Raw genomic sequence first — 51,669 nt, 5'->3', positions numbered from 1 at the left:
CCCAATGTGGCGTTGGGTGCGCTGGACGCACCCAATGTGGCGTTGGGTGCGCGGGACGCACCCAACGCCACATTGGGGCGCTCGAGCCCGGACCGGCCGGAACCCCCACCGGGACCGCGGGCACGCACAAGAAACGGGCCGTTCCCGGAGACCCCGCCGGGAACGGCCCGTCACCCCCTTCGACCGGGCAGCCGCGGGAGTCGCCCGGTCGTGCGGGTCGGGTCCCGGCCCCCACCGGGACCGACCCCTTTCATCAGCCGGCCGCGCGCGTCACCACGGCGTTGCCGGAGCCCGTGCGGGCCCGCACCTTCAGCTTCACGCCACCCGAGGGAGCGCTGTCGGCGATGTCCAGCTCGCTGGACACCTTGCCTCCACTGGACGTCAGGTCGACCTCCGCCGCCGTTCCTCCCCGGATGCCGATGCGGACCTCGCCGGAGCCGGTGATCAGGTCGAGCGTGCCCGAGGCCGCGTCGGCCACCGACAGGTCGCCGCTGCCCGTGCGGGCCATCACCTCGCCCGACACCGCGCCCAGCCAGACGTCGCCGGTGCCGGTGGCCAGGGTCGCGGAGCCGGCGATCGACGACGCCTCGACGTGGCCGCTGCCGCTGCGCAGCTGCAGCCCGCCGAGCGTCGGGCCGAGCTTGATGCCGCCGCTGCCCGTGCGGACCGTCGCCGAGCCGTCGGCCCGGTCGAGCTTGACCTCGCCGGAGCCGGTCAGCAGGTCGACGCGGCCGGCCGAGCCGGTCACCGTGACGTCCGCCGCGCCGGCCCGCACCTCGACGTGCGAACCCGCCGGGGCGCGCACGATCACCGACAGCGCGACGTTGCGCAGCTGCCACGCCTTCGGAGCCTGGACGACCAGGCGGTTGCCGAGCTTCTCGATCCGGCTCTGCCGCACCGCCTCGGCCGGGTTGGTCCCCGACGGGTCGACGCCGAGCTGGTCGCCGAAGCGCTCGCCGACCCAGGACAGCAGGCTGTTGACCCCCGCGACCCACGGCTGCTGCTCACCCCGGTCGTGCCGCAGCTCGACACGGGCGCCGGAGTCGCCTTCGAGGACGACCTCGACGCGCCCGATCGTCACGCCGATGTCGAGCTCCAGCGGGACGTCGGTTTCGAACTCGTCGATCCGGACCAGCTCGTCGTTCGGAGCCGTGGGCTCCTCAGCCTGAGCCGTGGGCTCCTCGGCCGGAGCAGCGGGCGTGACCGTTTCTTCGGCCGGTGTCGTCTCTTCGTCACTCATCTTCGATCCCCTCAGCCTTCGACCCAGCCGTGCAGGTGCGACCCGGGCCGCTCGCCCTTGCCGTGGTGCTTGGTGCCCCCGCCGAACGAGCCGTGCCCGAGCGCCCCCTGCACCGCCTGGGAGACGAACGTGTTCAGCGAGACACCCTGTGCCTGCGCCGCGCGCTCGGCCTGCCCCTTGATCTGCTCGACCAGGCGCAGCGTGATGCGCGAGATGTCACCGCCGTCGACCGGTGGTGGTGGAGTGGTGTCACGTGGTGTCGCACGCGGCGGCGCCTCTTCGGCGGCTCCGGTGACGACCACGCGGACGTCCCGGCCGTCCAGCCGCACGTCGACCACCTGGCCCGGCAAAGCGGCCGTGACCTCGGCAGCGAGGTCGGCGAGGGCGTTCATCAGCGTCAGGCGGACGGCGGGTTCGAGCGCGGAGGACAGCAGCGCGGCCGCCCGCCGGGTCTGCTCGTCCCCGGCGGCAGCCGTGTTCGCGAGGTCCTCGCGAAGGTTGGCGATGTACGGCGTCAGGTCCATGACACCACTATGACGTCATCCGTGGTGTCAGTCAAGGAGACCGTGCTGTCACGTGTCCCCCGGGAGTGGGCGCCCGCACGCGGTTAGGCTGCCGGGGGAGCCTGCGGAAGGAGTGCGGACGTGGCCGAAACCGTGTCACCGAGGGTGCAGCTGATCGCCAAGACGGAGTTCTTCCCGCCCGCGGACGTCCCCTGGACGACCGACGCGGACGGCGGCGAGGCGCTCGCGGAGTTCGCCGGCCGCGCCTGCTACCAGTCGTGGAAGAAGCCGAACCCGGCCACCGCGACCAACGCCGGCTACCTCGAGCACATCATCGACGTCGGCCACCTTTCGGTGCTGGAGCACGGATCGGTGACCTTCTACATCACCGGCATCTCGCGGTCCCTGACCCACGAGCTGATCCGGCACCGCCACTTCTCCTACTCGCAGCTCTCCCAGCGGTACGTGCCCGAGCGCGACGCCGAGATCGTCGAGCCGGACGTCATCGCGAACGATCCCGTGCTGCACGAGAAGTTCCTCGCCGCGGCCCAGGCGAGCGTCGACGCCTACACCGAGCTCCTCGCCGGTCTCGAGGAGAAGTTCGCCGACGTCCCGAGCGCGACGCTGCGGCGCAAGCAGGCCCGCCAGGCCGCGCGGGCCGTGCTGCCGAACGCGACCGAGACCCGCATCGTCGTCACCGGGAACTACCGGGCCTGGCGCCACTTCGTCGCCATGCGCGCCACCGAGCACGCCGACGTCGAGATCCGCGAACTGGCCGTGGAGTGCTTGCGGCACCTGCAGAAAGCCGCGGCGAACGTGTTCGCCGACTTCACCATCTCGACGCTGCCGGACGGCACCGAGATCGCTACGAGCCCGAAGGTGTTCGAAGGCTGATGAAGCGTCTTGCGATCGATGTCCGTCCCGGCGAGTACGCCGTCGTCCGGCTGCCCCCGGACGCCCCGGTGCCCGCCGAGCTCCTCGCCCCCGGCGAGCCCGCGTTCGTCTCGGTGACCCGGACGCCCGAGGAGCTGTCCATCATCTGCCCGGCCGGGCGCGAACCGTCCGGCGGCACGGCGTCCGAGGACGGCTGGCGGCTGCTCTCGGTCCGCGGGCCGCTCGAGTTCACGCTCACCGGCATCATCGCCGCGCTGGCCTCGGAGCTGGCCGCGGCCGGCGTCGCGCTGTTCTCGATGTCCACGTTCGACACCGACCACATCCTGGTCCGCGCCACCGATCTCGGGCACGCCGTCAAGGCGCTGCGCGAGTCCGGTCACGAGATCGCGCACCCCTGACGGCTTTTCGGCGGGCGATTCACGGGTACTCCCGGCACGAGGGTGGGAGCCATCACCCTTGAAATCGAAAGTTCGGCACGCCTAAACTTCGATTTGGGATCCCCGACACCCGGTTGAGAGGCAGGCGCCATGGCGGTCACCGAGGCGGTCCGGCCGAGACTCGCGTCGCGCCTGCGTACCGGGTCGGCCCTGCTGGGCCCGGCGTTCGTGGCCGCGATCGCCTACGTCGACCCCGGCAACGTCGCGTCCAACATCAGCGCCGGCGCCCGCTACGGCTACCTGCTGGTCTGGGTCATCGTCGCGGCGAACCTGATGGCCGTGCTCGTGCAGTACCTGTCGGCGAAGCTCGGCCTGGTCAGCGGGATGTCGCTGCCGGAAGCCCTGCGCACCCGGCTTTCGCGGCCCGCGCGGCTGGCGTACTGGCTGCAGGCGGAGGTCGTCGCCATCGCCACCGACCTTGCGGAGGTCGTCGGCGGCGCCATCGCGCTCTACCTGCTGTTCGACCTGCCGCTGGTCGTCGGCGGCCTGGTCACCGGCGCGGTTTCGCTGACGCTGCTGGCGGTCCAGGACCGCGGCGGCCAGCGCACGTTCGAGCGCGTGGTCACCGGCCTGCTGCTGGTCATCGCGGTCGGGTTCTTGGCCAGCCTGTTCGTCGAGTCGCCGTCGGTCTCGGGCACGCTCGGCGGGCTGGTGCCGAAGTTCGACGGCACCGGCAGCATCCTCATCGCCGCCGCGATGCTGGGCGCGACCGTCATGCCGCACGCTGTCTACCTGCACTCCGGCCTGGTCCGCGATCGCCACGGCCTCCCGGACGTCACCACCCGCCGCCGCCTGCTGCGCGCCACCCGCGCCGACGTCGGCCTCGCGATGCTGCTGGCCGGCGCGGTCAACCTCGGCATGCTGCTGCTCGCCGCGACGAACCTGCAGGGCCAGACGGGCGTCGACAGTATCGAGGGCGCGCACGCCGCGGTCGCGGTGGCCCTCGGCCCGGGCGTCGCGCTGATGTTCGCGATCGGCCTGCTGGCGTCAGGCCTGGCGTCGACGTCGGTGGGCGCGTACGCGGGCGCCATGATCATGCAAGGCCTGCTGCACAAGCGGATCCCGCTGGTCCTGCGCCGTCTCGTGACCCTCACCCCGGCGATCGTGGTCCTCGCGCTCGGCGCCGACCCGAGCGCGGCGCTGGTCGTCTCGCAGGTCGTGCTGTCGTTCGGGATTCCCTTCGCGCTGGTGCCCCTGATCCGGCTGACGGCCGACCGTGATCTGATGGGGGCGGACGCCAACCGCAGGCTGACGACCATCGCGGCCGCACTGATCGCGGTGGTGATCATCGCGCTCAACCTGGTGCTGATCTACCTCACCTTCACCGGTTGAGCCACGAGCAGGGAGACCCTCCACCATGGCCTGGATCTTCGCCCTCAACGCCGAATGCGGTGGGCGGGAGACCCACGCCCGGGACCTCGCGCGCCACTTCCAGGGCTGGTCTTCCCGCATCTTCTCCGACGGCGGCAACGGCTGGTGGTGCGGAGTCACGCCCGAAGGCCTCGGCGAGAAGGGAATCGAGTCCGCCGAGGACGCGACGGCGTTCACCGCCGCCGGGCGCCGGCTCTACTGGATGCTCCGCACGGCGCCGCCGGTCTACCGCTACGCGCTCGCCGGGGTCGAGACCGACGAGTTCCGCACGTACGACGAGCTGATGGCCGAGAACGACCTGACGCGCTTCCCCGGTCTCGTCGTCAGCGAAGACATCTGGGCCGCGACCGGCAAGCGCAACGCGTTCAGCGACTTCGCCCCGGGCTACCGGTGGATCCCGTACCGCGGCGAGGCGTACAAGTCACCGCGCTGAGCCCCGCTGTACCCCGTCGGTCACGAATTCGGCGGAACCTCGAACGCTCCGGAACGGTCCGACTAGCATCTGCGCGACCGCCGCCAAAAGGAGCACCGTGACCGACGAACAGACCCGGCCGTACCCACCGCAGGCGCCCGTCACGCCTGGTCAGCGGGTTGTCGCCGGCCGTTATGCGCTCCTCGGCGAACTCGGCCGGGGCGGCATGGGCGTCGTGTGGCGGGCGCAGGACCAGGTCATCGGCCGGCAGGTCGCCGTCAAGGAACTGCGGCTGCCCGACGCCGAGTCCGCCGCCGTCTTCTCCGAGCGCGCCCTGCGCGAGGTGCGCACCGGCGGGCGGCTCAACGACCCCGCCGTCGTCACCGTCTACGACGTCGTCACCGACGGCGGCACCACGTTCATCGTGATGGAGCTCGTCGAGGCGCCGTCGCTGGCGGACCTGGTACGCCAGCGCGGCCCGATGCCCGCCGCGCAGGCCGCGCAGCTGGGGGAGCGGGTCCTCGCCGCGCTGCAGGCCGCCCACGCGGCCGGGATCGTGCACCGCGACGTGAAGCCGGCGAACATCCTCGTCGCGCCGGACGGCCGCGTGAAGCTCACCGACTTCGGCATCGCCCACGCCATCGACGACCCGCGCCTGACCACCAGCGGCATGATCGTCGGCTCGCCCGCGTTCATGGCGCCGGAGCGCGTCGAAGGCCGTGAAGCGCTGCCCGCGTCCGACCTGTGGTCCCTCGGCGCGACGCTGTTCTTCGCCGTCGAAGGCTCGATCCCGTTCGAGCGCGCGACCACCGCCGCGACGCTGCACGCGATCATGACCGAGATCCCGTACCTGACCCGCGGCCAGGGCCCGATCGCCGCGGCCATCCTCGGCCTGCTGGTCGCCAACCCCGACGCGCGCCTCACCGCCGCCCAGGCGCAGAACCTGCTGACCACGGCGCAGGGCGTCCGGCCGACGCCGCCGAACGGCACGGCGATGGTCCAGCCCATGACCCGGGTCGCGCCGCAGCCGCCGAAGAAGAACCTCCGCGCGCTGTGGATCTCGCTCGCCGCGGTGCTCGTCGTCGGCGCCCTGGTCGGCGGGTTCTTCGCGGGCAAGGCCTACGAGACACCCACTCCGGACGCCCAGAAGCTGCCGACCATGACCTACGGCCTCGGCGGCCAGGTGCGCGCGGACATCGGCAGCTACTACCGGTGCTTCAACACCCCGGTGCAGGATGGCGCGATCATCAGCGAGAAGGAGAACAAGGGCGACTGCACCTCGAGCCACCTGCTGGAGGTCTACGAGATCGGCGGCCTGCTGTCGGTCGAGAACTGGAACTCCGACGACGCCAGGGTGGCGGACTACCCGGGGCTGGCCGCGGTGACGGCGAGTGCCGAGGCGGCGTGTGCGACCGCGTTCCGCTCGTCGATCGTGCCCGAAGCCAAGCGGCAGGACCTCACCTTCCGCGCGCTCGTGCCGACCCAGGCGCAATGGCAGAGCCTGCCGGCGACGAGCAGCGACGAGCCCGCCCGCGACTTCTACTGCCTGCTCGCCCGTGCCGACGGCGGTCCGATCACCGCGCCGATCGTGACCAAGGTCAAGTAGAAGTTCCGCGACGAGCGGCCGCACTCCGGAAATCCTCCGCACTTCGCCGGACGTGACCAGGTCGGCGCGGTTTTCGTCGGTGCCACGGGGTACCGTCTCAGCATGTCCAACCCACCTACCGCAGCGCCCGGAAGGCCCTTCGGGCGCGTGCTCACCGCGATGGTCACCCCCTTCGACGCCGAAGGCGCGCTGGACCTGAAGCGGGCGCAGGAGCTGGCCGAGCACCTCGTGGAGCTGGGGAACGACGGCCTCGTCATCAACGGCACCACCGGCGAGAGCCCGACCACGAGCGACGCGGAGAAGCAGGAGCTCATCCGCGCCGTGGTCGAGGCCGTCGGCGACCGCGCGACCGTCGTGGCCGGCGCGGGCACCAACAACACGGCGCACAGCGTCGAGCAGGCGAAGCAGGCCGAAGCGGCCGGCGCGCACGGCCTGCTGGTCGTCACCCCGTATTACTCGCGGCCGAGCCAGGCCGGCCTGCACGCGCACTTCACGACGGTCGCCGACAGCACCGGGCTGCCGGTGATGCTCTACGACATCCCGCCGCGCTCGGTCGTGCCGATCGAGGTCGACACGCTGCTGCGGCTGGCCGAGCACCCACGGATCCTCGCGGTCAAGGACGCCAAGGGCGACCTGATCGCCGGCTCCGAGGTCATCGCCAACACCCACCTCGCTTACTACTCGGGCGACGACGGCCTGAACCTGCCCTGGATCTCCGTCGGCGGCACCGGCGTGGTGAGTGTGATCGGTCACGTCGTCGCGGGCCGGATCCGCGCGATGATCGACGCCTACGAGAACGGCGACACGTCCACCGCGCGCACCAACCACCGCGGCATGCTGCCGGTTTTGCGCGCGATGTCGCGGGTCGGCGGGGTCGCGTTCAGCAAGGCGGCGCTGCGGCTGCGCGGCTTCGACGCCGGCGAGCCGCGGCTCCCGATCGTGGCGCCGACGGCCGAGCAAACAGCCCTGATCGCCGGTGATCTCGGGCAGGGCGGCGTGCCGCTGGGCGACACGGCGGCCCGGGACTGGCATGGTGAGCGGGTGGCACAAGCAGATTCGAGGGCCGCCTACGTGGCGCCGACCTCGCACACCAGCGTTGGGACCCTGCCTCGGTGAGCTCACTTCCCCCAGGTCCAGGCCCCACCAACGCCCCGCCCGAACTGCCCGCCGGGGCCCTGCGCGTCGTCGCGCTGGGCGGTATCGGCGAGGTCGGGCGCAACATGACCGTCTTCGAGTACGCCGGCCGGCTGCTCATCGTCGACTGCGGGGTGCTCTTCCCCGAAGACGACCAGCCCGGCGTCGACCTGATCCTGCCCGACTTCCGCGCGATCGAGGACCGCCTCGACGACATCGAAGGCCTGGTGCTCACCCACGGGCACGAAGACCACATCGGTGCCGTCCCGTTCCTCCTGCGCCTGCGGCCGGACCTGCCGATCTACGGCTCGAAGTTCACCAACGCCCTGCTCGCGGCGAAGGCCAAGGAGCACCGGCAGCGGCCCAAGCTGATCCAGGTCCGCGAGGGCGAGCGCCGCGACGTCGGGGTGTTCAACCTCGAGTTCTTCGCGGTCAACCACTCCATCCCGGACGCGCTGGCCGTGGCCATCCGCACCCCGGCGGGCGTGGTGCTGCACACCGGCGACATCAAGCTCGACCAGCTCCCGCTGGACGGGCGCCTCACCGACCTGGCCGGCTTCTCCCGGCTCGGCGACGAGGGTGTCGACCTGTTCTGCGTCGACTCGACCAACGCCGAGGTGCCCGGGTTCGTCATGCCCGAGCGCGACATCGGCCCGGTCCTCGACGACGTCATCCGCCGGGTCGATCAGCGCGTGATCGTGGCCTGCTTCGCCAGCCACGTCCACCGCGTCCAGCAGGTCCTCGACGCCGCCCAGCGGCACGGCCGCCGGATCGCGTTCGTCGGCCGGTCGATGGTCCGCAACATGGGGATCGCGGCCGAGCTGGGCCTGCTCAACGTGCCGGACGGCCTGCTGGTCGACCTCGACCAGGCGAGTGGCCTGCCGGAGAGCAAGGTCCTGTTCGTCTCGACGGGTTCGCAGGGCGAGCCGCTCTCGGCGCTGTCGCGGATGGCGCGTGGTGAGCACCGGCAGATCTCGATCCGCGCGGGCGACACCGTCGTGCTGGCCAGCTCGATGATCCCGGGCAACGAGACCGCGGTGTTCGGCGTCGTCAACGGCCTGACCCGGCTCGGCGCGAACGTCGTCCACCAGGGCAACGCGAAGGTGCACGTGTCCGGCCACGCGTCGGCGGGGGAGCTGCTCTACCTGTACAACGCGGTGCGCCCGAGCAACGTCATGCCGGTCCACGGCGAGTGGAAGCACCTGAAGGCCAACGCCGAGCTGGCGATCCGCACCGGCGTCGCGGCGGACAACGTGGTGATCGCCGAAGACGGCGTGGTCGTCGACCTGGTCGACGGCAAGGCGTCCCGCACCGGCCGCGTCGAGGTCGGGCACGTCTACGTCGACGGCCTCTCGGTCGGCGACGTCGGCGAGTCGACCTTGTCCGACCGGTTGGTCCTCGGCGAGGGCGGGTTCATCTCGATCAGCGTCGCGATCGAATCCGCCACCGGGCGCCCGGTCAGCGCCCCGACGGTGTCCGGCCGCGGCTTCTCCGACGACCCGAAGGCGCTCGACGCCGTGGTGCCGCTGGTGGAGATGGAGCTGGCGCGCACGGAGGCCGAAGGCATCACCGACACCCACCGGATCGCCCAGGCGGTCCGCCGGGTGGTCGGCCGCTGGGTCGCCGACACCTACCGCCGCCGCCCGATGATCGTCCCGACGGTCATCCCGGTCTAGCCCCGCCTCTGAAGGCCACCATCAGGGCATCCAGTGCCCTGATGGTGGCCTTCAGCGCATCAGCTTGCTGACGAACAGGGCGAGTCCCACGGTGGCGGTCTGGCGGAGCAGGGCGCGGCGCGCCCGGCGCTGGTCGGTTCGTGTCGGTTTCATGCGTACCCCCAAGCGGTCAGGCCCCCAGTGTCGCGCGCGGGCCGGGCCGGGACATCCCACTTCGGGACAGGACCGCATCCCTCCCGGGTATGAGGGCCTCTGTTAGGCCGTCTGGACCACGAGCCGGTGGTTTGCCGGGCGCTAACCTTGATCCCCACCCTCGCCTCGCCGAAGAGAGGCCGCGCCGATGGGACGTCACTCGCCGGACGGACGACGCCGGCTGCTCGTGCCCGTCCTCGCGACTTCGCTCGTGGTCGTCCTCGGGGCGGCGGCCTGGGTCACCGTCTCGGCGGTGCGGTCCCGGCCGACGTGCGAGCAGCCGGTCAAGGTCCTCGTCGCCGCGTCCGCCGACATCGCGCCCGCGCTCTCGCTCGTCGCGCGCGGTCTCGGCATTTCGTGCGGGGGCGTCGAGGTCCAGACCAAGGAGGCGGCCGCCACGGCCGAGCAGCTCGCGCTGTCCGATGGCAGCCCGCGGCCGCAGGTGTGGGTGCCGGACTCGACCCTCGCGCTGCGCCGCGCCCACCAGTTCGGCGCCGCCGACGTCCCCGAATCCGGGGCTTCGGTGGCCAGCTCGCCGGTCGTGCTGGCCGTCGCCGAGGACGTCGCCAAGGGGATCGGCTGGCCCGAGCACGTGCCCACCTGGGCGGAGGTCCTGGGCGCGCGGGGCGCCGTCCCGGGGATGTCCGACCCGGCGCGGGACTCGGTCGGCGCGGTGGCGTTGCTAGGGTTGCGGGAGAGCGTGAAAACGGCGCCCGAGCCGGCGGGCGCGTACGTCGCGTTGCTGCGGCGGTTCGCCGCCAACACGCTCGGCGGGGAGGCGGACCTGATCGCGCGGCTGCCGGGGTCGGGCGGCACCGGCGGCACGGCCGCGGTGACGATGTTCCCCGCGTCGGAGAACTCCTTGCTGCGCCACAACATCGAGGACGCGTCGTCGCCGCTCGTCGCCGTGTACTCGAACGCGGTGCCCACCTTGGACTTTCCGTTCGCCGAGCTGGGCGGGATCACGCCGCAGCAGCGGCCGATCGTCGACGCGCTGCGGGAAGCGGTACTGGGCGACGCGGGCGCGGAGGCCATCGCGAAGACGGGCCTGCGCGCGGCGGGCGGGCAGGCGCTGCGCGAGCACGCCGACGACCCGCACGTGTCGACGGCCGGTTTCCGGGCCGCGAACCTGCCGCCCGCCGCGTCCGTCGACGAGCTGCTCAACCAGTGGGCCGGGATCAACCTGAGCGCGCGGGTGCAGGTGCTCGTCGACGTTTCGGGTTCGATGAACGCGCAGGTGCCGGGGACCGGGCTGAACCGGATGCAGCTGTCGATGCAGGCGACGGCGAAGGCGTTGCACCTGTTCAAGCCCACGACCCAGCTGCGGATGCTGGCGTTTTCGACGCGCCTGGACGGCGACAAGGACTACCGCGAGCTGCTGCCGATGGCGCCGGTGTCGCAGCACCTGGCGAGCGGCGCGCTGGACAAGCTCGCCCAGGTGAAGGCGACGCCGGACGGCGGAACGGGGCTGTACGACAGCGTGCTGGACACGTACCGGGCGGCGCGCCACGAGTGGGAGCCGGGCCGGCTCAACCTGGTGATCGTCCTGACGGACGGCCGCAACGAGGACCCCCGCGGGATCTCGCGGGAGGACCTGCTGGGCGAGCTGGCCAAGCTCCAGGACCCCCGCCGCCCGATCCCGCTGATCGGCGTGGGCATCGGCCCGGACGCGGACAAGGCGGAACTGGACCAGCTGACGGCGGCGACGGGCGGCCAGGCTTTCGTGGCCCCGGACCCGGCGAAGATCACGGACGTGTTTTTCGCAGCCCTGAGCCGGATCGCCGGCGGATGAGGAAGTAGACGCCCAAGATCACCGCCAGGCTGATCAGGCTCAGGTACAACTGCGCCCGGGTGTCCTCGTCCACGAACAGCATCGAGGCCACCACGACCAGCGTCAACGCCAACGTCAGCCAGCTCAGCCACGGATACCCCCACATCCGCAGCTTCAAGGTCTCCGGCGCCGTCGCCTCGAGATGGCGGCGCATCCGAATCTGGGAGCCGCAGATGATCGCGTACACGAACAACGCCACCGCGCCCGCCGAATTGATGATGAAGTAGAAGATCTCGTCCGGGGACACGTAGCTCATCACCACGGCCACGTAACCGACCGAAGTGGACACCAGGATCGCCTTCCACGGCACCCCGCGCCGGTTCGTGTCCGCCACCCACGACGGGGCCCAGCCGTGGCGGCGCAGCGCGAACAGCATCCGGGATGCCGTGTACAGTCCCGAATTCAGCACCGACAACGCCGCCGTCAGCACCACCGCACTGACCAAAGTGGACGCCGCCGGGACGCCGAACCGGCCGAACGCCGCCGCGAACGGGCTCGTCTCGCTCGGGATCTCGCGCCACGGCGTGATCATCACCAGCAGGGCCACCGAGCCCACGTAGAACACGATCACGCGCCAGACGATCGTCGACGTCGCCTTGCGGACCGCCGTCTCCGGCTCGCTCGACTCCGCCGCCGCGATCGTGACGATCTCCGCGCCGAAGTAGGAGAAGATCACGATCACCACGCCGTGGACGACCGAAAACCCGCCGTTCGGCACGAAACCGTCGAGGGCGATGTTGCCCACCGAAAAGTGCGCGCCCGGCCAGAGCCCGAGCACGAACAGCAGGCCCAGCACCAGGAACACGACGATGGTGGCGACCTTGATCGACGCCAGCCAGAACTCCGTCTCGCCGAACGACCGCGCCGACGCCAGGTTCGTCGCCGTCAGCAGCAGCATCAGCGCCAGCGAGAACACCCATTGCGGCACCCCGGGGATCCAGCCCTGCAGGATCTTCGCGCCGGCCACCGCTTCGAAGGCGACCACGCCGACCCAGAAGTACCAGTACAGCCAGCCGATCGTGAAGCCCGCCCAGCCGCCGAGCGAGTCGCGCGCGTACTCCATGAACGAGCCGAGCGCCGGCGCCGCCGTCGCCATCTCGCCGAGCATCCGCATGACGAGCACGACGAGCAGCCCGCCCAACGCGTACGAGAGCACCGCGGCCGGCCCGACGGTGTGGATCACCGCGCCGCTGCCGATGAACAGGCTCGCGCCGATGATGCCGCCGAGGGCGATCATCCGGACGTGCCGCTGACGCAGTTCCGGCCGCAGCCCCCGAGTCGTCATGGTGGGGAATTCTCGCACTCGCGCGTCAGCTCGTGAAGAGATCAGCTCGTCAGGATCTCCGACTTCCGCTGCACCAGGTACGCGCCGGCCAGCAGGACCGCCGAGCCGAGCAGCTGCGGCCAGGTCAGCTCCTCGCCGATCAGCGCCCACGCCGCGACCGTCGTGATCACCGGCTCGACCAGCCCGAGCACACTCGCGACCGACGCGGGCAGGTGCCGCAGCGACGAGATCCCGCAGACGTAGGCGAGCACCGTCGCGATCAGGACGAGCAGGACCATCAGCAGCCACACCGGCGGGTGCCAGGCGCCGAACTCGACGTCCACGGCCAGCAGCGCGACCGGCCACGTCCACGGCGGCGCGACGAGGCTGATCAGCACCGCGCCGATCACCATGCCCCAGGTGACCAGGCCCAGCGGGTCGATGTCGGCCACCGCGCGCTCGCCGAGCAGGAAGTACCCGGCCGAGCACAGCGCGGCGCCGAAGCCGGCGAGCAGGCCGACGCCGTTCAGCGTGACGCCCTGCCAGACCTGGGCGACCAGCGACAGGCCCACCATGGCCAGCGCGATGCCGCCCCACACCGACCGCGGCAGCCGGTGCCGCCGCACGAACCGCACCCACAGCGCGATGAGCACCGGCGAGATGAACTCCAGCAGGATCGCGATGCCGACCGGGATCCGGCCCGCGGCGACGAAGTAGAGCAGCTGCACACCGGCGACGCCGAGCAGGCCGTAGCCGGCCAGCACCGGCAGCTCGGTGCGGCGCACCCGCAGCTTCCGCGGCGCGACCAGCGCCACCCCGGCGAGCAGCACGAGCCCGGCGAGCCCGATCCGCATCGCGGCCACCTGCTCCGGGGTGAAGCCGGCCGACATCGCGGACTTGCCCAGCGTGCCCGACGTGCTGAAGAACAGCGCCGCGAGCAGGACGAGCGTGGTCCCGCGGCCGCGGTGGGCGACCCGGGGAGGCGCGAGGACGGGCAGCTCGGTGGTCACCGTCGCGACTCTAGGGCCGCACCCCGTGACTGCCAAAGCGGTTTTTCCGGTTATTCGGCCTGCTTCAGCCCGGTCGCGACGTGCGTCGTGATCGTCGCGAGCCGCCGGCCCTGGACGCGCAGCGCGCCGAGGGCGAGCTCGTCCGGCGCGGCCGACTTGCGGGACACGAACGAGCCGCCGTACGGGTTGCCGGACTCCATCAGGTGCGGGTCGGTGTAGCCGAGCGGCACCACGATCGCGCCCCAGTGGTAGAAGACGTTGTTGATCGCCAGCAGCGTCGACTCCAGGCCGCCGTGGCGGGTGGACGCCGTCGTGAACGACGTCGCGACCTTGTCGGCCAGCTTCCCCTGCGCCCACAACCCGCCCGTGCTGTCCAAAAAGGACTTCAGCTGGGCCGCCGGTCCGCCGAACCGGGTCGGGCTGCCGACGGCGAGCCCGTCGGCCCACACGAGGTCGTCGAGCGTGGCGAGAGCGTGGTGCGGGCCCGAGTCGATCCAGGCCTGCCAGCGCCGGTTCTGCGCGATGGCTTCGGCGGGCACCGTCTCCGGCACGGTCCGCACCCGCACGTCGGCGCCGGTTTCGCGGGCTCCCGCGGCGAGGGACTCGGCGAGGGCGGCGGTGTTGCCGGTCGAGCTGTAGTAGACGACGAGTATCCGTGTGCTCACGTCCGCCGACTCTAGGGGCACCCGCGACGGCGTCTCAGGATCCGGACCGGGGCTTCCACGGGCTCACGGTGTCGGTCGGCCGGGTCGGGTCGTGGAAGCGCGGCCGGTCGAGCTCGCCCGCGCGCAGCGGGATCAGGCCGTCGGTGATCGCCTGCATGATCTTCGCGTGCGCGCGGACGCCGGCGCCCGGGCGCTCCGGCTCGACCTCCGACAGGTCGACGGGGTCGCCGAAGTGCACCCGGAACTTCGGCCGCCGCAGCGGCGCGCTGAGCCCGGAGCGGGCGAGCGGGACCAGGTCGGCCGGGCCGTTGACGGTCTCGGTGCCCCAGTAGACGGCCTCGTGCGCGCCCCACTGGCTGATCGGGATCACCGGCACGCCCGCGGCCAGCGCGAGCCGCGCCGCGCCGGTCTTGCCGCGCTCCGGCCACAGGCCCGGGTCGTGGCTGATCCGGCCCTCCGGGTAGACGATGATCGGCTCCCGCGTGGTCTTGAGCGCTTCGACGGCCTCGGCGAACTGCCCGACGGCGGTCGCGGCGACCTTCCGGTCGACCCGCAGGTGGCCGCTGACCCGCAGCGCCGGGCCGATGACCGGGGCGTCGAGGATGCCGCCGGCCAGCATGAACCGCGGGTTGATGCCGATCCGCTTGCACGCCGCCATCAGCACGAACGCGTCGAACACGCCGATGTGGTTCGCGGTCATCAGCAGCGGCTTGCCGCGCAGCTGCGCCGGGATCCGCCCGCTGACGGTGAGCCGCCCGACGAGGTTCACCAGCCCCCGGTCGATGTTCAGCATGGTCCGCCAGATGGCGGGGGCTCGGCGAGAGGTGTTGTCGGAGTGCAGCGCGACCATGGGGCAGAGCATGGCAGACGCCGGATTCACCCGGATGTGCACTGGCCGGATCCGTTCACCCGGATGGCCGCTCGTGCCCAGAGGTGAGGCAGAAGTTCACCCTGCGCCGAGAGTGGCGCATGTGACGAAGGGCCACGGCCGGTTACCGTTGAGGGCATGGCTGGGTCGGCGACGAGGAAGCGAAGCACGGGAAGCGGCGCGAAGGGGGCAGCGGCGCGTAAGCCGCGTACACCTGCGAAGCCACGTACGCCGGCCGCTCGCAAGCCGGCCCCCCGCTCGCGCCGCAAGACGCCCGGGATCTTCGGCAAGGGCGTCCGCGGCACCTGGAACCTGCTGGCCAAGGGCATCGGCACGCTGGCCAGGACGGTCGGCCGCACCCGCGAACTCGAGGCCGAACACCGCCGTGACGGCCTCGCGCTGGGCCTGATGGCCCTGGCCATCGTCGCGGCCGTCGGGGTCTGGTGGCGGGCCGCCGGGCCGATCGGGGCCGGCGTCGAGATCGCCGCCCGGTCCGTCCTCGGTGCCGGAGCCGTGACGCTCCCGCTGGTCCTCGTCGTCGTGGCCGTCGCGCTGATGCGGTCCGAGCCGCACCCCGAGACCCGGCCGCGGATGGTGATCGGCACGATCATGGTCGTCCTGTCGGTGCTCGGGATGCTGCACATCTTCACCGCGCTCCCGGCCACCAACGACGGCCGCATGTACGCCGGCGGCATCATCGGCGCCTTCTCCGGCGGCCTGCTGACCATGGGCGTCACCACCTGGGTCGCCGTGCCGATCCTCATCCTGGCGCTGGTCTTCGGCGTGCTCGTGTTCACCGGCACGCCGGTCCGCGAGATCCCGCACCGGCTGCGCAACTGGGGCCTCGACGAAGACGAGATTGCCGAGGCGGACCAGAAGGCCGGGTTCGCCACCGACGAGGAGACGGTCACCGAGGCCGACCCGAAGTCCGCGCGCCTGCGCAAGCCGTCGCGGCGCCGCCAGGCCGCCGACGCGAACCCCGAGCAGCTCGACCTCGACACCATGCTCGCCGAGGCGCCGACGCCGATCAAGCCACCCAAGGCTGTTCCCAAGCCGGTCGAGGTGCCCGAGAAGAAGCCGAAGAAGGCCCCGGAACCGCCGCTCGCGATGACCCGCACGGTCGAAGGCGACTACCAGCTCCCGCCGCCCGACCTGCTGAAGCTCGGCGACGCGCCGAAGTCCCGCAGCAAGGCCAACGACGCCATGATCGAGGCGATCACCGGCGTGCTGGAGCAGTTCAACGTCGACGCGCAGGTCACCGGCTTCACGCGCGGCCCGACGGTCACCCGGTACGAGGTCGAGCTCGGCCCGGGCGTCAAGGTCGAGAAGATCACCGCGCTGACCAAGAACATCGCCTACGCGGTGGCCACCGACAACGTCCGGTTGCTGGCGCCGATCCCGGGCAAGTCCGCCGTCGGCATCGAGGTGCCGAACTCCGACCGCGAGATGGTCCGCCTGGGTGACGTCCTGCGCGCGCCGTCCACGGTCAAGGACAACCACCCGATGGTGATCGGCCTCGGCAAGGACATCGAGGGCCACTTCGTCACGGCGAACCTGACGAAGATGCCCCACCTCCTGGTCGCCGGTTCGACCGGGTCCGGTAAGTCGAGCTTCGTCAACTCGATGCTGGTGTCGCTGCTCGCGCGGGCGACGCCGGACGAGTGCCGGATGATCCTGATCGACCCGAAGATGGTCGAGCTGACGCCGTACGAGGGCATCCCGCACCTGATCACGCCCATCATCACCCAGCCGAAGAAGGCCGCCGCCGCGCTGGCCTGGCTGGTGGAGGAGATGGAGCAGCGCTACCAGGACATGCAGGTCAACAAGGTCCGGCACATCGACGACTACAACAAGAAGGTCAAGTCCGGCGAGATCACGGCGCCGCCGGGGTCCGAGCGCGAGTACCGGCCCTACCCCTACATCATGGCGATCGTCGACGAGCTCGCCGACCTGATGATGACCGCGCCGCGCGACGTCGAGGACGCGATCGTCCGGATCACCCAGAAGGCCCGTGCGGCGGGCATCCACCTGGTCCTGGCGACGCAGCGGCCGTCGGTCGACGTCGTCACCGGCCTGATCAAGACGAACGTGCCCTCGCGGCTGGCGTTCGCGACGTCGTCGCTGACGGACTCGCGGGTCATCCTCGACCAGCCCGGCGCGGAGAAGCTGATCGGCATGGGCGACGCGCTCTACCTGCCGATGGGCGCCGGCAAGCCGGTCCGCATCCAGGGCGCGTTCGTCGGCGACGAGGAGATCTCCGCGGTCGTCAACTACGCCAAGGAGCAGGCGCAGCCGGACTACCAGGACGGCGTCACGGCGCAGAAGGCCGGCGAGAAGAAGGAGATCGACCCGGACATCGGCGACGACCTGGACGTCCTGCTGCAGGCGGCGGAGCTGATCGTGACGTCCCAGTTCGGCTCGACGTCGATGCTGCAGCGCAAGCTCCGGGTCGGGTTCGCCAAAGCGGGCCGCCTGATGGACCTGCTGGAGAGCCGGGGGATCGTGGGCCCGTCGGAGGGTTCGAAGGCGCGCGACGTGCTGATCAAGCCGGAGGAGCTGGAATCGGTGCTGTTCATGATCCGTGGCGGCGACCCGGTGCCCTCGGACCCGGACGACGAGTAGTGCAACCCTTTCCCGGGCCTGTTCCGTCCTGAGCACATGGACCTGCAGCGATTCGCAGCCGGACTGTTCGCCTTCGCCGTCGTCGCGGTGGGCGCCGGGAGCTCCGTGGCTTCGGGGCAGCCCGTCCCGGCCCGGCCGGCGGCGCCGTCGACCGTCAGTACCGCGCCGCACGGGGACGTCACCCTGCACCTGGGGCAGGAGGCCGCCATCCAGGGGAAGGACTTGACCATCCGCTACCTGCGGGTCGTCTCCGACTCGCGGTGCCGTCCGACCATGACCTGCGTCTGGCAGGGCGAGGCGACGCTCGCGTTCCTGCTGAGCGAGCCCGGCCGCGGCGAGAGCACGACGGCCGAGCTGCACAGCGGCCCGCGGACCGGCCCCCAGGCGACCTCGTTCGCCGGCAGCCGCGTCGAGCTGGTGTCGGTGAGCGAGGACGGCCTGGAGGCGACGGTCCGGGTCGGCTGAGCGTGCGTCAGCTGCCGAACTTGCGCACGGCCTGGTAGTACGTCCAGGCGGCGGCCTTGCAGGCCACGTTGGAGCCGCAGACGCCCTTGAGGTCCGAGTAGAGGTTGTCGTCGATCTTCAGGCGGTTCGCCTCGGAGAAGCGGCCCTGCTTCTTGTAGTTGCGGTAGCCGAAGTCGTGCCGGTGGCAGCCGGGCAGGAACTTCCAGCCGAACGGGTTGTCCGGCGCCCACGAACAGCCGTCCGAGGACCAGTCGAGCTGGCCGTTGTACGGCGCCTGGCCCCGGATGGTCTCGAAGTTCGAAAGCGAGGTCGAGAAGAGGTACTGGTCGGTGACCGTCGGGATGTCGACGGCCGCCGCGGTGCCGGCGCCCAGCAGGGCACCCCCGCCGACAGTCGCGGCCACCGCGATGGTGGCCCCCAGGTTCCGGAGTGTCGTGCCCATTTGTGTGTTGTTTCCTTGCTGATCAGGGAACGGATGAGTGTGATCAGCATCGGTCTTCGGGTGGCGCGCGTCACCGCCCGAAAGAATGTTGTCGGGAAACTTTCAGAGTTCGGGCGCCGCCAGGGGTGGTTCAGAGTTCGAGCAGCATCCGGGAGTTGCCGAGGGTGTTCGGCTTGACGTACGGCAGGTCGAGGAACTCGGCCACACCGGTGTCGTGCGAGCGCCGCATCTCCTCGTAGACCTCGTGCGACACCGGCGTCCCCTGGATCTCCACGAAGCCGTGCCCGATGAAGAAACTCGTCTCGAACGTCAGGACGAACAGCCGCCTGAGACCCAGCTCACGCGCCTCCTCGATCAGCCGGGCCACCAGCACCCGCCCGACCCCCTGGCCGCGGACCGCCTTGTCGACCACCACCGTGCGCAGCTCGGCGATGTCCTCCCAGAGCACGTGCAGCGCGGCCGCCCCGACGACCTCGCCGTCCACCTCGGCGACCCAGAACTCCTGGACCGCTTCGTACAGCGTGACCAGGTCCTTCTCAAGCAGGACACGCCCGGCGTCCGAGTCGACGAGGGCCTTGATCTTGCGGACGTCGGCGATCCGCGCGCGGCGGACGGCGGGGGAGGCGGACGGCACGATCGTCAACACTGCCACATCGCCCGGCGCCGGTGCCGACACGACCGGGCCACGCCGTCGTCGGCCCGCGCGGGACCGGCGGCTACCCTGAACGTCGTGCCTTCTCCTGCCACTGACCCTGCCGCCACCCGACGCGTCTCCCTGCTGACCCTGGGCTGCGCCCGCAACGAGGTCGACTCGGAGGAGCTGGCGGGCCGGCTGGCGGCCGGCGGCTGGGAGCTGGCGGCCGATCCGGAGGACTCCGACGTCGTGGTGGTCAACACCTGCGGCTTCGTCGAGTCGGCCAAGAAGGACTCCGTCGACACCCTGCTGGCGGCCTCGGACACCGGCAAGAAGGTCGTCGCCGTCGGCTGCATGGCCGAGCGGTACGGCCACGAGCTCGCCGACAGCCTCCCCGAGGCGGACGCGGTCCTGGGCTTCGACCACTACGCCGACCTCTCCGACCGGCTCGACGACGTCGTCGCGGGCCGCAAGGTCGCCTCGCACACGCCGGGCGACCGCCGGAAGCTGCTGCCGATCAGCCCGGTCCAGCGGCCCGCCGCGGCCGAGAGCGTCGAGGTCCCGGGCCACGCGCAGCACGGCTGGGGCCCGCGGGTGCTGCGCACGCGCCTCGACGACTCGCCGGTGGCCGCGCTGAAGATCGCCTCCGGCTGCGACCGGCGCTGCTCCTTCTGCGCGATCCCGTCGTTCCGCGGTTCCTTCGTGTCCCGCCAGCCGGACGAGATCGTCGCCGAGGCGATGTGGCTGGCCGAGCACGGCGTCAAGGAACTGTTCCTGGTCAGCGAGAACTCGACGTCCTACGGCAAGGACTTCGGCCGCGACGGCGCCACCGCGCTGGAGCGGCTGCTGCCGCGGCTGGCGGAGATCGACGGCATCGAGCGCGTCCGCGTCTCCTACCTGCAGCCGGCCGAGACGCGCCCGCAGCTGGTCAAGGCCATCGCGACGACCCCGGGTGTCGCCGAGTACTTCGACCTGTCGTTCCAGCACTCCAGCGAGCAGGTGCTGCGCCGGATGCGCCGGTTCGGCTCGACCGACTCGTTCCTGGCCCTGTGCGAGCAGATCCGCGAGCACGCGCCCGAAGCCGGCATCCGCACCAACGTCATCGTCGGCTTCCCCGGTGAGACCGAGCACGACCTGAGCGAGCTGGAACGCTTCCTGACCGGCGCGCGCCTCGACGCCGTCGGCGTCTTCGGCTACTCCGACGAGGACGGCACCGAGGCCGAGACCTTCGAAGGCAAGCTCGACGCCGACGAGGTGGCCAAGCGCGTCACGCGGATCTCCGCGCTGGTCGAGGAGCTGACCGCGCAACGCGCCGAGGACCGGATCGGCACCTTCGTCGACGTCCTCGTCGAGCTGGACGACGACGGCGAGCTCACCGGCCGCGCCGCCCACCAGGCCCCCGAGGTCGACGGCGAGTGCGTCATCCTCGACGCACCGGAGAAGACGGAGGTCGGCGACTTCCTGCGCTGCGAGGTCGTCGACTCGGCGGGCGTGGACCTGGTCGTCCGCGCGGTACCGGACGCCGACCGGTGAGTGCGCTCCCGAGCGACGCCGCCGACGAAGGCACGGCCCACGACGGCCCCGCCCAGGTCCCGGTGGCGACCCCGGTCCCGACACTCAACATCGCCAACCTGCTGACGCTGTCCCGGCTGGTCCTGGTGCCGCTGTTCATCGCCGCGCTCTTCGTCGGCGACGGCCACGACACCACCTGGCGCGCGCTCGCGACCGGGCTGTTCGCGATCGCCTCGGCCACCGACCAGCTGGACGGCTGGGTGGCCCGCCGGTACGGCCTGATCACCGACTTCGGCAAGATCGCCGACCCGATCGCGGACAAGGCGCTGACCGGCGCCGCGCTGGTGGGCTTGAGCATCCTCGGTGAGCTGGGCTGGTGGGTCACGATCGTGATCGCCGTCCGCGAGATCGGCGTCACGCTGCTGCGGTTCTGGGTGATCCGCCACGGCGTGATCCCGGCCAGCCGCGGCGGGAAGGCCAAGACGATGGCGCAGATCGCCGCGATCACGGCGTACCTGCTGCCCCTGCCCGCCGGTGCCGACCCGGTCCGCTGGGCGCTGATGGGCCTGGCGCTGGTGCTGACCGTGGTGACCGGCGTGGACTACCTGGTCCGGGCCGTGCGGCTGCGCGCGGCCGGGCGCCGCGTCACCGGGAGCTGAGCCGTGGCCGAACTGCCCGGTGGCGAGCCCGGTGCGGCAGCCGAAGCGTCGCGAATGAGTCATGCGCGACAGGCGGTGGAGCTGGGCGATGAGCAGGCCGCCGCCCTGATCGCCGCCCTCGTCGCCCGCGGTGAGACCGTCGCGGCCGCCGAGTCGCTGACCGCCGGGCTCGTCTGCGCCACCCTGGCCCGGGTGCCCGGGGCGAGCGCCGCCCTGCGCGGGGGACTGGTCGTCTACGCCACCGACCTCAAGACCGCGCTGGCGGGGGTCGACGCCGGCCTGCTCGCCGAGCACGGCGCCGTCCACCCGGAAGTCGCCGCCCAGCTGGCCGAGGGCGCCCGCGAGCGCTGCGGCGCCACCTGGGGCCTCGGGCTCACCGGCGTGGCCGGACCGGCCGCCCAGGACGGCGTCGCGCCGGGAACCGTGCACATCGGGCTCGCCGGGCCGGGAACACGCACACAGCATCTTTCGGGGGCTCGGGTGGGGGAGCCCCCGGCTCGAGGCGGAGCCTCGTTTGACACAGGTCTTTCGGGGGCTCGGGTGGGGGAGCCCCCGGCTCGAGGCGGAGCCTCGTTTGACACAGGTCTTTCGGGGGCTCGGGTGGGGGAGCCCCCGGCCCGAGGCGGAGCCTCGTTTGTCACAGTCCGTACCCTGGCCCTCGGCGGCGACCGGGACTTGATCAGGACCGAATCGGTCCGGGCGGCGTTTTCCCTGCTCGGGGAACATCTGGCGTGAAACCGGCGTTCGCCCTTGGCGTACGGGCACCCCAACTCCTGCGCCCAGGGCGCCGCTCTGGGTAACGTAGGGGGTACTTGTACGGAAGGGAGGCGCGTGATGACCGTGCTGTTGCGTGAGGCGATCGGTGATCGGCTCCGTCATGCCCGCACCAACCAGCGTCGTACGCTGCGCGACATCTCCCGCGCCGCCAGGGTCAGCCTCGGCTACCTCTCCGAGGTGGAGCGGGGCCAGAAGGAGGCGTCGAGCGAGCTGCTCGCGTCCATCTGCCAGGCCCTGGACCTTCCGCTCGGCGAGCTGCTGCACAAGGTGGCGGCGGACGTTTCGGCCCTCGACAACGTCGAGGTCGCACCGGTCGACGAGCGGATCGGGGACGGCGCGCCCCGGGAGAAGGTGCCCGAGCGGGGCGCCAAGGCCTCCGCGGCCGGCATCGAAGGCGGCCGCCTGATGTCGGAGCTGATCGGCAACGACCTCGCCGACCTGCGGGTTTCCCCGGCGCCACGGATGAACACGACCCTGCGCACGACGATCGGGCAGCCGAAGCTGGCCTCGACCATCGCCGCGTAGGTTCGGCGCACGCGACGAACGGCCCCGGGCACCCGCCCGGGGCCTTCTGCGTCGGGCGGGCCTCTGACCTGGCACTTCCGGGTTCGGGCCCGCACGGCCGCCATCCGGGCAGGCCCTCGGAACCCGGCCGGCACGAATCCGTCGTCTCGCTCGGGTCGGCGGCGCCGCGGGCCGGATTCCGGCCCTCGGCTCGGGGCAACCCGCCCGGGGCGGGCGGCGTTACCTCCAGGGGTGATCAGGGGCGAACCCTGAAATCCCCCGGGGTCGCCTGGAACGGACGTGGCCGACCTGACACGATGGAACCCAACGCCGGGGTCGGTGCGTTGCATGTGCAGGGGAGTGACGCCCCACCCCGAGGACCTAGGCCCGTGGGACGCAAGAAGGCAGGCGGAGGAGATGGCCAACCCGTTCGTGAAGTTCTGGAAGTACATGATGGCGGCGTTCTCGTCGAAGATCGACGAACACGCCGACCCGAAGGTACAGATCCAGCAGGCCATCGAGGAGGCGCAGCGCAACCACCAGGCGCTGACGCAGCAGGCCGCCTCCGTGATCGGCAACCAGCGGCAGCTGGAGATGAAGCTCAACCGGCAGCTCGGCGACGTCGAGAAGCTGCAGGCCTCGACCCGGCAGGCCCTCGTTCTCGCGGACGAGGCCCGATCCAAGGGTGACGAGCAGAAGGCCGTCGAGTTCGAGAACGCCGCGGAGAGCTTCGCGACGCAGCTCGTCACGGCCGAGCAGAACATCGAGGACCTGAAGACGCTGCACGACCAGTCGCTGCAGGCCGCCGCCCAGGCCAAGAAGGCCGTGGAACGCAACTCGCAGATGCTGCAGCAGAAGCTGGCCGAGCGCACGAAGCTGCTCTCGCAGCTGGAGCAGGCGAAGATGCAGGAGCAGGTCTCCGCTTCGCTGAACCAGATGAGCCAGCTGGCGGCGCCGGGCAACACGCCGTCGCTGGAAGAGGTCCGCGACAAGATCGAGAAGCGCTACACCACGGCGCTGGGCTCGGCGGAATTGGCGCAGAACTCGGTCCAGGGGCGCATGATGGAGGTCCAGGCCTCCACCACGCAGCTGGCCGGGCACTCGCGGCTCGAGCAGATCCGCTCGTCCATGCGCGGCGAGTCGGTCGCCCAGGTGACCGACGGCGGCAAGGCGGCCCAGCAGCCGGCCGCCAGCTCGGCCGACATCCAGCGCGAGATCCAGGCGCGCGTGCAGGCCGAGCAGGGCAAGAACCCGGCCTGACGCGGGTACGGAGTTCGAAGGGGGCGAGCATGGGGCAGCAGGGCAGACGACGCGACTTCGGCGAGTTCAGTGCGAAGCTGGAGAAGCACATCGAGAAGCTGCCCGACTACGCCGTGCGCGCCCAGGAAAAGCTCCAAAAGGTGCAGAAGTACTTCCCGCCGGCCGACCAGGCCGGCGGGAAGCCCGCACCGCAGCGCCCCCGGCCGAACCCGCTGCAGCGGCCGCCCGTGCGGCGGCCCGACATGTCGGCGACGTTCTCGACCATGGCGAACCAGGTCCCGGCGTTCGCCGAGGCCCGGGCCAAGTGGGACCGCTGGAACCACCCGGCCGCGAAACACGAACGCCGCAAGCGCCGGACGTCGCGCGCGATGACGCTGTGGATCCTGCTGACGATCCTGTGCGGCGTCCTCGCCGTGGCGGCCGGGCTCGGCTGGATGAGCGCCGCCGGCGCGCCGATGATGCCGCAGGCCATCATGGCGTTCGCCGGGGCCGTCGTCTTCGGGACATTCGGCGTCCGAAGCGGACTCAAGCTGCGTGAACTGAAGCGCACACCGCTCCCGGCCGCACCGGCCGGCCCGCCACCGCTGCCGCCCGCGGGATCCGCCGCGCGCGAGCCGATGGAACGGCTGGCGGAGTGCGAGGCCTCCTTGGGTGAGCTGCTGCGCCAGCTCTCCGTACCGTCCTCGGTGGGCACGACACCGGTGTCCGAAGTGTCCGTCGCGGACGCCGGGCAGACGGCGACCGAAGCCGCCGCCGCCCTGCGCGGCCTGGCGGCCCGGATCCAGGCGATCGAGCGCGGCCGCAACTCCGCCCCGGCCCGCGAACAGGCGGCCCTGGACGCGGCGGTCGGCAAGCTCCGCGAGCAGCTCGACGACGGCATCGAGGGCTACCGCGGCCTCGTCGCCGCGGCCGGCCACACGGTCGCCGCGTCGAGCGACGGTCTCGTGACGTCCAAACAGGCCCTCACCGACGCCACCGACCGCCTGGCCGGCCTGGCCATGGCCCTGCGCGAACTCTCCTGACCCCGATCCGACGTGATCGAAGGGTCGACACGCGTGATTGCGGAGTCGGCACGCGTGATTGAAGGGTCGACACAGCGAAGCGGGCTCAGCCGCGGTGTGTCGACCCCCTGATCACGCGGATTCGGGGTTCGCTGGGCCGTCGGGATTTCAAACTCGGCCGTTCGGGTGCTGGTTCCGGGCCTTCCGGTCTTTTGTCACGCGGCGTGCGTGATCGTGCGTTTCACCCCGGCGTCGCGCCCTGTTCACCTCTTGGTGCCGAAACCCGCGCGTAATCGGAAACAGCTGGCTACGGAAACGTCGACCACCTAACGTTTCTGTCATGCATGCAGAGGTGTCACTAGCCGGGAGGCCCGCCGTGCTCTGAGGATCGCCGGTGCCGACCGTACACAGTGGACTTTCTCGACCGCCGAGGAAAGGACGCCCCGTGAACACGCTCCCGCCGGACCCGGATCCCGCACCGCCGACCCCGCCCAGTGCCTCCCAGCGCGTCATCGCGGCCTTCGAGCGCATCACCGAAGCGAACCGTCCCGAACTCTGGTCCACCCTCCGCGCCGTCGAGGACGTCCTCGTCGATGCCAAGGCTGTCGAAGAACGCGTCCAGGCGGGGGAGGACCTGCCGCTGGCGGGCACCGTCTTCGCCGTGCCCGAGCTGATCGACGTCGCCGGGCAGCCGTCCGGCCGCTCGGTCCCGGAAGCCGGCGCCACGGTCGTCTCCCGGCTCACCGCGGCCGGTTCCGTCGTGCTCGGCAAGACCGGGGCCGCCACCGTGGCCTCCGCCTGGGACCGGACGAAGACCGGGGGCCGCGGTGCGGCGGTCGCCGTCGCGCTGGGTATCGTCGACCTGGCCCTGAGCACCGCGGGCGCGGTCCCGGCGGCCCTGAACGCGGTCGTCGCGCTGAGGCCGACCCGCGGCTTGCTGCCGATGACCGGCGTCCGCGCCTCCGAAGCCGTCTCGGTGTACACCAACGGCCTGGTCGCCGGCCGTCGCGCGCTCGCCCTGATGACCGGCCCGGACGGCGTCTCCCCGACCCGCACCTGGCCCGCCGACGTCCGCCTCGGCGCCGGCGAGCACCCGCGCGTCGCGTACGCGCGCGACCTGCCGCTGGGGCCCGCCGCGGCCATCGCGTTCGAGGACACCGTGAAGCGGTTGACGGCCGCAGGCGTGGTCCTCGAGCCGGTCGTCGTCTCGGGAGGCGTGCCGGAGGGCTTCGACGCGCTCCTGGTGCCGACCGTGCCGGACCACCCGGAGCTCGCCGAAGCCCTGGCCGACCCGGCCGCCGTGAACCACCGCCTGGCCGGCTGCACCGCCTTCGCGAACCTGCTCGACCTGGCGTCGGTCACCGTCCCGGTACTGCCGGGCGACAGGCGCCCGTTCGGCGTCACCTTCCTGACCCGGGCGTTCGAAGACCAGATCGGCCTGGACCTCGCGACGGTCTGCACGGACGAGCCCATGACGCCCTACCCGGAGCCGGGCGAGGACGTCGTCGTGTTCGGCGCGCACCTGCGCGGCCAGCCGCTCAACACCCGGCTGACCGAGCTCGGCGCCCGGTTCACCCGGCCGGTCCGGACCACCGAGGCCTACCGGATGGTGCTGCTGGACACCGAACCGCCGCAGCCGGGCGTCCTGGACCACGCCGAGGGCAGCAGCCTCGACGGCGAAAGCTGGCGGCTGTCCCCGGCCGCGTTCGAGCGGTTCGTCGCCACGTTGCAGGAACCGTTCGTGCTGGACCGGGTCGAGCTCGACGACGGCACCCGGCCGCTGGCGGTCCGGTGCGCCGAGACGAGCGGCGGGACCGGTCTGGACCGCTACGAATCCTGGCGCGGCTACGTCCGGTTCACCTCTACCGCCGGGCCGCGAGACCCCGGCTGACCCGGCGCACCAGGCCCGGCCCGTGCAGCGCGAACCCGCTGTAGAGCTGCACGAGCGACGCCCCCGCGTCCACGAGCCGGACGGCGTCGTCCGGGCCCATGATCCCGCCGACGCCGATGATCGGCAGGCTCCCGCCGGTGTGGTCGTGCACGAACCGCACGACCTCCGCCGCGCGGGCGGTCAGCGGCCGGCCGGACAGTCCTCCCGCCTGTCCGGCCAGGCCGCTCTCCGCGGGCGCGATGCCGTCGCGGGCGAGCGTCGTGTTCGTGGCGATGATCCCGGCGACGCCGTGCTCGAGCGCGACCTCCAGGAGCTCGCCCAAGGCGTCGTCGGTCAGGTCCGGCGCCACCTTCACCAGGATCGGAGTCGCCGTGCCCGCGCCGGCGAGCTCCGCGGACGTCGTGCGCAGCTCCCCGAGCAGCTCGCCGAGCGCGGCGCGGTCCTGCAGCTGCCGCAGCCCCGGGGTGTTCGGCGAGCTGACGTTGACGGCGAAGTAGTCGGCGTACGGGTACAGCGCACGCAGGGAGAAACGGTAGTCCTCGACGGCGTCTTCGAGGGGCGTGACCTTCGACTTGCCGATGCTGATCCCGAGCGGCACGCCGGGTTTCCCGTCGCGCGCGAGCTTGGCCGCGAGCGCCTCCGCGCCGTCGTTGTTGAAGCCCATGCGGTTGATCACCGCGTCGCTGGCCGGGAGGCTGAACAGCCGCGGCTTCGGGTTGCCCGGCTGGGCCAGCCGCGTCACCGTGCCGACCTCGACGAAGCCGAAGCCCAGCGCCGCCCACGCGGGCAGGGCGCGGCCGTTCTTGTCCATCCCGGCGGCGAGGCCGACGCGGTTGGGGAACCGCAGGCCCAGCACGGTCACCGGGTCGTCGACCCGGAGGGCCCCGCCGAGTGTACGATCGGCCACCTTGGCGAGCCGGGCCAGGACGCCGATCGTGCGCTCGTGCACCAGTTCGGGGTCGTGGTAGGACAGCCGGTACAGCGCCGGGCGGACGATCTTGTCGAAGAACACGCCCCCATGCTGCCAAACCACGAGAACCGCGCGACCGGAGCGTCACCCCGGCGTGAACGCGGCCACTAGTCGCCGGCGGCCCGCAGGTCCTTCCACTCGTCTTCGAGCATCGCGTAGACCAGTTCGTCGGTCCACTCGCCCTTGACGATCTCGTTTTCCCGCAGGTGCGCTTCCTGGCGCATCCCGAGCCGGTCCATCAGCGCGGCGGACGCGGTGTTCCGGCCGTCGCACCGGCCGATGATGCGGTGCAGACCGAGGTCTTCGAAGCCCAGCCGCAGCAGTTCCGTGGTCGCCTCCGCGGCCAGGCCCTTGCCGTGGTGGTCCGGGTGGAAGACGAACCCGATCTCGCCCTGCCGGTGCTCGCTGCTGAGCCACTCCAGGTTCAGGTCGCCGATCAGCTGCCCGGTCGAAGCCAGCTCGACCGCCACGGCGAGGAACTGCCCTTCCTTGGTCAACGTCGAGCTGTGCACCCGTTTCGCGAGCGCGGCGGCCGATTCGGCGCGGCTGCGCGGGCCCCAGTAGAGGTAGCGGGCGACGTCGGCGCGGGACTGGAAGGAGTTCAGCGCGTCGAGGTCGTCGGGCGTGAACGGGCGCAGGAGCAGCCGAGCCGTGGTGAGCGGGTAGTCGGGCCTGAGCATGCTTCCAGGCTAGCGACCTTCAGCCGGTGGAGGGACAGATCGGGTCGATGTGTTTCGCCCGATGCGTGCTCGGATCGCCGGGCGGTCGTCCGGCGTCGGCGGACGGGGGTGACCTGCACGAATGAGCGCATTAAAGAACCCCCGGGGTGTCTCTCAAGCGTCGTTGAACGCCTGAGCCCGAGCCGGACTGGTGCTCGGAAACCCCGGGGGCACGGTGACTGCCTGGTATTCGCTATCAGGCATCACGTGGAGCAGGCGATGAGCCGAAGGTGGCTCAGCTGTAACGCTGCTCAAAGTCCTCCACGTGCCATCCGCTAGCGGACAGCCACCTCACAAGTCCTGTTGGAATACAACTTAGGACCACCTCCTCTCTTGTGTACTTCCACGCTAGGCGAAGTTCCCGGTGTCCGGCAACGTCATTTCTGTGATCTCCGTCCGCAGGCGGGCTTTCCGCCGTTCGCCGAGGAACGACGCGTCCACGGCGTTCTCGGCCAGCCGGGCCAGCTCGGCCGCCGTGAGACCCAGCGTTTCGGCGACGGCGACGTACTCGCCGGTGAGCGTGGCGCCGAACATCGGCGGGTCGTCGGTGTTGAGCGTCACGACGACGCCGTGGTCGAGCATCCGCCGCACGGGGTGGGCGGCGATGCTCGGGACCTGGCCGGTGCGCACGTTCGACGTCGGGCACACTTCGAGGGGGATCCGGTGTGCCGCAAGGTGTTCCAGCAGAGCCGGGTCGGCGGCGCAGCTCGTGCCGTGGCCGACGCGCTCGGCGCCGAGGTCGTGCAGCGCGGACCAGATCGTGACCGGGCCGGTGGTTTCGCCGGCGTGCGGGACGCTGTGCAGCCCGGCTTCCCTGGCGCGGGTGAAGAACGGCTCGAACTGTGCGCGCCCGACTCCGAGCTCCGGGCCGCCGAGCCCGAACGACACCAGGCCTTCGGGGCGTTCGCGCAGCGCGAACACCAGTGTCTCCTGTCCGGCCTTCGTGCCCTTTTCGCCGGGGATGTCGAAGCACCAGGCCAGTTCGACGCCCAGTTCGGCGGCGCGGGCCCGGCCGGACGCGAGCCCGGCCAGCAGGTCGTCGCCGGGAACGCCGTCGAGCAGGTGGTTGTAGGGCGTCACGGTGACTTCGGCGTAGCGGCAGTTCTGCGCGGCGAGGTCGGTGGCCAGGCCCGCCACGAGCGTGTGGACGTCGTGGCGGTCGCGCACGAGCGAGGTGACCGCGAGGTAGACGGTGAGGAAGTGGGCGAAGTCGCGAAAGGTGAAGAACTCCGCGAGCTCGCGCTCGTCGGTGGGGACGCCGGCGGCCGGCCGCCGCCGGGCCAGCTCCAGGACCGTCGGCAGGCTCGCCGAGCCGACGAGGTGGACGTGCAGTTCGACCTTGGGCAGGGCGTGCGCGAACGCGCGCAGCGCCTGCCCGGTGAGGATTCCGGGCATGACTGAGCTCCCTGTGCGGTGATGGGGTGACGGAAGGAGCGCGGACGACTCAGGGAGCGAGGTCGCCGCGTTCGGTGTCGGTCCCGTAGAGCGGGAGCTTGAACGACGTCACGGGGTCACTCTAGCTCGCGGGAGCCGGGCCGTGCTGGTCCTTCGGGCAGAACCACGTCGGCCGCCGCTGGACGTCGTGGCCCTGCGTGCGGACCAGGACCCGGCCGCCGCAGCGGAAGCAGCCCTGGCGGGTGCGCTCGTAGACCCAGTTCTTGCGGTTGCGGTCGAGGTGACCGGTGGTGCTCTGGTCGAAGCGCCCGGCGGTGGCGTTGGCCAGCAACAGCTTGCGGGCGAGCGCGACCGTGCGACCGGCGTCCACTTCGGACACCGACGTCCACGGGGTGACACCGAGCAGGAAGGCGATCTCGCACTTGTAGAGATTCCCGACGCCCGCCATCACGCGCTGGTCGAGCAGTGCGAGCCCCAGCTCGCGCCCGGGATCGGCGGACAGGGCCGCCGCCGCGCGGGCCGCGTGCTCGTCCGTCCACTGTGGATCCAGCAGGTCCGGGCCGAGGTGGGCGACGAGGTCGTGTTCCTTGGGTGTGGGCACGAGCTTGAGGTCGTGGACGCGAAAACCGATCACCTGGACGTCGGCCGCGGCCAGGACCACGCGGGCGTGGTGCCCGGGCCGGCGCCACTTCGCGCCGGCCGGGTAGACGTCCCACATGCCGTCCATCATCAGGTGCGAATGCAGCGTGAGGTCGCCGGAGAAGCGGGTGAAGAGGTGCTTGCCGACCGTCCCGACACCGAGCACCTCACGGCCGGCGAGGTCCACCGTGGCCAGCTGCGGCACCCGGAACTGGCCGCGCAGCAACGTCTTCCCCGCGATCGCCCGGTCGAAGCGCTTTCCGACCAGGTACACGGTGTCACCTTCGGGCACGGTTCACCCCGCGGATTCGGACACCTCGGCCGGGGCCTCGGGCGTCTCCGGCGCCGGGCCCTCGGGCCAGTCCGGGCCTTCGGGCTCTTCGCCGGCGATGCGGTGGCGGCCCGCCCGGTTGGAACGCAGGATCTTCGCCAGCACCATGTTGAACGTCAGCGCGATCTCCTGCGCGCCGGGCGAGTGCCACTCGTGGATCGGGCTGCACGCCCCCTGGGCCTGCTGGACCGCCAGCCGGTCGGTGATCGCCGTCGGCATCACGAGCGAGCCGAAGTTTTCGCGCAGCTCGGCGATCCGGAACTGGTGCTCGTAGGACCGCACGCGCAGCTTGTTCACCAGGACGCCGATCGCGCGCAGGTCCGGGTTGAGCTCCTTGCGGATCTTCTCGATCGCTTCCAGCGCCCGGTTCGCGCCGGCGACGGCGTAGATCGTCGGCTCGGTCACGATCAGCGCGCTGTCCGCGCCGACCAGCGCCGACTTCGTCAGCCGGCCCAGCGACGGCGGGCAGTCCAGGATCACCAGCTCGTACGGCGTCTCCCGCAGCGGCGTGCGGTGCAGCTCGTCCAGTGCGCGGGAGAAGTTGGCGAGCCGATCGCTGTCGGCGTCCGGGTCGTTGAGCAGTTCCAGCTCTTCGGTCCCGACCAGGACGTCGACGTCCTCGCTCCAGACGCTCGGCGCGATGGCGCGTTCCAGCATCTCGCGCGTCGGGTTCTCGAGCACGTCGGCGAGGGTCGCGTCGGTGTACGGCGGGTCGAGTGAGGTCGTGGCATTGCCCTGCGGGTCGAGGTCCACGACCAGCGTCCGGGTGCCCCTACGCAGGGCGGCGGACGCGATACCGAGAGCGACCGTCGTCTTGCCGACGCCTCCCTTGAGGCTGAGTACGGCGACCGTGTGCACGAAGACCAGCCTACGGGTGCGCGCGAGAGGTGCCGCCGGGCAAGGGCCGTTCACTCGAAGGGAGGAGCCGGGGAGGCGGGCGGGTGCGGGCACTACCCTGTGCGGCATGAAGACGGAGACCGTGGCCGCCCGGGGTTCGGGCGCCGTCCGCCGGGTGCTCGAGGCCGAGTTGAAGGCCGCCCGCGCCCGGGGCGCCGAGCACCCCCGCGTCGTCGACGTGGGCGGCGGCAGCGGCGGCTGGGCGGTGCCGTTCGCGGCGGCCGGCTGCCGGGTCACGGTCGTCGAGCCGAGCCCGAACGCCCTGGCCACGCTGCAGCGCCGGGCCGAGGAAGAGGGCGTCTCCGAGCTGATCACGGTCGTCGCGGACGACTCCGACGCGCTGGGCCGCCACGTCGAGGCCGGTTCGGCCGACCTGGTGCTGGCGCACGGGCTGCTGGAGATCGTCGACGACCCGGCCGCGGTGCTCACCGCGCTGGCCACGGCGGTCGCGCCGGGGGGAGCGGTGTCGGTGCTGGTCGCGAACCGGCACGCGGCGGTGCTGCACCGCGCGTTGTCGGGCCGCGTGGGCGAGGCCCAGCGGCTGCTCGAGAGCGCGGACGGGGTCGTCCCGGGCGACACGGTGCTGCGGCGGTTCTCCGCCGCCGGCCTGCGTGCCGACCTGGAGGCCGCCGGTCTCGAAGTGGCGTCGCTGCAGGGCGACCGGGTGATCTCGGACCTGGTCGGCGGCGACGTCCGCGAGGACGAGCTGGCGGCGTTCGAACGTGTCGCGGCGGCCTCGCCGGCGCTGCGGGACATCGCCGGCCGGCTGCACGCGGTCGCGCGGCTCGCCTGACCTCTTTCCGGCGGTTCCGGCCGTCGCCTTCGGTGGTGCCGGAAACTGTCGGTGGTGGCCGGTAGCGTCCCGGGGGTGGGGCGAAATGCTGAGCTGCCGGGCGGGATGGGCCGGTTCCGCGTCCGGCCGGGGAAACCGGCGCCGGACGACACCGGGTGCGGGATGCTGCACGTCGACATGGACGCGTTCTTCGTGTCCGTCGAGCTGCGCACCCGGCCCGAACTGGCCGGCAAGCCGGTCGTCGTGTCCGGCGGCGGGCCGCGCGCGGTCGTCGCGGCGGCGAACTACCCGGCGCGGAAGTTCGGCGTGCGCTCGGCGATGCCGTTCTCGACGGCGAAGCGGCTGTGCCCGCACCTGATCAACATCCCGCCGACCGGCGGGCTCTACAGCGAGGTCTCCCGCGGGGTGATGGGGATCTTCCGCGAGCTCACCCCGCTGGTCGAGCCCCTGAGCCTGGACGAGGCGTTCCTGGACGTCAGCGGGGCTCTGCGGCGCCTGGGCGCGACACCTGCTTCGCTGGGCGCGCAGATCCGCTCTCGGGTCCAGGCCGAACACGGGATCACCTGCTCGGTCGGGGTGGCGAAGGTCAAGTTCGTCGCGAAGCTGGCGTCGGGGATGGCGAAGCCGGACGGCATGGTCGTGGTGCCCGCGGCGGAGACCCGGCAGTTCCTGCACCCGCTGCCGGTGTCGGCGCTGTGGGGAGTCGGCGCGCGCACCGAGGAGCACCTGCGGCGGCTGGGGCTGAGCACGATCGCCGACGTCGCGGCGTTCCCGCCGGAGCGGCTGAAGAAGTCGCTCGGGGTCGCGGTGGGGGAGCACCTGTACCGGCTCGCCCACGGCGTCGACGAGCGCTCGGTGGTCGTCGACTCACCGGAGAAGTCGATCGGCGCGGAGCACACCTTCGACGTCGACCGGCACGACCGGGCCGAGCTGGGCCTGGAGCTGCTGCGGCTGGCTTCCCGCGTGGGGGCGACGTTGCGGGAGCGGGGCGTGCGCGGCCGGACGGTCTCGATCAAGGTGCGGTTCGCGGACTTCCGCACGATCACCCGAGCCCGCACGCTCATCTCGGCGACCGATGTGGCGCGGGAGATCCACGCGGTGGCGGTGGCGCTGCTCACGGAGCACGCGCCGACGGGAGCGGTCCGGTTGATCGGGGTGCGGGTGGAGGGGCTCGACACGGGGGAGGAGGGGGAGCAGCTGGTGTTCGACTCCCCGGCCCCGCGGTGGCGGGACGCCGAGGTGGCGGCGGACGTGGCCCGGTCGAAGTTCGGATCCGCGGCGGTACGGCCGGCGTCGCTGCTCGGGCCGAGGGAGAGCTGACGCGGCCGGGGTAGGGGTACGGGCTTGCGCAGCCCGGCCTGCGCTGAGGGAGGGGACGCGCGCCGCTCGGGTTCGCGGCGCCGCCTTCGCGGGTAGTGATGCGTGTCAGCCGGGTGTGCTGGGGGCGATGGCGGGATGTCGCCCGCGGCGGCGGTCAGTCTGGTCGGGCTGTCGGTTCGGCCCGGTCTTGCGCCGCCTTCGCTCGTGTCGCCCGCCGCCGAGTTACTCGGCCCATGGAGCAAGCCGCTACCGCTCCTGCCGCGTGGCCGGTTCGGCCCTCCTGCCCGCTCGGTTCCGGCGGCATGGCCGACCTCACCATCGGGCCGCCGTCTGCTTCCGGCGAGCCGCGCACGCCGCGTGATCTTCGGGCTCGGTCACCATCCCCCACATCGCCGCGCAGGCCGTTAATCGGTCACTTTGGGTGGCGGTGACCGTCCGCAACCCCGATCCGGAAGGATTTAGCCCAATTCGATCCCTTCTGGATGCGGGATCGGGTAGTCGTCCGGGCGCGGGCCTCGTATCCTGGACAGTGCCACCCCGCCTGGGGTTGGCTGTTGGGTCCAGGACGTTGCGCGGCCCGGCGCCCGCGACAGCTGTGCCGGAGGAGGAAAGATGCCACTCTCCGAGCATGAGCAGCGGCTGCTCGATCAAATCGAGCGCGAGCTCTATGCCGAGGACCCCAAGTTCGCATCCACGGTGCGTGGCACCCGGTTGCGTCGCCCCGCTCGCCGACGGCGTATTCAGGGCATCGCCCTGTTCGTAGTGGGCGTGGCCCTGCTGGTGCTGGGCGTGGTGGTGCCGCAGTTCCGGGTGGCCGACATCCCGCTGATCAGCGTGCTCGGGTTCCTCGTGATGTTCTTCGGGGTCATGTTGGCCGTCACATCGATCCGGCACGGCGCCGAGTCGGACGGCAAGGGCGGTGGATCGGGAAGTCGCGGGGCCAAGCAGTCGGGCCGCCGGAGTTCCTTCACCCAGCGCATGGAAGAGCGCTTCCGCCAGCGCTTCGAGGAGCAGTAGCGCCGCGAGACCACGAGATCCGCGCCCGCCACCCCGGCCGGGCGCGGATCTTCTTGTGTGCTCAGCCGGTTCGCCGGCCCCGCGCCGGCCGTGGTGACCCTGGGTGGCACCCGACCGGGTGACCCCGGTGACCAGCCCCGCAACTCACGTGATCGCACCCGCAACTCGCGTGATCAGAGACGTATCTCGCGTGATCGGACAGGCTTCACGCGTGACGGAAGAGGCATCTCGCGTGATCGGAGGGGCATCGCACGCGATGCCCCTCCAGACACGCGTGATGCCCGCCTGATCACGCGAAATGCCCCTCGGCGCACACGTCAGTCGCGGTTGCGGAAGAGGGACTTCGGGAACAACCGGCCTTTCCAGGACAGCGGGGCGTTCCGGTGCAGGCTCCGCCGCAGGTGGTCGAACGCCGAGGGGAGCGTCGGGTCGCCCAGGCCGTCCTCGCCGTACCACGACTTCTCGACCACGCCGATCACCGTGCGCAGGCCGTCGCGGCCTTCGTCGTCCAAGTGGTGCTTCGCCGCCAGCTTCTGACCCGCCACGCGGACCGTGTCGCTCGGCGGGATCGGCAGGCCGCGGTCGGCGCACTCGGCCCGCAGCTCGGACCACGCCGCGTCCGCCGCGCCCGGGCGCTGCGCGACGATCTCCTGCAGCCGCCGGCGCCGTCCGACGTCGCGCGCCGCGGACGGGCCCAGCAGCCCGGCGAGCAGCAGCACCACGATCAGGCTGAACCACCAGGCCACCAGCCACGTCAGCACGCCGAGCACCGCCACCCACAGCGCCGCCGCGATCAGCGGCAGCCAGTTCTTGAGCAGCGCACCGAGCCCGGACGCCGCGGGCGCGCGGTCCGGCCTTCTCCGACGCCCGCCGGCGACCACCAGGACCGTCGTCACCAGCGCGAGCGCGACCAGTGCTCCCACGAGCACCCACACCAAGGTCGGCGTGCCCTCGTCGGTGGCCTCCTGGCCCTGTGCCTGCGGGTTCTGCTCGGTGTCGCGGGGTGCGCCGGTCGGCGCCGCGCTCGACTGGACCGTGCTCGGCGCCACCTGGGTGTCGTCGGGCTGGTTGCCGTCCTCCGTGCCGGCCTGCAGGTACGACGGGGTGATGCCGCGGCCGTCGGACAGCGGCGTCGGGTCGAACGTCACCCAGCCCTTGCCGCCGAAGTACGCCTCGACCCACGCGTGCGCGTCCTGGGTGCTGATCGAGAGGTAGTCGTTGACCTGCACGCCGGGCGTGAACCCGATGGCCACCCGCGACGGGATGCCCGCCACCCGCAGCATCACGGCCATCGCCGACGCGAACTGCTCGCAGAAGCCGCGCTTGCCCTTGAGGATGAAGTCCGCGAGCGCGTCGGCGTCGTTCGCCGGCGCGGTCTTCGTGTCGTAGACGAACCCGTTCTGCGCCGTGAAGTACCGCCAGATCGCCGACGCGCGGTCGAAGTCGTTGGACTCGCCGGCGATCAGCTGCTGCGTCTTCGCGCGGACGCGGTCGTCGACGCGGTCGATCTGGGTGTAGCGCGGCGGCAGGTCGTCGACCTGCGGGGTGACGCGCAGCTCCGGGGCCGTGGGCTCCTTCAGCGACGCGTATTCGGTGTAGGACGGTGGGACCTCGCTGCGCGTGGTGAACACCGTGCCGCTGACCTGGTCGTAGAGGTAGCCGTTGGTGGCACCGTCGATCATCCGCGGCGCGCCGTACACCGGCAGCCAGTTGTCGCGCCAGCTCGCCGGTTCGACGTCGATCCGGCGCGCGGAGCCGCTGCCGTCGTCGCCCGGTGCGGGCGGCAGCTGCGGCCCGACCGGGACGCCCTGCTGCGAACGGCCTTCGTCGTGCAGGCCCCAGCCCTTGTTGGGGTAGTAGGTGTCCAGCGTCATCGCGCGCAGCAGCCGCCGGTCGGTGCCGAGGCCGCGCACCTTGAACAGCTCGCGGTTGGACCCCTGGTCGAGCATGCCGCGCAGCTCGGTGAACGGCTGGATGCCGAAGCCGCCGGACCCCGCGCCGGGGCCGTCGCCGCCGGTGCCGAACGGGATCCGCCCGACCGTGCCGACCCAGGTGATCGCGCCGCCGAACAGGCCGAGCACGATCGCCGCGGCCACGACCGCGACCGGTGCGGACAGCACAGCGGGCTTGCCGCTGCGCCCGGGTGCTTCCCGGGTCCGCCAGCGCCGGTGCCGGTGGTTGCCGTCGACCGCCAGCAGGCCGGCGAACGCGGCCCCGCCGAGCAGGAACGTCCACCACGGCAGCATTTCCTCGCTCAACGCGGCGGGCACGGCGTAGACGCAGAGCAGCACGAGCCCGGTCGCGGCGGGGGCCGCGGCGGCCACCGTCAGCGTGTCGACGAGGACGGCGACCAGGCCGACCAGGATCGTCACCAGGCAGAGGATCGGCTGACTGCCCTCGACCGGCGGCAACCCGACGCGAATCTGCTCGGCGGCGGCCGAGAGCGTGGTCCCGATCTCGCCGAAGGCTTCGGGGCCGGGGATGACCTGCAGGATCCCGTGCGTGGTGAACGCGCCGGTGATCAGGAACAGCAGCACCAGCAGCTGGCCGAGGCCGACCAGCACGGTCGGCACCTGCAGCGAGCGCAGCGCCAGGCCGGTCGCGGCGATCAGCAGCACCGCGACGAAGAGATAGCCGAACCAGGCCAGGCCCGACACGACGCTGGTCACCGACGTCGCGGCGCAGAGCGTCGCGATCCCGGCGGCGGACGGCGCGAGCAGGCTGCCGCGCCAAGCGGAAAGCGGGTGCTGGGAGGCGGGGCGCCGCGGCGGGGTGGCGGACGGACGCGGCGGGGCGGCGGTGCTCATCGGGTACCACCGATCAGGGCCGGGCTCATCGCGGTGTGCGGTGCGCGGTGGCGGGCGTGAGTAGTGCTCGCCCGGGGACGGCCGCTCGGCGCGAAGGTGCCGGACGCGCTCGTCGCGAGCTCCGGGGCGCGGGTGGTCGTGCTCATCGGGTACCGCCGATCAGCGTGCCGCGGCGGGCGCCCGCCTGGCACAGCTCGGCCCACACCTGCGGCATCGGCGAGCCGGGACCGGCGATCACCACGCCCCAGCCGGACGCGCGCAGCAGCGCGGCCGAGTCCTCGGTGGCCGCGGCCCGCTGCTCGGGCGCGCTCACCCCGGCCGACCACGTGGGCGTGTCGAGCAGGACGGCGAGGCTGCGGATGCCGCGCGGGCGGAACTGGGCCAGTTCGTGCACGGCCTCGGTGCTGACCGTGCCGAGCACGGCGATCAGCTCCTGGCCGTCGGCCGGGTCGCCGGCCAGCGTGATGTCCCGCTGGTGGGCGGGCTGCAGCGCGGCGAGGGCGTCGAGCACGACGTGGTCGTAGTGGTCGCCGCCGTCGCCGGGGGTGTCGGCGAGCGTCGCGCCGTGCTCGCTGACCAGCCGGACGCGGTGCCCGGACCGGCGCAGGTGCAGTGCGGCCGAAGCGGCGAAGGACACGGCCCATTCCAGGCTGGCGGCCGGGCCGCTGCCGTGGTGGGCGGCGGCGCGGTGGTCGAGCAGCACCGTGGTGCCGCCGCGCCACGGCCGTTCCTCGACGCGCACCATGATCTCGTCACGCCGGGCGGTCGAGCGCCAGTGCACCTTCCGCAGGTCGTCGCCCTGGCGGTACTGGCGGACGATCACGTCGGCCTCGCCCTGCCCGGCGTGCAGCCGGACCGTGCCGTCGTCGCCGACGCCGATGCCCGCGCCGCTCGGCAGGCCCCACAGCGGGACCACCCGGGGCACGACGACCAGCCGCGAATGCCCGATCAGCTCGCGCTCGAACTCGCACAGCCCGAACGGGTCGGTGATGGTCGCGCGCAGCGGCCCGACCTGCTGGATCCCGCGCAGCACCGGCTGCAGCGGGTAGCGCAGCGCGACCCGCCGGTCGTGCGGGAGGCGTTCGACGACGAACCGCGGCCGCGAGCCCAGCGCGTACGGCACGCCGTCCTCGAGGAGGATCTCGCCGGCCGGCAGCCGACCGCTGCGCCACAGCTCCAGCTGCACTTCGCCGGCGCCGCCCACCGCGACCCGCTGGGGGCGCAGCGCGCGGGTGGCGCCGATGCGCAGCCGGGTCGCCGAGATGAACACGGCCACCAGCAGCGGCAGCGCCACCACGAAGATCGCGACGCGCAGCAGGTCGCGTTCGTTCAGCACGAACGAGCACACCGCGGCCGCCAGCCCCGCGGCCAGCAGGCAGCGGCCGCGGGTGGTCAGGCCGGACAGGGCACGCAGCACGTCGTTCTCCCCTTCGCCGGGCGGTTACTGGGGCCGGGAGCCCTGCGGCACCGGCACCCGGTGCAGCACCGCCCGCACGACGTCGGTCGCCGACCGGCGCGCCGCGTGGGCCTCGGTGGTCAGCACCAGGCGGTGCGCCAGCACCGGCACCGCGACCGTGTGCAGGTCGTCGGGCACGACGTAGTCGCGGCCCGACAGCGCCGCCTGCGCCCGCGCCGCGCGGACGAGGTGCAGCGTCGCGCGCGGGGACGCGCCGAGCCGGATCTCCGGGACCTGGCGGGTGGCCGCGACGACGTCGACGGCGTAGCGGCGGACCTCCGGCGCCATGTGCACGCCGCGGACCGTCTCGATCAGCCGGTGCACGGTCTCGCCGTCGGAGACCGGCTGCAGGTCGTCCATCGGGTTGTGCCCGGCGTGCTCGTCGACCATGGCCAGCTCGGCCTGCTGGTCGGGGTAGCCGATGGACACCCGCGCGGTGAACCGGTCGCGCTGGGCTTCGGGCAGCGCGTAGGTGCCTTCCATCTCGATCGGGTTCTGGGTGGCGATCACCATGAACGGCTCGTCGAGGTGGTAGGTCGAGGTGTCGACGGTGACCTGGTGCTCTTCCATGCACTCGAGCAGCGCCGACTGCGTCTTCGGCGAGGCGCGGTTGATCTCGTCGCCCACCACGATGTTCGCGAACACCGGGCCGGGGCGGAACTCGAACTCGCCGTTCTGCCGGTTGTAGATGGAGACGCCGGTGACGTCGCTCGGCAGCAGGTCCGGCGTGAACTGGATGCGGCTGACCGTGCAGTCGATCGACCGGGCGAGGGCCTTGGCCAGCGACGTCTTGCCGACGCCGGGGACGTCCTCGACCAGCAGGTGGCCTTCGGCGAGCAGCGTGACCAGCGCGATCCGGATGACGTCGGGCTTGCCGACCAGCACCCGCTCGACGTTCGCGGCGATCCGCCGCGCGGTCTCGTGCAGTTCGTCCAGCGACACTCTCGCGGGACGGCCGGGAGCCCGGCCGTTGCCCGTGGACTCCGCCGGGTAAGGCGGACGCCCGGATGCCTGCTCGCCCGATCCGGGCGCCGCAGACTGGATTCTCGACGTCACTCGACCTCCTGGTGGCGCTTGGCCGCGCGCACCGTGCGCACCGCCGGGCCCGAACGGCCCCCATCGCTGCTGTCCGCGCGCAGCGACCAGCCTTCCACCCAGTGTGTCAAACCCGGGCGAACCTGGGGGCGGAACCCCGCGTAGCCCGGGGGAGCACGCCCGGCACTTCGGTCGATGACACTGCGCAAGCAGCGACGATACCCCGAACGGGTGCCTTGTCACCCGATTCTGGGCGCTCCCGCTGACGCCCTGCTCTGTCGTATGCTGCGATGCGAGGTCGCCCGGCTACTGAGAGGCGTAACCGCTTATGAGCGACGTGCGAGCGCAGCCGCCGTACGACGTCCGCGGGTTCGCGGTCGCGCCCGAGCTGGCCACGGACGCCTACGCGAAGCTCGGTGCCCTGCAGGACGTCGTCGGCGAGATGGTCCGCGAGGCCAAGGTGCTCGGCCGGAGCGTGCCGCTCGGCGGCGGGTACGCCGGGGAGATCGGCAGGTTCATGGCCGAGTACGGCATCGGCGGGCGCGGTTCGGCCGTCCAGCAGCTGACCGCGTTCGGCAAGGAGCTCGAGACGCTCAAGCACCGGATCGGCCAGGCGCTGGCGAAGTACCAGCACGCCGACGAGACCGCCGCGGACGGGGTGGACTGCACGGGTGGCTGACGCGGTGCGGAAGAAGTACGTGGGGGCACTGGCCGTCCTGCTCGTGGTCGCCGGGTGCGGGCAGCAAGCTCCCGCCGCCGCTGGGCACACCTCGGCGACGGCCACTGCCAGGAGCGAGAGGCCGCCCGTCGCCTGGACCGGTCTCGCCGCGATCGACCCCTGCACGCTGCTCGGCCCGCAGGACCGTTCGGCCGCCGGGGTGAGCGTCCTCGGCAAGCCCAAGGAGATCGCCGGCGCCCGCGCGTGCGACTGGACCGTGCCCGGCACCTTCGGCGTCACCGTGACCCTCAGCGAGACCGACGGCCTCGCCGACCTCGAAGTCGCGAAGAAGACGGCCACCAAGACCAAGGTCGGCGCCCACCCGGCACTGCAGGTGGCGGACAAGAAGGCCGCCGACGGTACCTGCGCCGTGCTGCTCGGGGTGGGGGACGCGGCCAGCGTCCAGATCGACGTCAGCAACACCGGCTTTTCGGACACCCCGCTCGCGTGCCGCCGCGCGGGCACGGTGGCCGGGCTGGTCGAGCCCAAGCTGCCCTGAACCCGAGAGGTGCGCCGTGTCCGAACCCCCTGTGCCCACCGCCAGGTACGAGGCCTACAGCCACGAGGCGATGGCCGCGGAGGTCGAGCGCGGCAACGACCCGGTCGCCGCGGGCGAGGCGGGCGCGCGCTGGGAAGGGCTGGCGAAACGGCTGCACGAGTCGACGGCGGACCTCGCCGCGCTGGTGGCCTCGTCGGAAGAGAACTGGCGCGGCGCCGCGGGGGACGCGGCGCGCGCGGCGGTGGGCCGGGCCGCGCAGTGGCTTTCCCACTCCGCCGCGGTGTCGGCGGCGGTGGGAGGCGCGGTCGGCGCGCAGGCGGAGGCGGCCGCGCGGGCCCGCGCCGACATGCCGCCGCCGGTGACGTACGACCCGGCGTCGATGATCCGCGAAGCGGCGTCGTCCGGGAACGTGCTCGTCCTGGCCGGGCTGGCCGACGAGATGGCGGCCCGCCGCGCCGAGGCGGAAGCCGCGCGGCAGAAGGCGATCGACGTCATGCGGACCCGCGACGCGGCCCTGCGCGGCCACGTGCCCGCCGAGTCGTTCGCGGCGCCGCCCACGCTGGGGCCGGCTTGATCCGCGTTTCCGCGTCGGCGTTCGACATCCTCTGGACCGACCTCGGCCACGACCGTCCACCGGAGCCGCTGACCGTGCGCAGCGTCGGCGGGACCGACTCGGAGCGTGCCGAGGTGCGGAAGGCGGTGTACGAGAACCTGGCCGAGCGAGGTCTGTACGACGGCACTCTGGCACCGGCGCTGGCGTCGCGGCTGGATGTCCTGGCGGGCGGTGAGGTGTTCGTGGCGTGTGAAGCGCTGGCGGACATGACGGCCGAGGCCCCGTTCCGCGCGGTGACGGCGACCCGCGGCCGCCACGGAGTCCTGGCGACCCAGCCGGAGCAGACGATCGGCCTGGACTCGATCCTGCCGAGCGAGCTGTGCACGGCGCTCGTGGACGTCTTGCCGGAGCTGTCGGCGGGGCCTGGGTACGGGATCAACCTGGCGGCTTCGGAGCTTTCGGGCTCTCCTTCTGCTTCACAGTCGGCGTCGGCTCAGCAGCAGGAGGTCCTGGCGATCCAGGCCCGGCCGGTGTACGCGGCGGGACAGTTCAGCGTGAGCCGGCGTTCGGCGTCGGGCCGGGTTTCGCGGGTGGGCGGGCTGACGTGGTTCGACACGGACGTGGGGGCGTACTGCGCGACCAAGACCGCGGGCCGGGGTGGGCAGGAGTGGGTGAACGTGACCCCGGTCGACAGCGCGCGGCTCGCTTCCCGGGTCGCAGCCCTGGTCACCCCCGAGACCTGAGACCCCCGTTCCGATGCAGTGAATGACTCATTCCTGGCGTCGGATGCAAGGAATGAGTCATTCACTGCGTGCGGCCAGCCTGACCGGTGGCCGTGGGCGGGCCGCGGCGGAGCGGTAGGCGGAGACCAGCTCGGCGACCACCGCACGCGGCTCGGTGTGCAGTCTGCTGGGCACGGTTTGCACCAGGGCGATCCCGGCAGCGGCGTACCGGTTGTTGCGGGCGAGGGTGGCCGCGTAAGCGGGCTGCCCGAAGTGGAACTCGTAGGAGTCGATCTCCCAGGCGAGGGCTACTTCGTCGCACCAGGCATCCGGGATGGCGACATAGCAGCCGTGCTCGTCGTGGACCTCCGAGTTCCAGACCGGTTCGGGAAGACCGGTGCGACACCACAGGGTCATGGCATCGGCCTCGGCCGCCGACCTGGCGCCACGTGCGATCTCGCGGAGCACGGCACGGGGCAGGGCGCTCCCTCTCCGGCTGCCGCTCTCCAGCTCGGTGCTCAGCTCGCCGGGGTCGATGCCCAGCTGTTGAACGGCCTCCGCGAGCAACGCCCGGATCGGCGCGCGTTCCTTCAGCCGCCGGCACTCGTCCAGCACGGATCGCGTCGCCGGGGCGAGAGGGAGGCCGTCGCGGCGGACCGGGGCGGGCATCCGCGTGGTGCGCTCGATCAGGACGTAACCGCTGCTGGTGGTCTTCAGGTGGGCCGGCAGAAGGAGGTGGACCGGTTCCCCCGCGCGGGCGTCGCGCTTCAGCCCCTGGCGCCGGCACGACTCCAGTCCCGTGATGACCGCCTCGTCACCGCAGTAGAGAAGGGCGCCTTCGAGCAGTTGCCGTCGCGTCGGGGCGCCGGTGCGGAGCAGGACCACCCCGGGCAGGAGCCGTTGCCACGGCCGGTCCGGCAGGCAGCGCCGGTAACTGGTCTCCTGAGGAACCCCCAGGGCCTCCAACTGCGTCACCGTGATCACGCCACGACGGCTCGCTGCGAAGAGCGCCTCCGCGTCGCGCGTCCAAGATCCTCTGTTCACCAGCTGATCGTGACCGGCGAGTGCGCTCACCACCAGACCTTTCCGCGATCTGTGGACTACTCGCCGTCACCACGGGTCGCCTGTGGACAACTCGGCGGGCTCTGGATGCAGTGAATGACTCATTCCTTGCATCCGACGCAGTGAATGACTCATTCCTGGCGTTCTCGGACGGTCGGGCGCACGTTCCCACCGGGCTTCACCCGCGTCCCCCACTTGAACCCACCCGCGGCCCCCTGGGCTCCACCTGAATCCCCACCTGGCCCCACCCCGGGTCCCCACCGGACCCCACAAACCCGCTCCAGGGTTCTTTCGCGGCCGTTATGCGGACGCATGGGGTGCAGCTGAGGTTGCTCCGGACCCCGGCGCGGGGGATCTTGGCCACCGTCCCCCACCGCGCCCCCCACTGGCCCCCACTCTGCTGACCTGCGCAAACGGGAGACACGACGGAGTGAGGCGCGGGTTTCGCGCGTTGACTGTGGTGAAAAGTGGGGTACGGTGGTGGTCAGTGGGGCGGAAGGGAAGCCCCGTAGCCGCAGGCGGTGGTTCGCCACCGGGTGCGGTAGGGAGGTGGAGGCCGTGTTCCTCGGCACCCACACCCCGAAACTGGACGACAAAGGGCGGCTCGCGCTGCCCGCGAAGTTCCGTGACGCCTTGGCGGGTGGGCTGATGCTTACCAAGGGGCAGGACCACTGCCTCTTCGTCTTCCCTCGCGCCGAGTTCGAGCAGATGGCGCGCAAGGTCGCCGAGGCCCCGTTCACCAACGAGGCGGTTCGGGCCTACCAGCGCTACCTGTTCGCGGGCACGGACGAGCAACGACCGGACGGCCAGGGGCGCATCACCATCGCGCCCGAGCTCCGCCGCTACGCGGGGCTCAGCAAGGAGTGCGTGGTGATCGGGGCGATCACCAGGCTCGAGATCTGGGATGCCCAAGCGTGGCAGGGCTACCTGGAGGAACACGAAGACAGCTACGCGAAGGCTCGAGAGGAAGTACTGCCGGGCGTCTTCTGAGCGTGCGGTCGCGGTGCACCTTCGTCGTCGGGGGACGACAGGTTCGCCGCCCGCCGCGACGGGAGACGTCCACCCGGATGCCGTGAGGCCTCTGTCCGCTCAACAGCCCTGGTGCACCTTCCCCGGTACCAGGTCGGCAGCGGGCGGACAGGGACCTGACGGCATCCGCCATATTTCCCCCGGGCCGCCCAGGCGAGAAAGGGGGAGGGAACACCATGACGGCACCCGAGCACGTCCCGGTACTGCTGAGGCGCATCGTCGAGCTGTTCACCCCCGTGTTCGCCGAGCGTGACGGCGTCCTCGTGGACGCGACCGTCGGCCTCGGCGGGCACTCCGACGCCCTCCTCGAAGCCTTCCCGCGGCTGCGCCTCGTCGCGCTGGACCGCGACCCCGCCGCGCTCGAAAAGTCGAGAGAGCGGCTGGCTCGCCACGGTGACCGCGTCGACTTCGTGCACACCGTCTACGACGGACTCCCGGAAGCCCTCGCCGGGCTGAAGATCGCCAAGGCCGACGGCATCCTGTTCGACCTCGGCGTCTCGTCGATGCAGCTGGACCGCGCCGAGCGCGGCTTCGCCTACTCGAAGGACGCGCCGCTCGACATGCGGATGGACCCCACCACCGGGTTCACCGCCGCCGACGTCCTCAACACCTACGCACCCGGCGAGCTGATCCGGATCCTGCGGGACTACGGCGAGGAACGGTTCGCGCAGCGGATCGTCAAGGCCGTCGTGAAAGCCCGCGAACAGGAACCGTTCACGATGAGCGGCCGCCTGGTCGAGCTGCTCTACGACGCCGTGCCGGCGGCCAGCCGGCGGACCGGCGGGCACCCGGCCAAGCGCACGTTCCAGGCGCTGCGGATCGAGGTCAACGGCGAGCTGGAGGTGCTCCGCCGGGCCATGCCCGCCGCGCTGGGCGCGCTCGGCGTGGGCGGGCGGATCGTCGTCGAGTCCTACCAGTCCCTGGAAGACCGGATCGTCAAGCAGGCGCTGGCCGAGCTCGCGAAGTCCCGGACCCCGGAAGGACTTCCGGTGGAGCTGCCGGGACACGGACCGGAGCTGAAGCTCCTGACGCGAGGCGCCGAAAAGGCCGGCGAAGAGGAGATGGCACACAACCCGCGCGCCGCTTCGGTGCGGTTGCGGGCCGCAGAGAGGATCGGAGAGCCGCGATGACCGCTCCCACGAAGTCCCGCCGCCGGAACGCGCCGGCGACGCGGGGCCGCAGCGAGGCCGCCCGCACCTCGACCACCGCCGAGCCGGAACCGCAGACCACCGCGCCGCGCCGCGCGTCGCGGGGCCGCACGTCCGCGGCCGAGCGCGCCTACGCGCGCCGCGCCCAGCGCGCCGACCTGCTCAAGGAGCGCGAGCCGCGGCCCGCGCCGAAGACGAAGACCGCCGAGCCGGGCGCGCCCAAGCTCAAGCTGCGGCTGCCGAAGTCGCGCGCGTCCTTCGTGCTGCTGATGATGGCGCTGCTGGCCGCCGGCGTGGCGACCACGCTCTGGCTGACCACGCAGGCGATCGCCGACTCCTACCGGCTCGAGCAGCTGCGCACGACCAACGCGAACCTGGCCGAGACGAAGGAACAGCTGCAGCGCGAAGTCGCGAAGGCCGAGTCGCCGGCGTCACTGGCTCCCGCCGCGCAGCAGCTGGGCATGGTGCCGGGCGGTGACCCGGCGCGCATCCTCGTGGGCCCGGACGGGAAGACGTCGCTCGTCGGCGAGCCCAAGAAGGCCAAGGCGGACACGCCGGCGGTGCCGGTCGCGCCGCCGGCCGCGCCCGCCGCGGGCACGCAGTCGCAGCAGGGCGTGCCGATCGAAGGTGACCAGCCCGCGGTGCCCGCCGAAGACCAGCCGGCCCAGCCGGGAGCCGGCCAGTGATGGCTTCCTCGAGCCGGGGGCAGTCTCGCGCGCGCGCCGCGGGGAGCGCGCGCCGGACCTACGCGGCGGGAACGCGCAGCGCGGCCGCGCGCCGGGGCAACGGCGGCAACCGCGGCCGGTTCTCCGCCGTGCGCCTCATCCTGGTCGCCGTGCTGCTCGTCGCGGGCGTCAAACTGGTGCAGGTGCAGTGGTTCGAGGCCGGCGCGCTGTCGGCCGCGGCCGAGCGGCAGCGCACCCAGACCATCGACATCCCGGCCCAGCGCGGGTCCATTGTGGACCGCAGTGGCGCCAAGCTCGCGTTCAGCGTCGAGGTGCGGTCGCTGTCGGTGAACCTCAAGGCGCTGCACAAGAACATGGACGACTTCGCCGCGAAGAACCCTGGCACGAAGAAGACGTTCGACGCCGAGACCGCCGCGGCCGCGAAGTACATCGCGGCCAAGGTGCCGAGCCAGCTCACCGAGCAGCAGCTGCTGGACCTGTTCCACAAGCAGGCGTCCTTCACCTACCTCGAGCACAACGTCGAGCCGTCGGTCGCCGCCGACATCGTGAAGAAGTTCGCGTGGATCGGCGTCGAGAAGCGCGCGCTGCGGGAGTACCCGGGCGGCAGCCTGGCGTCCAACATCGTGGGCGCGGCGAACTGGCGCTCCGAAGACCCGGATGTGTCCAAGCACAACCTGCACGGCCTCGTCGGGCTGGAACAGCTCCGCGACAACGACCTGGCGGGCACCCCGGGCCGGATGCTGGTCAACACCAAGAACGGCAGCGACAACGTCGTCATCCCGGGTACCGAGCGCGACCTGCAGGCCGCCGTGCCGGGGTCGGACCTCGAGCTGACCATCGACTCCGACCTGCAGTACGAGGTGCAGCGCCAGCTCGCCGACTACGTCCAGCAGTCGCACGCCAAGGGCGGGCAGGCGGTCGTCCTGGACGCCAAGACCAGCGAGGTCTACGCGCTGGCCAACAACACGTCGTTCGACCCGAACGACCAGTCCACCTGGACGGCCGACGACCTGGCCAACCCCGCGGTCACCACGCCGTTCGAACCGGGGTCGGTCAACAAGATCGTCACCGCCACCGGGGCGATCGACTACGGCATCGCGACGCCGGAGTCGACCGTCCAGGTGCCCGGCCAGCTGCAGGTCGCCGACAAGACCGTGCACGACGCCTGGACGCACGGGACGCAGACGTTCACCACCACCGGGATCTTCGCCAAGTCGTCCAACATCGGCACGCTGCTGCTGGCGCAGAAGATCGGTGAGGACCGCTACCTCGACCTGCTCAAGAAGTTCGGCCTCGGCCAGCGCACCGGAGTCGGCCTGCCCGGCGAGAGCGCGGGCTCGGTGCCGCCGCGCAGCCAGTGGTCGGCGACGACCTTCGGCAACCTGCCGATCGGGCAGGGCTTGTCGATGACCGTGCTGCAGATGGCCGGGCTGTACCAGACGATCGCGAACGACGGCGTGCGCGTCGAACCGCGGATCGTCAAGGCGAAGGTGAACCCCGACGGCACCACGGTGCCCGAGCCGGCGCCGAAGTCGGTCCAGGTGGTCAGCCCGCAGACGGCGAAGACGGTGCGCGACATGATGCGCGCGGTCGCGCAGAACGGCAAGGGCCTGCAGAAGGGCACCGCGCCGACGGCGGCGGTCGAGGGTTACCAGATCTCCGGCAAGACCGGCACCGGCCAGCAGATCGACCCGCGGAACAAGGGCTACAGCGACCACCTCTACAACATCACCTTCGCCGGCATCCTGCCCGCGGACCACCCCCGGTTCGTCGTCGGGATCCGGCTGGACGCACCCGACACGACGCTGCCGGTGGGGCACTCCGCCGCACCGCTGTTCCACAGCATCGCGTCGTACCTGACGCAGCGGTACCAGATCCCGCTGTCGGACGGGCCATCGCCGGAGGTGCCGCTCATCGTGCAGTAGTCCAGGCACAGTCCGTGAAGGCCTCCTTACCGGCTCGAGAAGCCGGTAAGGAGGCCTTCACGGCTTTTCCGCCCGGCATCGTCCACTTCGGCCGGCCGCGTACCGGAAAGCGTTGTGGCGCAATGAGGTCCACGACGGCGCCTAGCACATGTGCCTCAGCCGCGCGCAATCGCCGTACCGCGTGCGGGCCCCCGGAACGCCCGCCGGTAGCCTCTTGGCCGTGTCCGTGTCCTCGTCCAGTTCCCAGGTGCCGGAAAGCCCGGTGAAAGCGGTCCCCGCGCCGCCGCGCCCGGCGCGCATCGACCCGGTCCCGCTGGCGACCCTCCTCGCCAGGGCGGACGCCCGCCTGATCGCCGACCGCCCCGACGCGGCCGAGCTCACCGTCACCGGCACCACCCTGCGTGCCCAGCACGTGCTGCCCGGCGACCTCTTCGCCGCGCTGCCCGGTGCCCGGGCCCACGGTGCCGACTTCAGCGACCAGGCCATCGCCGCGGGGGCCGTCGCGGTCCTCACCGACGCCGAGGGCGCCGAGCGGTCCGCCCTGCGCGACGCCGGCGTCCCGATCCTCGTCCACGCCGACCCGCGCGCCGCGCTCGGCGAGATCGCCGCCTGGATCTACGGCGAACCCTCGCTGCAGCTGGCCGTCCTCGGCGTCACCGGCACCTCCGGCAAGACCACGACGTCGTACCTGGTCGACGCCGGGCTCCAGGCGGCCGGGCTGACCACCGGCCTGATCGGCACCGTCGAAACCCGGATCGCCGGCGAGCGGCTGGTCAGCGGGTTCACCACGCCGGAGGCGCCGGACCTGCAGGCCCTGCTCGCGGTCATGCTCGAGCGCGGCGTCACGCACGTGCCGATGGAGGTCTCCAGCCACGCGCTCGCGCTGGGCCGCGCCAACGGCACCCGGTTCGCGGTCGGCGCGTTCACCAACCTCTCCCAGGACCACCTGGACTTCCACAAGGACATGCAGGAGTACTTCGCCGCGAAGTCCCTGCTGTTCGACGGCCGTTCGACCACCGAGGTCGTCGTGGTCGACAGCGCCTGGGGCCAGGCGCTGCTCACCCCGCAGACGGTCACCGTGACCACCGATCCCGGCACCGACGCGGCGTGGAAGGCCACCGACCTGCAGGCCACGCCGCACGGCGAGCAGACGTTCACCCTGCACGGCCCGGACGGCCTCAGCGCACCCGCGCGGATCCCGCTGCCCGGAGAGTTCAACGTCGCCAACGCCGTGCTCGCCGCCGCGATCCTGAGCACCGCCGGGGTGGGCCTGGAGCACATCGTCGCCGGGCTCGCCCAGGTGCAGGTGCCGGGCCGGATGGAGCGGGTCCACGTCGGCCAGGAGTTCACCGCCGTCGTCGACTACGCCCACAAGCCGGCCGCCGTCGCGCAGGGCCTGGACGCGCTGCGCGCCCGCGCCGAGGGCCGGATCATCACGGTGCTGGGCTGTGGCGGCGACCGCGACACCGCCAAGCGCCCGATGATGGGCGAGGCGGCGGCCCGCCGCAGCGACGTCCTGATCGTCACCGACGACAACCCGCGCTCCGAAGACCCCGCGGCGATCCGCGCCGCGATGCTCGCCGGCGCCCGCGCCGTCGGGCCCGCCGAGGGCGGCGAGGTCGTCGAAATCGGCGACCGCCGCGAAGCCATCGCGCACGCCGTGTCGCTCGCCGAGCCGGGCGACATCGTCTTCCTCGCCGGCAAGGGGCACGAGTCCGGCCAGGAGGCCGGCGGCGTCGTGCACCCGTTCTCCGACCGCGACGAGCTGGCCGCGGCCATCCGCAACAAACTCGAGGTGAGTGTGTGATCGTGCTCAGCCTGGCCGAGATCGCCGACGTCGTCGGCGGCCGGCTGCACCGCGCCGACCCGGGCGCGCAGGTGACCGGCAGCGTGGAGTTCGACACCCGGAAGCTCACGCCCGGCGGCCTGTTCGTCGCCCTGCCGGGGGAGAAGGTCGACGGCCACGACTTCGCCGCGCAGGCCGCCGAAGCCGGTGCCGTCGCCGTGCTGGCCGCCCGCGAGGTCGACGCGCCCGCCATCGTCGTCCCGCCGCTGGCGCCGGGCGAGGCCCACGAACGGTCGGTCGCGCTGACCGGCGACAAGGACGGCTCCGGTGCCGCGGTGCTGGCCGCGCTGGCCAAGCTCGCCCGGTTCGTCGTGCAGCGCCTGGCCGAGGGGAACCTGACCGTCGTCGGGATCACCGGCTCGTCCGGCAAGACGTCGACGAAGGACGTCATCGCGCAGCTGCTCGAGCCGCTCGGCCCCACGGTCGCGCCGCCCGGGTCGTTCAACAACGAGCTGGGGCACCCCTGGACCGCCCTGCGGGCCGACGCGCAGACCCGGCACCTGGTGCTGGAGCTGTCCGCTCGCGGACCGGGGCACATCGCCCACCTCGCCGAGATCGCCCCACCGCGCATCGGCGTGGTGCTCAACGTCGGCACCGCGCACGTCGGCGAGTTCGGCTCGCGCGAAGGCATCGCGAAGACCAAGGGCGAGCTGGTCGAGGCCCTGCCCGAGGACGGCGTCGCGGTGCTCAACCTCGACGACCCGCTGGTCGCGGCCATGGCGAGCCGCACGAAAGCCCGCGTCGTTTTCGTCGGCGAGAGCCCCTCGGCGCAGATCCGCGCGGAGAACATCACTCTCGACGACGAAGCCCGCGCCTCCTTCCGGCTGATCACCCCGGCGGGCGAGGCCGACGTGAAGCTGCCGCTGCACGGCGAGCACCACGTCGGCAACGCGCTGTCCGCCGCGGCGGTCGCGCTGGAGCTGGGCGCGACGCCGGAGGAGGTCGCCACGCGCCTCTCGGGCCTCGAACGGCGCTCGGCGCGGCGCATGGAGGTCGTCACGCGGCCCGACGGCGTCACGATCCTCAACGACTCGTTCAACGCCAACCCCGAGTCGATGCGGGCGGGCCTCAAGGCCCTCGCGGCGATGACGCGGGAGAGCGGCCGCCGGTCCTGGGCCGTGCTCGGCGTGATGGGCGAGCTCGGCGCGGACGCGGTCACCGCCCACGACGAGATCGGCCGGCTGGTCGTCCGGCTCAACATCGCCAAGCTCGTCGTGATCGGCCCCGAGGCG

At 72.1% G+C, this 51,669-nt stretch carries 47 protein-coding genes and 1 pseudogene (1 of these 48 only partly in view); 30 read left to right on the top strand and 18 right to left on the bottom strand.

Annotated features, from left to right (window positions below):
* Positions 1-253 precede the first annotated feature (253 nt).
* Both ACZ4TR_RS15660 and ACZ4TR_RS15655 read right to left on the bottom strand, forming a co-directional pair.
* Positions 254-1,240 (bottom strand): DUF4097 family beta strand repeat-containing protein, encoded by a 987-nt coding sequence (locus ACZ4TR_RS15660; protein ID WP_465287682.1) that lies wholly within the window; start codon positions 1,238-1,240, stop codon positions 254-256.
* 11 nt (positions 1,241-1,251) lie between these two features.
* Positions 1,252-1,764: a toxin-antitoxin system HicB family antitoxin gene (locus tag ACZ4TR_RS15655; RefSeq protein ID WP_465287681.1), complete on the bottom strand. Its 513-nt coding sequence runs from the start codon at positions 1,762-1,764 to the stop codon at positions 1,252-1,254.
* A gap of 120 nt (positions 1,765-1,884) precedes the next feature.
* Between ACZ4TR_RS15655 and thyX the strand changes: the two genes are divergently transcribed.
* The 8 genes from thyX (at position 1,885) to ACZ4TR_RS15615 (ending at position 11,257) form a co-directional block, all read left to right on the top strand.
* Positions 1,885-2,637, top strand: a complete 753-nt coding sequence (thyX, locus tag ACZ4TR_RS15650; protein ID WP_364527273.1) for an FAD-dependent thymidylate synthase — start codon at positions 1,885-1,887, stop codon at positions 2,635-2,637.
* Positions 2,637-3,035, top strand: a complete 399-nt coding sequence (locus ACZ4TR_RS15645; protein ID WP_465287680.1) for an ACT domain-containing protein — start codon at positions 2,637-2,639, stop codon at positions 3,033-3,035. The genes thyX and ACZ4TR_RS15645 overlap by 1 nt, the downstream gene beginning before the upstream one ends.
* A gap of 129 nt (positions 3,036-3,164) precedes the next feature.
* Positions 3,165-4,406 (top strand): Nramp family divalent metal transporter, encoded by a 1,242-nt coding sequence (locus tag ACZ4TR_RS15640; RefSeq protein WP_364527279.1) that lies wholly within the window; start codon positions 3,165-3,167, stop codon positions 4,404-4,406.
* 25 nt (positions 4,407-4,431) lie between these two features.
* Positions 4,432-4,878, top strand: coding sequence for a hypothetical protein (locus ACZ4TR_RS15635; protein WP_364527281.1), 447 nt, complete (start codon positions 4,432-4,434; stop codon positions 4,876-4,878).
* Positions 4,879-4,975: 97 nt separating this feature from the next.
* On the top strand, positions 4,976-6,463 hold the full coding sequence (locus tag ACZ4TR_RS15630) for a serine/threonine-protein kinase (RefSeq protein ID WP_465287679.1): 1,488 nt from the start codon (positions 4,976-4,978) through the stop codon (positions 6,461-6,463).
* A 102-nt stretch (positions 6,464-6,565) separates the two neighbouring features.
* On the top strand, positions 6,566-7,579 hold the full coding sequence (dapA, locus tag ACZ4TR_RS15625) for a 4-hydroxy-tetrahydrodipicolinate synthase (RefSeq protein WP_465287678.1): 1,014 nt from the start codon (positions 6,566-6,568) through the stop codon (positions 7,577-7,579).
* Positions 7,576-9,273: a ribonuclease J gene (locus ACZ4TR_RS15620; protein ID WP_465287677.1), complete on the top strand. Its 1,698-nt coding sequence runs from the start codon at positions 7,576-7,578 to the stop codon at positions 9,271-9,273. Before dapA ends, ACZ4TR_RS15620 begins: the two co-directional genes overlap by 4 nt.
* A 340-nt stretch (positions 9,274-9,613) precedes the next feature.
* The gene (locus ACZ4TR_RS15615) at positions 9,614-11,257 is read left to right on the top strand and encodes a VWA domain-containing protein (protein WP_465287676.1); all 1,644 of its coding nucleotides are present in this window, start codon (positions 9,614-9,616) and stop codon (positions 11,255-11,257) included.
* On the opposite strand, the gene ACZ4TR_RS15610 is transcribed toward ACZ4TR_RS15615, so the two are convergent.
* Genes ACZ4TR_RS15610 through ACZ4TR_RS15595 form a run of 4 tightly spaced genes read right to left on the bottom strand, consistent with a single transcriptional unit; the run spans position 11,211 to position 15,085 of the window.
* Entirely contained in the window at positions 11,211-12,581 is a 1,371-nt protein-coding gene (locus ACZ4TR_RS15610; RefSeq protein WP_465287675.1) for an amino acid permease, read from the bottom strand. The genes ACZ4TR_RS15615 and ACZ4TR_RS15610 overlap by 47 nt on opposite strands.
* 41 nt (positions 12,582-12,622) lie before the next feature.
* Positions 12,623-13,570, bottom strand: coding sequence for an EamA family transporter (locus ACZ4TR_RS15605; RefSeq protein WP_465287674.1), 948 nt, complete (start codon positions 13,568-13,570; stop codon positions 12,623-12,625).
* Between the two features lie 50 nt (positions 13,571-13,620).
* Positions 13,621-14,235, bottom strand: coding sequence for an NAD(P)H:quinone oxidoreductase (wrbA, locus tag ACZ4TR_RS15600; protein ID WP_465287673.1), 615 nt, complete (start codon positions 14,233-14,235; stop codon positions 13,621-13,623).
* Between the two features lie 34 nt (positions 14,236-14,269).
* Complete coding sequence (locus ACZ4TR_RS15595; protein ID WP_465287672.1) at positions 14,270-15,085, bottom strand: lysophospholipid acyltransferase family protein; 816 nt, start codon at positions 15,083-15,085, stop codon at positions 14,270-14,272.
* A 156-nt stretch (positions 15,086-15,241) separates the two neighbouring features.
* On the opposite strand from ACZ4TR_RS15595, the gene ACZ4TR_RS15590 reads away from it, so the two are divergent.
* Positions 15,242-17,725 carry a DNA translocase FtsK gene (locus ACZ4TR_RS15590; protein ID WP_465287671.1) on the top strand — a complete coding sequence of 828 codons (2,484 nt, stop codon included), beginning with the start codon at positions 15,242-15,244 and terminating at the stop codon, positions 17,723-17,725.
* A 36-nt stretch (positions 17,726-17,761) separates the two neighbouring features.
* Positions 17,762-18,190 carry a hypothetical protein gene (locus tag ACZ4TR_RS15585; RefSeq protein ID WP_465287670.1) on the top strand — a complete coding sequence of 143 codons (429 nt, stop codon included), beginning with the start codon at positions 17,762-17,764 and terminating at the stop codon, positions 18,188-18,190.
* Positions 18,191-18,197: 7 nt separating this feature from the next.
* Here the strand turns inward: ACZ4TR_RS15585 and ACZ4TR_RS15580 are convergent, their stop codons facing one another.
* Positions 18,198-18,632: a phospholipase gene (locus ACZ4TR_RS15580; protein ID WP_364527316.1), complete on the bottom strand. Its 435-nt coding sequence runs from the start codon at positions 18,630-18,632 to the stop codon at positions 18,198-18,200.
* Positions 18,633-18,762: 130 nt separating this feature from the next.
* The gene (locus ACZ4TR_RS15575; protein WP_465288116.1) at positions 18,763-19,266 is read right to left on the bottom strand and encodes an amino-acid N-acetyltransferase; all 504 of its coding nucleotides are present in this window, start codon (positions 19,264-19,266) and stop codon (positions 18,763-18,765) included.
* 96 nt (positions 19,267-19,362) lie between these two features.
* Here ACZ4TR_RS15575 and rimO point away from each other — a divergent pair, with 96 nt between their 5' ends.
* The 7 genes and pseudogenes from rimO to ACZ4TR_RS15540 all read left to right on the top strand — a co-directional run bounded on the left by rimO (position 19,363) and on the right by ACZ4TR_RS15540 (position 26,870).
* The gene (rimO, locus tag ACZ4TR_RS15570) at positions 19,363-20,799 is read left to right on the top strand and encodes a 30S ribosomal protein S12 methylthiotransferase RimO (protein ID WP_465287669.1); all 1,437 of its coding nucleotides are present in this window, start codon (positions 19,363-19,365) and stop codon (positions 20,797-20,799) included.
* The gene (pgsA, locus tag ACZ4TR_RS15565; protein WP_364527322.1) at positions 20,796-21,437 is read left to right on the top strand and encodes a CDP-diacylglycerol--glycerol-3-phosphate 3-phosphatidyltransferase; all 642 of its coding nucleotides are present in this window, start codon (positions 20,796-20,798) and stop codon (positions 21,435-21,437) included. The genes rimO and pgsA overlap by 4 nt, the downstream gene beginning before the upstream one ends.
* Before the next feature lie 54 nt (positions 21,438-21,491).
* A pseudogene (locus ACZ4TR_RS15560) lies at positions 21,492-21,917 on the top strand (CinA family protein); the annotation flags it as partial.
* 354 nt (positions 21,918-22,271) lie between these two features.
* Positions 22,272-22,739, top strand: coding sequence for a helix-turn-helix domain-containing protein (locus ACZ4TR_RS15555; protein WP_364527325.1), 468 nt, complete (start codon positions 22,272-22,274; stop codon positions 22,737-22,739).
* A 396-nt stretch (positions 22,740-23,135) separates the two neighbouring features.
* Positions 23,136-23,978 carry a PspA/IM30 family protein gene (locus ACZ4TR_RS15550; protein WP_465287668.1) on the top strand — a complete coding sequence of 281 codons (843 nt, stop codon included), beginning with the start codon at positions 23,136-23,138 and terminating at the stop codon, positions 23,976-23,978.
* 29 nt (positions 23,979-24,007) lie between these two features.
* Positions 24,008-25,000: a phage shock envelope stress response protein PspM gene (gene pspM, locus ACZ4TR_RS15545; RefSeq protein ID WP_465287667.1), complete on the top strand. Its 993-nt coding sequence runs from the start codon at positions 24,008-24,010 to the stop codon at positions 24,998-25,000.
* A 424-nt stretch (positions 25,001-25,424) separates the two neighbouring features.
* Positions 25,425-26,870, top strand: a complete 1,446-nt coding sequence (locus ACZ4TR_RS15540) for an allophanate hydrolase-related protein (protein WP_465287666.1) — start codon at positions 25,425-25,427, stop codon at positions 26,868-26,870.
* Here the strand turns inward: ACZ4TR_RS15540 and ACZ4TR_RS15535 are convergent.
* From ACZ4TR_RS15535 to ACZ4TR_RS15515, 5 genes are all read right to left on the bottom strand, one after another.
* Entirely contained in the window at positions 26,842-27,882 is a 1,041-nt protein-coding gene (locus tag ACZ4TR_RS15535) for a quinone-dependent dihydroorotate dehydrogenase (protein WP_465287665.1), read from the bottom strand. The two genes, ACZ4TR_RS15540 and ACZ4TR_RS15535, sit on opposite strands and share 29 nt — an antisense overlap.
* A gap of 65 nt (positions 27,883-27,947) precedes the next feature.
* Positions 27,948-28,520, bottom strand: coding sequence for a GNAT family N-acetyltransferase (locus tag ACZ4TR_RS15530; RefSeq protein WP_465287664.1), 573 nt, complete (start codon positions 28,518-28,520; stop codon positions 27,948-27,950).
* Positions 28,521-28,907: 387 nt separating this feature from the next.
* Positions 28,908-29,954, bottom strand: a complete 1,047-nt coding sequence (gene add / locus ACZ4TR_RS15525) for an adenosine deaminase (RefSeq protein WP_465287663.1) — start codon at positions 29,952-29,954, stop codon at positions 28,908-28,910.
* 121 nt (positions 29,955-30,075) lie between these two features.
* Positions 30,076-30,885, bottom strand: coding sequence for a DNA-formamidopyrimidine glycosylase family protein (locus ACZ4TR_RS15520; protein WP_465287662.1), 810 nt, complete (start codon positions 30,883-30,885; stop codon positions 30,076-30,078).
* Positions 30,886-30,888: 3 nt separating this feature from the next.
* Entirely contained in the window at positions 30,889-31,782 is an 894-nt protein-coding gene (locus ACZ4TR_RS15515; protein WP_465287661.1) for a ParA family protein, read from the bottom strand.
* 106 nt (positions 31,783-31,888) lie between these two features.
* Between ACZ4TR_RS15515 and ACZ4TR_RS15510 the strand changes: the two genes are divergently transcribed.
* The 3 genes from ACZ4TR_RS15510 (at position 31,889) to ACZ4TR_RS15500 (ending at position 34,951) form a co-directional block, all read left to right on the top strand.
* Complete coding sequence (locus ACZ4TR_RS15510) at positions 31,889-32,614, top strand: methyltransferase domain-containing protein (RefSeq protein WP_364525060.1); 726 nt, start codon at positions 31,889-31,891, stop codon at positions 32,612-32,614.
* Between the two features lie 105 nt (positions 32,615-32,719).
* On the top strand, positions 32,720-33,934 hold the full coding sequence (dinB, locus tag ACZ4TR_RS15505) for a DNA polymerase IV (protein WP_465288115.1): 1,215 nt from the start codon (positions 32,720-32,722) through the stop codon (positions 33,932-33,934).
* A gap of 612 nt (positions 33,935-34,546) precedes the next feature.
* Complete coding sequence (locus tag ACZ4TR_RS15500) at positions 34,547-34,951, top strand: DUF3040 domain-containing protein (protein ID WP_284744000.1); 405 nt, start codon at positions 34,547-34,549, stop codon at positions 34,949-34,951.
* A 317-nt stretch (positions 34,952-35,268) separates the two neighbouring features.
* Here the strand turns inward: ACZ4TR_RS15500 and ACZ4TR_RS15495 are convergent, their stop codons facing one another.
* From ACZ4TR_RS15495 to ACZ4TR_RS15480, 4 genes are read right to left on the bottom strand one after another with little or no spacing between them, the layout of a single operon-like run.
* Complete coding sequence (locus tag ACZ4TR_RS15495; RefSeq protein ID WP_465287660.1) at positions 35,269-37,758, bottom strand: transglutaminase TgpA family protein; 2,490 nt, start codon at positions 37,756-37,758, stop codon at positions 35,269-35,271.
* Positions 37,755-37,904 carry a hypothetical protein gene (locus tag ACZ4TR_RS15490; protein ID WP_465287659.1) on the bottom strand — a complete coding sequence of 50 codons (150 nt, stop codon included), beginning with the start codon at positions 37,902-37,904 and terminating at the stop codon, positions 37,755-37,757. Before ACZ4TR_RS15490 ends, ACZ4TR_RS15495 begins: the two co-directional genes overlap by 4 nt.
* Positions 37,901-39,175, bottom strand: a complete 1,275-nt coding sequence (locus tag ACZ4TR_RS15485; protein ID WP_465287658.1) for a DUF58 domain-containing protein — start codon at positions 39,173-39,175, stop codon at positions 37,901-37,903. Before ACZ4TR_RS15485 ends, ACZ4TR_RS15490 begins: the two co-directional genes overlap by 4 nt.
* A gap of 24 nt (positions 39,176-39,199) precedes the next feature.
* Positions 39,200-40,270 carry an AAA family ATPase gene (locus ACZ4TR_RS15480; RefSeq protein WP_364525054.1) on the bottom strand — a complete coding sequence of 357 codons (1,071 nt, stop codon included), beginning with the start codon at positions 40,268-40,270 and terminating at the stop codon, positions 39,200-39,202.
* Between the two features lie 307 nt (positions 40,271-40,577).
* Here ACZ4TR_RS15480 and ACZ4TR_RS15475 point away from each other — a divergent pair, with 307 nt between their 5' ends.
* Genes ACZ4TR_RS15475 through ACZ4TR_RS15460 form a run of 4 tightly spaced genes read left to right on the top strand, consistent with a single transcriptional unit; the run spans position 40,578 to position 42,762 of the window.
* On the top strand, positions 40,578-40,928 hold the full coding sequence (locus tag ACZ4TR_RS15475; RefSeq protein WP_465287657.1) for a hypothetical protein: 351 nt from the start codon (positions 40,578-40,580) through the stop codon (positions 40,926-40,928).
* Entirely contained in the window at positions 40,921-41,466 is a 546-nt protein-coding gene (locus tag ACZ4TR_RS15470; protein WP_465287656.1) for a DUF3558 domain-containing protein, read from the top strand. The genes ACZ4TR_RS15475 and ACZ4TR_RS15470 overlap by 8 nt, the downstream gene beginning before the upstream one ends.
* Before the next feature lie 16 nt (positions 41,467-41,482).
* Entirely contained in the window at positions 41,483-42,040 is a 558-nt protein-coding gene (locus tag ACZ4TR_RS15465) for a PPE domain-containing protein (RefSeq protein ID WP_465287655.1), read from the top strand.
* A complete protein-coding gene (locus tag ACZ4TR_RS15460; RefSeq protein WP_465287654.1) occupies positions 42,037-42,762 on the top strand; it encodes an ESX secretion-associated protein EspG in 726 nt (241 codons plus the stop codon). The genes ACZ4TR_RS15465 and ACZ4TR_RS15460 overlap by 4 nt, the downstream gene beginning before the upstream one ends.
* Before the next feature lie 57 nt (positions 42,763-42,819).
* On the opposite strand, the gene ACZ4TR_RS15455 is transcribed toward ACZ4TR_RS15460, so the two are convergent.
* Positions 42,820-43,785 (bottom strand): hypothetical protein, encoded by a 966-nt coding sequence (locus ACZ4TR_RS15455; RefSeq protein WP_465287653.1) that lies wholly within the window; start codon positions 43,783-43,785, stop codon positions 42,820-42,822.
* A 576-nt stretch (positions 43,786-44,361) separates the two neighbouring features.
* On the opposite strand from ACZ4TR_RS15455, the gene mraZ reads away from it, so the two are divergent.
* From mraZ to ACZ4TR_RS15425, 6 genes are all read left to right on the top strand, one after another.
* Positions 44,362-44,793 carry a division/cell wall cluster transcriptional repressor MraZ gene (gene mraZ, locus ACZ4TR_RS15450; protein WP_014467434.1) on the top strand — a complete coding sequence of 144 codons (432 nt, stop codon included), beginning with the start codon at positions 44,362-44,364 and terminating at the stop codon, positions 44,791-44,793.
* A gap of 215 nt (positions 44,794-45,008) precedes the next feature.
* Positions 45,009-45,962, top strand: coding sequence for a 16S rRNA (cytosine(1402)-N(4))-methyltransferase RsmH (rsmH, locus tag ACZ4TR_RS15445; RefSeq protein ID WP_364525043.1), 954 nt, complete (start codon positions 45,009-45,011; stop codon positions 45,960-45,962).
* Positions 45,959-46,666, top strand: a complete 708-nt coding sequence (ftsL, locus tag ACZ4TR_RS15440; RefSeq protein WP_465287652.1) for a cell division protein FtsL — start codon at positions 45,959-45,961, stop codon at positions 46,664-46,666. Before rsmH ends, ftsL begins: the two co-directional genes overlap by 4 nt.
* Positions 46,666-48,591 carry a peptidoglycan D,D-transpeptidase FtsI family protein gene (locus ACZ4TR_RS15435; protein WP_465287651.1) on the top strand — a complete coding sequence of 642 codons (1,926 nt, stop codon included), beginning with the start codon at positions 46,666-46,668 and terminating at the stop codon, positions 48,589-48,591. The genes ftsL and ACZ4TR_RS15435 overlap by 1 nt, the downstream gene beginning before the upstream one ends.
* Before the next feature lie 262 nt (positions 48,592-48,853).
* Positions 48,854-50,398 (top strand): UDP-N-acetylmuramoyl-L-alanyl-D-glutamate--2,6-diaminopimelate ligase, encoded by a 1,545-nt coding sequence (locus ACZ4TR_RS15430; RefSeq protein ID WP_465288114.1) that lies wholly within the window; start codon positions 48,854-48,856, stop codon positions 50,396-50,398.
* Positions 50,395-51,669, top strand: partial view of a UDP-N-acetylmuramoyl-tripeptide--D-alanyl-D-alanine ligase gene (locus tag ACZ4TR_RS15425; protein ID WP_465287650.1) — the 5' portion only. The gene runs 228 nt beyond the window's last position; the window shows 1,275 of its 1,503 coding nt (coding positions 1-1,275); its start codon is at positions 50,395-50,397; its stop codon lies beyond the right edge, outside the window. Before ACZ4TR_RS15430 ends, ACZ4TR_RS15425 begins: the two co-directional genes overlap by 4 nt.

This window comes from Amycolatopsis sp. NPDC028719 (assembly GCF_055565395.1).
Note: the sequence above shows the minus strand (reverse complement) of the source record. Positions and strands in the feature narration are given on the sequence as shown.

Coding starts and splice junctions, on each gene's coding strand:
- ACZ4TR_RS15615 (WP_465287676.1), top strand. CDS start 9,614: ATGGGACGTCACTCGCCGGACGGACGACGCCGGCTGCTCGTGCCCGTC.
- ACZ4TR_RS15510 (WP_364525060.1), top strand. CDS start 31,889: ATGAAGACGGAGACCGTGGCCGCCCGGGGTTCGGGCGCCGTCCGCCGG.
- ACZ4TR_RS15640 (WP_364527279.1), top strand. CDS start 3,165: ATGGCGGTCACCGAGGCGGTCCGGCCGAGACTCGCGTCGCGCCTGCGT.
- pspM (WP_465287667.1), top strand. CDS start 24,008: ATGGGGCAGCAGGGCAGACGACGCGACTTCGGCGAGTTCAGTGCGAAG.
- ftsL (WP_465287652.1), top strand. CDS start 45,959: ATGACCGCTCCCACGAAGTCCCGCCGCCGGAACGCGCCGGCGACGCGG.
- ACZ4TR_RS15555 (WP_364527325.1), top strand. CDS start 22,272: ATGACCGTGCTGTTGCGTGAGGCGATCGGTGATCGGCTCCGTCATGCC.
- add (WP_465287663.1), bottom strand. CDS start 29,954: ATGCCCGGAATCCTCACCGGGCAGGCGCTGCGCGCGTTCGCGCACGCC.
- dapA (WP_465287678.1), top strand. CDS start 6,566: ATGTCCAACCCACCTACCGCAGCGCCCGGAAGGCCCTTCGGGCGCGTG.
- ACZ4TR_RS15655 (WP_465287681.1), bottom strand. CDS start 1,764: ATGGACCTGACGCCGTACATCGCCAACCTTCGCGAGGACCTCGCGAAC.
- ACZ4TR_RS15550 (WP_465287668.1), top strand. CDS start 23,136: ATGGCCAACCCGTTCGTGAAGTTCTGGAAGTACATGATGGCGGCGTTC.
- ACZ4TR_RS15530 (WP_465287664.1), bottom strand. CDS start 28,520: ATGCTCAGGCCCGACTACCCGCTCACCACGGCTCGGCTGCTCCTGCGC.
- ACZ4TR_RS15635 (WP_364527281.1), top strand. CDS start 4,432: ATGGCCTGGATCTTCGCCCTCAACGCCGAATGCGGTGGGCGGGAGACC.
- ACZ4TR_RS15585 (WP_465287670.1), top strand. CDS start 17,762: ATGGACCTGCAGCGATTCGCAGCCGGACTGTTCGCCTTCGCCGTCGTC.
- dinB (WP_465288115.1), top strand. CDS start 32,720: ATGGGCCGGTTCCGCGTCCGGCCGGGGAAACCGGCGCCGGACGACACC.
- ACZ4TR_RS15490 (WP_465287659.1), bottom strand. CDS start 37,904: ATGAGCACGACCACCCGCGCCCCGGAGCTCGCGACGAGCGCGTCCGGC.
- ACZ4TR_RS15590 (WP_465287671.1), top strand. CDS start 15,242: ATGGCTGGGTCGGCGACGAGGAAGCGAAGCACGGGAAGCGGCGCGAAG.
- ACZ4TR_RS15475 (WP_465287657.1), top strand. CDS start 40,578: ATGAGCGACGTGCGAGCGCAGCCGCCGTACGACGTCCGCGGGTTCGCG.
- ACZ4TR_RS15495 (WP_465287660.1), bottom strand. CDS start 37,758: ATGAGCACCGCCGCCCCGCCGCGTCCGTCCGCCACCCCGCCGCGGCGC.
- ACZ4TR_RS15645 (WP_465287680.1), top strand. CDS start 2,637: ATGAAGCGTCTTGCGATCGATGTCCGTCCCGGCGAGTACGCCGTCGTC.
- ACZ4TR_RS15500 (WP_284744000.1), top strand. CDS start 34,547: ATGCCACTCTCCGAGCATGAGCAGCGGCTGCTCGATCAAATCGAGCGC.
- ACZ4TR_RS15660 (WP_465287682.1), bottom strand. CDS start 1,240: ATGAGTGACGAAGAGACGACACCGGCCGAAGAAACGGTCACGCCCGCT.
- ACZ4TR_RS15435 (WP_465287651.1), top strand. CDS start 46,666: ATGGCTTCCTCGAGCCGGGGGCAGTCTCGCGCGCGCGCCGCGGGGAGC.
- ACZ4TR_RS15595 (WP_465287672.1), bottom strand. CDS start 15,085: ATGGTCGCGCTGCACTCCGACAACACCTCTCGCCGAGCCCCCGCCATC.
- rsmH (WP_364525043.1), top strand. CDS start 45,009: ATGACGGCACCCGAGCACGTCCCGGTACTGCTGAGGCGCATCGTCGAG.
- ACZ4TR_RS15610 (WP_465287675.1), bottom strand. CDS start 12,581: ATGACGACTCGGGGGCTGCGGCCGGAACTGCGTCAGCGGCACGTCCGG.
- ACZ4TR_RS15580 (WP_364527316.1), bottom strand. CDS start 18,632: ATGGGCACGACACTCCGGAACCTGGGGGCCACCATCGCGGTGGCCGCG.